Here is a 54,744-nt window from a genome sequence, read left to right on the forward strand (position 1 = left end):
CATGGCACCATGCGCAAGACCAAACATCGGGGCATCGCTCGCGTCGCCGCCGACTTCCTGCTTAATCTGATCGCCTATAACCTGATCCGAATTCCAAAACTGCTCGCCGCATAGCCACCCCGCGCCGGGGCACACTCAATAACAAGCTCGAAATTACATCCAACTCTACCGCGCCGCTCCAAAAACGACCGGCGGAAAAATGAAAATTCTCCATTTCAAGATTTTTCAGCAGACTGCTAGAGGCCCAGGTCGCGCTTGCGACCAAAACCCCATTCAATGCCGCCGCCGTCCTTCACGATGCCGGTGACGTGCTGGCCGAGCCTCTTTTCGAGCTCGCGCGACCAGGGTACGAGCTGGAAGCCGAGCCCGTTATCGATCATGGCGAAGCGTCCCGAGGCGAGCGTCAGGCGCTGGCGATAGGTGCCTGCCACGTGTTCACCGGAGGCCCCCTTCACGTACGGAAGCCCAGTCTCGGCAGCGATCCCTGTTCCCACCTCGTCCCACTCGCGTCGGCGTAGCGTGTTCAGGAGGTCGCGCTGGAAGATGATGCGCTGGCCCTGCCGCCGCGCGAGGCCTTCCCGAACCAGATGCTCGGCACGCGCCTCCATGGCGTCGCGGGTCTCGCGGCCGAATCCCCCCATGGCGAGTGGCATGGGGTCGCGCTCGACCAAGCGGTGGTCGAGCCAGGTCGCCCCTTTCGCGGTGATCTGTTCACCGAGATCGAGATCGGAGCGGATCGCCAGCACCAGGGCGGGGCGCGGATCGCCGGGCTTGACCGACGCGTCGCACTTCGACAATTCCGCCGACCGGCGGTGCATGTTCGAAGGCCTCAATTCCGCGGAAGCGGATGTGGTGCGCGCGTCCGTCTATTCCGTCGATCACGGCATAGGCCTCGCCAGGCAGTTCGTCATGCAATCCCCGATCGACCAGCCGTCCGACGATCTGGGACATCGGCTGTCCCCCTTCGATGACGTAGTCGGAAACGCCGCGCGCTTCCCCACGCTCGGTGAAGGCACGGTGCATGGTCTTGATGATATCGCCGCGCATGCCGAGGTCGCGCAGGTTACGCTCGGCTTCCACCCCGACCATCCATTCCCCTGGAGCAGCTGATGCCGCGAGGCCCATCTTTTCCAGGTGTTGAAGGCGGCCAACCATCAGGCGCCGGATCTCGGGATCCGAACGGCTGGGATTCGCGGGGCGAAGATCGATGTAGCCGGTTTCGTCGGCTGCCACCCGGATCTGCTGATCTAGTCGTGTCCATCGCTCTGCCGTGACTTCCCGTTCCAGAGAATTGCGGATTTCGTGCTCCGGCCTTGGTCCCAGTTCGATGGCGACTAGTTCCTCGGCGCGTGAACGGAGGCCCCGGCTGATGTAGTCGCGGGAGATCACGAGATCGGCGCTTTCTTCGTCAACTCCCCGAACGAGAAGATGGACGTGAGGATTGTCCGTGTTCCAGTGATCGACGGCCACCCAATCGAGCCGTGTGCCGAGATCGGTCTCCATCTGCTTGGCGAGGTCGCGGGTGAAGGCCCTGAGGTCGGTCATCTCGCCGGCGTCCTCAGGCGAGACGATGAACCTGAAATGATGGCGGTCGTCCTGGCACCGTTCCGCGAAAGCCGCGCCATCGGCACGGTCGCTGCCGGCATCAAACATCTCCGCCCGCTCGCCACTCCGGGTCACGCCATCGCGCTTCAGATATGAGAGATGAGCCGTCAGTGGTGCTGAGCGGAAGGCTCGTCCTTTGTGGCGAACAACACGCGCCTTCACCACAACTCGCCGCGCCGGGCTGAATAACCGGCTGCGGCTAAAGGAAAGCCGGCCGCGCCCGAAGGTGGAGCGCCCGTAGGCTGCAGAACGCTTGCCCGCCCCAGCTCGACCCGAGGTGTGGCCGGCTTTCTTCGCGGCGCGTATCACCTGGTTAATAAAACTCTTTGGCTTTGGCGCGCGTGTGCTGCGGATGCGCCCGGGTCGAATACGCAGTTCGCTATCACCTGCGGTCATGGCCGGCGCTCCAAGCGAGCGAAAGCGCCTACAGTGCCGAAAATGGTCTTGATGGCATTGTTGAAAACGCAAGGCGCGGCACGTGCCCCGACCGACCGGCACGGCCGAACCCAAGCCATGTCAATGGCTTGCGGTTCGACCGGCGAGCCCCTTTTATCTCGCCGTCCTGCTGTCGTGCTGTCGTGCCTCCCCACTGCGCTTGTCTTTCCGCCCATTCCTCGCCAAGCCGCACTAATGCAGGCGAGCTTGCGCATTCGCTCGTCGCGAGCCTCCCACGTCAGATCGCGCGACGAACAACCCTGTTGCCCGTGGCACAATGGCCGAGGTGTCCTGAACGGAGGTAGTCGTCGGAGCTCGGTTCGAGGGACTCCCAGGTTGCAGCCCGGCAGCGGTCTTCGAGCTTTCAGAGCGCGCCACGAAGAGCGCTCCCATCGAGGACCGCAGACTCGCGATTGCAGAGGAACCTGCAATGTCGCCACCGATGATCGGCACAAGCTTCTGCAGATCTATCTGGGTTTCAGCGGGCAATGGACGGCCGGCCAGGTGCTCTTCGTAGCGAGTAGGTCCTGCATTGTAGGCCGCTAGGAAGCCCGGTAAACCGTACCGGTCGTGCAGCTCGCGAAGGTACGCTGTCCCCGCAAGAATGTTGTCATGGGGATCGTAGGCATCGCCGCCGAGGTCGTAGCGCAGACGTAGCTCTGCCCATGTCTCTGGCATGATCTGCATCAGTCCCACGGCACCTTTCGGGGACCTCGCACGCACGTCTTGGTCGCTTTCGACGTCCAGGACTGCGCGTATCCAGCGGACCGGCACGCCGAAGCGGCGAGAGGCCTGCTCGACAAACTCCGCAAACGGATCGCTAGCTCGATGACGCGCCGAAGGCACCGCGGGTCGCGTCTCGGCGACAGCAGCGGCGTTACTCGCGGTCAGCGCAATGAACAACGGTACGACAGCGCGCAAGCTCCCCTCGGACAAACGCAAGCGTGCCGCCGTGCTCGCGCCCGTCCAGGTTGAAGCCGCTTCGCGCCGGCCTTTCGGCCGCCCTGGACCGCCGCTGCTCGCGTCGGCCTTGCAAGCTTTGGTCGGGACGGAGGAATGGTCCTGCACTTGATCGAACAGAGGAATGGCAGGACGGAAGCGCAAAACACGCACGATCATTCCTCCCACGTCCACACCGGGAGGGCACGGCCGATCACGGCCGACGCCGGAAGGAAACCAAAATATCGGCCGTCAAGGGAGTCATCCGACTGCCAGTTCATGAGGAACAGCTCGCCGTCGCCAACCACCCGACAACCCTGCCATTTCGGCAACGGCCGCCCGCGCCCGTCGCGATCTCGCGCCTCGCCCATTTCAATGCCGTCAACCGAAATAGTGAGACCGCTTCTGCAGACCGTCTGCCCCGGCAGCGCCAAGACCCGCTTGAGCATGGGGACGCCGACCGGCAGATAGCCGTTCAGGTCGAGGAAAGTCGTGAGCGGATCCGGCGGCTGAACCGCGACCAGCTCGGTGACATGGAAGCGCATCGCTGGCCGTAAACGATAGAGGCCGACCGGCACGCTCGCCGATGCATTCCAGATGTAGAGCGGAAGCGGGTCCAGCACGATTGTCGCGACAAGTGCGCCAGCTACCGCAAACATCGTGGTCAGCGTTATCAGGCGGCTCGTCATCGCATTACTCTCTGGCGATGGAGCCAAGCCTGGTGGCGCGCCTTCGTGTAGGGACGCGGGTTTTCGTTGACGGACAGACGGTTATGAACGTGATGCCAATGATCGGGAGCGACGTCGGCTGGATCGATGGCGAGCGCCTCGATGGCATCGGTCATTTGCAGCACGCGTTCGACCTTTGGCCAGCCGGAGAGTCGCAGCAAAATCTCGCCGCCGGGCGTCACATACGGCACAGTCGAGCAGCGCTGTCCCGGCGCGACCGCGCGCAAGATGTCGACCTGCGAAATGATCGTGCCGAAGTCGTTGGAGGTCCAACGGACGAAGGCAAAGATGCTGCCGGGCGCAAATGACAGGACGTGCCGATGGCGATCAAGCTTCCGTTCCTTGACGATACGACCGAACCGAATACGGTTTTCGATGCGCTTCTCGAGCCACAACACTTCCACTTCGGTGAGGTCGCTCATGCTGCCGCTCCTCGAAGCTGGGACCGGTAGCCGTGAGCTTTGCAGTCAGTGAAGTGCGTATGCGGCTTCTGAAGGCAAGCAGGACTGACGGCCCGCCGTTGCGACTCGCCCCCAATGCGGCTTGTGGTCTGGTCCGTTAGAAGAAATCCGAAGGATTTCTGGTTAGTAAAGTTAGAGCGGCTGGAAAGCGCTGAAAAACAAGCAGTTAAGCTCGATTCCGGTCCCCGATAGCACGAGGATCGGGTCCCCGATAGCACGCGGGTTGCGGTCCCCGATAGCACGAGCTGATTCACAGGTTGTCCTCCGAATTTCGAATGAGACCGCGCCGGCGCAGGCGCGCCGTTAGTGGACCGACGGGCGTTGGCGCGAAGTTCAGACGCTCGGTGCCGTTCGGGTCGCGTGTGAGCACGAGCTGATAGCCGGGCAATGTCTGGCACTGCACGATCTGACGTACGTCGTAGGCAAAATGCTTGAGCGGGGAGAGGATGCCGGACTTGGCATGGAGGTGCACCAGGTCAAAACTCCAGCCACCTTCCTGGCGCCCACCGTGCTTGCGCACGAGCCGGTAGAGCCACCGCTCAAGTCCGCCCGTCAGATTGAAATAGGCGCGATCAATCGTCAGCACGAGCGCGTCATCGATGACGCCCGCGTAGAACCAGTCCGGCAGGATCAGCTCGAGCCCAAATGGACGACCACTTGCATCGGCCGTCTCCTTCCACTCGTTGATCCAGGAGAAGCGATGCCGTCGCCGCTCTGCCGGCTGGCGGATCGATGTCAGCACGGTCGTTGACTGAAGTCTGTCGAGACCCGCCTTCAGCCGGTCATAGTCGCGTGCGCTGGTGCCGCGGCCGACAAACGTCAGAATCTCGTAAGGCGTTGCAGCCATCAGGCGCGACGTCTTCAATCCGGCGTCACGGGCTTCGACGATCTGGGAAGCGGCCCAGATCAGAACGTCCGCATCCCAGATGGTTGCCATGCCGTGTTCCGGCACGGCTTCGACACGAATTGCGATCGCACCGGTACGGAAATCGATCGGTACAATCCGCCTTGTTTTTGCGAGCGAGAAGAATGGATAAGCCATCAGATCCTGCGCGTCGCGCGGCGCGAGATCGCCGGGCAGCGCCCGAAAGAGCTCAAGCTGGTCACGCTCGGAATGGTGTTTGCGCCGCATTTTCACTGCTCTCACGCGGCGATCAGCGACGTTCTTGGCCCGCATACGGGCGCAGACCCGGGTGCTTCTTGGCCGGCAGCACAGTGCCCCTGCCGGGATCCGAGGTTGACGTCTTGGCGCCGAGATCAGCCCATGCTTTCAGATCATCCAGAGCGTAGACGACGCGCCCGCCGATCTTCCGATACGTTGGCCCAGTACCGTACGTGCGGTGCTTCTCAAGTGTGCGACCGGAGAGGCCAAGATATCGCGCGGCCTCCGGTGTACGCAGGAAGCGCGGGGGCAGTCCGGCCATCGGATCGGGCATTTGAGCACTCCAAGGTGACGGCGCACCGCGTATGGCGGCGCCGGCGTGTGTGCGGTCATCATGGAGAAGCGCAGTCTCGGAGGGGGATGCCGATCGGGGGGTCGATTTTCGGCACCCCAGGAAGGGCGCTACTCGTCCCTACGCCTGGGCCGAAGCAGCTTGCGATAGCCGCCGCGCACAAATGCGAGGCCGCTTTGTACAAGGCGACGGGTTCGGCTGCGCAGATCGTGTGTTTTCCAACCACGATCCGATATGCGCGCGTTGCCAAACAAAGCTTCTGCGATGCTGCGATAAGTCGCGCCGGCGAGATACGCGGCGACCGCGCGAAGAGCTGCGCACAGTCGTTCGCGCCGCTGTTTGGGCACGCGATGAAACGGAGGTCCTGGCGCGCGTCCATTCATCGCGCGCCACAGCCGCGTGGCGGCATGCGCGCGCGCCTCGAAATCGCGGTCAAATGGCAACTCAGCCGCATAGCGAGCGCCTGCGGTCAGCGGCTGTTTCGACCAGATGCGATGCTCCGCCGAACCGATTTGCAGCACGGCGTGCCAGCCGTCAGCGGCACGGCGCACGTGGCCAGTTGCAAGATCAAACGGTGGCTGAGACGTTGGGCCTTGACCAAGCGTTGAAGTGGTTACAGCGACCGGAACGACGGTCGGCAGAACCTCGGGCGCCCAAAAGATTGTCTGCTCGCGGAACGACCTTTGCGGGTCATGCGCGAAAGCAGAGGCCCCACCTCCTCCTGAATTCCTCGGTCACCCCGCCATCTGAGCTGCTAGCGATGATCGCATCGTAGTCACGCTGATAGTCCACGTTCATACGAAGGCCTACCCAGGCGATTTCAGTGATCTCAGCGTTCTCTAGGCTCTTAAATGAATCCGGCGATCGCCAGTCGAATTCAGGCATTGTTTCCGCCCCATTGCACGCAGCTAACAAGGATTGCGGCGCAATAGTTATGAACGAAGCGGTTGTAGGAAGCCCCTAGTTTGGCACCACGTGGTGCATAAGAATGACCACCGGTTAGCGGAAGAAAATAGTTCTGGCTGCAAGTCTTCAGTCAGCGATTTTCTTCTATTTTGAGCCGGCGCCACGCAAGAGGCGCCCCTGCTCGGTCACCCATTTGGCGCGCGCAAGATGACTCTGATATGCAGTACGCGCACGATCAGGCTCTCGCTCCGGATCGATATGTAGGACGATACGAGCCACCTCCCGCCAGTCCGCTCCCTCACCCTCCGCCTGCAGAAGGCGAATGTACGTGACGACATGCTGTTCGTCATAGGTCGTCATCGCCGATTCATTTGGCGCCGCATCTGCAACGTCGGGGTCCACTGGCGGTCTATTCATGTAGCATACGGCACTTCATTGAAGCCTGAGCCTATCTTATGGACTAAACTATCGAAATAGATCGGTTATAGCCAGTGGTTTGATGGCCTACCAAATGGCTGCTTTTGCGCATGAAAGCTCGTGCGCTCGTGGCCTGGAATGTCCGCCGGATACGCGTCGATCGCGGCATTCCGCAAGAGCAATTGGCATACGATGCCGGGATCGATCGCTCATACATGAGCGGTCTCGAACGGCAATCGGAGAACCCGACGATTGATCTGCTGGACCGATTGGCGGAAACGCTTGGTGTTCAGTTATCGGAATTCTTCCTCCAGCCGCCTAAAGGAGCGACGACGCCCAAGACATTACCCAAGGGTCGCAAACCGATCCGACCGGATCGCAAAAAGAAGTAACTGTTACCGGCTCTTCCACCTTGGCAGTGGCTGGATGCCGACTGTCTCACTTTCTAGTTTGTTCCTTTGTTATCGCGAGCCGGGCCGAAGGCCCGGCGAGCGCCGGACGCGGACACGCGTCGTTGCCGCCGGTCCGGCCTGCCGGACCGGCGGCAACGCATAGGCTATCGGGAAGTAGCCGCGCAACCGGTTCCGATTGCGCGGCTCGTCCCCTCAGATGGCGCGCTCCATCAAGCGCTTTGCCTTCCCTTCGAGTTCAAGCCTTGCATCCTGGTGCGATTTGGTGCGGGCCAGCGCCGTAATCCCCTGCACGAAATCAAAGATGCTTTCCGGCTTGCGGTTCTCCTCGCCTAGAACGGTCTCGATGATCTTCGTCGTCTCCGACTTGGAAAATCCGCCCTTGCGGAGAAAGTTTTCTCGGTCCTCGTCCGTGCGAGCAACGATTCGCTCTCGCGCGGCCTTGATCCCGGCCACGAATGGCGCGGGCGAGGAATTGGCAAAGCTCGTCAGCGCTGGCGCCGCCTCATGTGCGAAACGTTGTGCGGCGAATTTCGAATGCCGGATCGTGATTTGCTCGAAATTCTCCACACCCCATAGATTGCGGTTCATGCAGACGGCCCGGAGGTAGAAGCTCGCAATGCCCAGCGTCTTGCTGCCGACTTCGCTGTTCCAGCAGTAGAATCCCCGGAAATACAAATCCGGCGATCCGTCTCGCAGTCGCCCCGCCTCGATCGGATTGGTGTCATCGACCAGAAACAGGAATACGTCGCGGTCGCTGGCGTAAAGCGTCGTCGTGTCCTTGGTCACTTCCACAAAGGGATTGTGGGTCATCGTGGACCAATCCAGCACGCCCGGCACTTTCCACCGGGTATCGCCGGTGCCGTTGCCTGCTATCCTCGTCACAGCGGCGACAAGTTCATGGTCCCAGATACGGCCGTAGTCCGGTCCGGTAACAGCACGAAGCTCGATCCGCCCGTTATCGGCCTCGAGGGTTTTCACGAGCTCGGCGCGGTGTGACAGCAAGCCATGTTGCAGGTTGATGCCTGACAGAGCTGCGGGAAGCTGCCGCAAATAGGACGTTGGCGCGCCGACCAGCGTGCACAACTGGCCAAAGCTCCAATGGGTGGGCACAACGGGCTCGTCACGTCCCGGTACCATTAAGGCCAGTCGCTCGGAATTGTTGCTGTTGGCCTCCACCCGGATGGCCCGGCTTTCCACCGTCCGCGCTTGCGCGCACTCGGCGCGGCTGCGCACGGCGTTATAGAGGTCGGGCAGGTTCAAATAACGTTCGTCATCCGGTCGTGAGAACCATTCCGACGACACACGGCCAATCCGTTGGCCGCGCGACACGTCCACACGAAAGCCGCCGGACACCGGTTGTTCGCTTTGCGATAAAGTCATCATGCTCATGGTCGTTTCTCCTATGGGCTGAGTTGAAGCGCAGCGCTGCGCTGCAACCCTGCCCGTCGGCGAGACCTGGGGTAGCAAGGGCAAGGGCGGCCGAAGCGGAGGGGGATCACCCGCCTGATAAGGGCGCGCTTGATAAGCGCGCGTCTGCACGCGCCTTGACGACTTTGGTCGTCATGAATCATGGCGCGGAAGACCGGGGATACCGCTCCGGCCGGCACGCACAGCGTGCTTTACCCTTGCCCGCGCGAGGGCGGAGCCCTTAGCGATTCACTTCCAAAAAATTGCTCTTCCTCCTCCCTGCCAGGCGGTAACAAAAACGCAAAAAGCCCCGCCTCCGAAGAGGCGGGGCGGATGATCCGGATGGATCAGTCGCCGTTGCGGCGAGACCAGATCAGGGTGAAGCCCTCGTCGCCCTCGACCTTCACCAGCGAGGCGTAGATCGGCGCCGGGAAGCTCGGATCATCGAGCTTGACCGAGAGGTATTCGCGTTCGGTCTCGCGGGCGGTCTTTTTCCAGGCGGCACCGAATTCGGTGGTACCGGCGAAGATTCGGAAGTCGGGCGCCTTGTCGTTGTCCTTTTCGGACGGGGCGAACCTTGCCTTGATGTTGAGCGTCAGCGTCTTGATCGAGCCGACGTAGCCGTTGTCCGAAGCGGTGAAAGTGCCGATGGTAGCCATGGTGGTCTCCGTTGGTTGCTCGGGCCGCGCCCATCGCGGCCTCGATGGCGATCCTTGGCCCGGGGAGCGATCGGCCCGCAGCCGTCAGGCCCGCAGCGCAGCGGAGGACGGCGGTAAGCCTGCTTTTTTGCTTTCCGCGAGGAATGCCGCCTCTTTTGCGGCAGGGGAAAAAAGCAGGCGTAGCCGTTGCGGGAAGGCGATCGAGGCTCTTGCCGTCCCTCGGGCTTGATCAGCCCATTCGAGGTTGCGTTGGACGCCGCCCGTGAAAGAACTGGCGGAGACCACCATGGCTGCCGGCAATCAAGCAGCACAAGGACCCGGCTTGATCGGTCGAACACACGCTGACGCCCAAGCATCAACGGCGGTAAAGACACGCCAAAGAGAACGATGAGCGACCAATTTCGCATGCGGTCGTGGCGCATCGGAGCGCCGCTGGTAGATGGCCCCCGCCGAAATACAATCCGGACGGCGGCAGTCGATTGATCAAGGACCCGGCGAAGGGCCCATCGTTGCTGATGAAGGGGGCTAGACGACGATCCTGTGTCAGCGGCTCGCTACGATCGGCACTGATCGGAACGGCCCGTGCTCCGTCGTCCAGGTGCGCGCTTGCGTCTCTGAGTCGCTGCTTTGCCTCAATTGAATTGGCCGCAGATGGCCGGGGCCGCATGCGCGGCCCCGGCCAAAAAATCACTCGGCAGCCTCCGAATAAGCGTCACCGCCTTGTACATCGGTGCGCTCTTGCGGCTTTGCTGTCCTCAGCAGAGGAGGCAGCCGGTCTGTCGCGCTCAGCAACTGCTCGGCTGCTTCCGCCATATCGACCTTCTTCATATCTGCCATCCGCTCGGCAGCCTCGCCGCTCACACCGTCGCAGACAGCCTCCAGAATGCGTGCCTTGGTGACGCGACCGAGATAGCTGCGCACGGTCGGCCGCCAGTAGCCGGTCATGTCGAGGGAAACGACTTCCGCCAGGCGGTCGGCTGTTGCCAAAGCGCGGGGCCTTCGCTCCCACGGCAGTTTGACCGCGTTGACGGTCAGCGCGACACAATGGGCGAACAAGGCCATGCGGCTGTCGGGATCAAGCTCGGCGACGAACGCCCAGAGGCTCGTGACTTCGCGCGGTATCTGCCTTGCCCAATTGGCGTGGCGGTCCGCCCAAGCCTTGCCGGCGGGCGTGTCCTCGATCCCGTCCGCATGGCCTGCCAAATCCGTCTTGATTGGTTGGATACCGACGACATGGGCGTCCGCGCCGAGATAGAAGATTTGCGCAGCGAGTGCATGGGTAACCGCAACGATGGCGACTTCCGGCTGTTCACTCAGATTAAGCCGGAGGCCAAGGTTCGATGCGGGGTGAGGTCGCGAACGAGAACGTCAGCCAATGGGCGGTCGTCTTCTTCCTCGTTGGCTGCACCTGCACCCTCCCCGCTTTCATCTTGTACTGCCTGATCATCTAGCTCCGGATCGCCTGTCGCTGAAGCTTCTGCGGTTTGCTCCGCTTCGGATTGCGGCTTTTCGTCCGCGGGCCGGATGAAACCGCGCTCGATCCGCACGGCACCATCGTGATTGAGGATCACGAATGCACCGCCGCGCGCAACGTCGTCGCGGTCGTACGCCTGCCGCTTGGCCTCCAGCCGCTCGATCTCGGCCTCAAGTTCGCCGAACCGGGCATCCACTTCATCGGGAAGTTCGTCGGCGGTCTGGTGCTTTTCGGTGAGGCCGTCGAATTCTTTTTGTACCGTTGCAAGAGCGGCCTGATCATCCACCGAAAGCTCGACCGGATGCGGATAGGTCCGCCGCATGCCGTGGGCGTGTGGGAAATCGAGATGGGCTTCCGTCCATTTCCATCCCTCGGCCGCCCGGACCGCATCGGCTTCGCGACCAAGCTTTGCCGTGACCAGCAAATCAAGCAGCGCCACGTCTTCCAGATAGCCGCCGCGATCCTCGGTGAAGAGGTCCCGAAGGATCGAGCCGCCTGCTTCGGTGTACGCTTCGATACCGACAAAGCGCGCGCGGCGGTCGGTTGCGACCACATGGGTTTCGGTGAGCATGCGACGGATGGTGCTGGCATCCCGGTTATAGGATAGCCGCTCATAAACACTTTCCTGCCGGGCGTGATCATCGGTGATGGCAAAGGCCATCAACTGCTCAAGGGCCAGATCGCCCTCGCGATAGACCTGCATCAGCTTCGGAGAGACTGCGCCCAACCGCAGGCGCTTCCGTACCACATGCGGCGTCACACCGAAGCGGGCGGCGATTTCTTCGGCACCGAAGCCGCGCTCTTCCGCCAGCTTCTTGAACGCCTCGAACTGATCGGCCGGATGCATGTTTTCCCGGGTTTCGTGCGGATCGTTCGCGGTATCGACGATGCACCGAATCGGCTCGGTCTTCTTGATTTCCTTCCGCTTCACCCGCAGAAGCTGGGCAAGCCGCCTGCCCTCGCCGATGGTCACAAAATAGAAACCCGTAGCGGTCCCCTCTCCATCGACCTCCGGCTCGACGACCAGATTTTGCAGAATACCCTTGGCGGCGATGCTCGCCGCATAGGCCTCGATCGCCGCATCGCTGTGCGGCGTCTTGCGTGCATTCTTCGGGGACTTCTTGAGCTTGTTGAGCGGAATGAGAACTTGCGTTCCGTTCTCGGGGAGTTGTTCAACGTGCTTGGCCGACATGATCGATCTCCTTTTGCTTTCATGGGTGCAGGGCGCACTCCGCGCCTGCGCCCCTGCCCGTCGGCGAGACCAGGGGTAGCAAGTGCCAGGGCGACCCGAGCGGAGGGGGATCGCCCGCCCGAGAGGGCCGCTCGAAGAGCGGGTCTGCACAAGCGCGTGCCAGGATTTCCAGTGTTGAGAATCTGAGAAAGCGCGGAAGACTGGGGAGACCGCTCGGATCGGCGCCGGCACGAGCCGGCGCTTTACCCTGGCGCGCGCGAGGGGCGGAGCCCCTTAGATCTAGAAGATGGGGCATGTTGGCTGGTGCAAGCCATGCCCGGCAGAGAAAAAGGCACCCGCAGGAGGGTCAGCATAGCGCCGACGCGTAGCGGCGGGACCCGGGACCGAGTGCAGTCGCGAGACCGGTTAAGAAGGCGCCCGAACGAAGGGCAGTGATAGCGACGCCGGAATGAAATGACGGCGGGACCGAGAGCGAGTGCCTCCGGCGAGCGACACATTATTCTGCGCGAGGGATCGAAGCCGCACGGCCGAGACGCGACGCGGCTCGGTTCACGAGAGCCCGGTCCGGCACTTGCCGGACGCGTACAAACGGAAATGAAGCGCTAGCTGAGGCTTTGGATTTTCTCGCGGGTTCGCGGGCGGTAGCACTCCAAACCCTGAGTTCCTGCCATTGCGAATCCCAGCCATGTGCTAGCAGCCGGAACGAATAACGGACAAAGCGATTCGCCGTATCAGGAGCTGTTCCTATGCTGATGACAAGTGAACGAAGACCGGCGATACGGACGACGCGCGGATGGGCGATTGACGTGCTCCGGGAGGCTGGCGCCATCCGCGAGTGCGAGGAGCACGGCTGGATGCAGGACCGCGCCGATCCGCATGCAAGAGAGCGGGCCTTCGATATCGCCCGTGGTGACCCGCCCGCAGGCGCCTCCCTGATGCAGCGGCGGCCGAGGTTTGCGACGTGCTGAACTCGATTGGTGATACTTGCCCAGAATGCCCTCCTGATTAGAAGGACCGGCGCCGGGCATGACGGAAACTAACCCCGCGCACGCCGCAGCGCAGCTTCCAATCGCTCCTTCTCCTTGTCCCAGCGGGCTTTTTCGGCTTGCGATCTCTTCTCGAGCGCCTCGACCTCGGCCTGGATGGCGGCGGCCCGCTTCGCGTGCTCTTGCTCAGCCTTGTCCAGCGCAGCCTGCGCCTTGTCGACCGCCTGCTGACGGCGTTCACGGCCCTTCTGCCTGGCAGTCTCTTCCTTCGCCTGTTCAAGCTGGCGCCGCTTCTGCTCCTTTTCGAAAGAAGCCCGGCGAGAAAGTCGAAGGGTCTCTTGTCCAGATTTCGTATCGCGCTGAATTGACGCGATCGATTATGCGGCGTGATGCGGCGCGCTTTAATTTGGTAGCGCGCCCCGGATATATCGATTGCATCGTGCCCGGACGCAGAGTTGCCCTCGCGCTCCCAGCCGTAAGCATTACAAAACAACAGCTCCGCGTAGTCGCTGAGCGGATTATTGGCGCTGCGAACGATTTCCCTGTCCCGCAATTCGTCGAGAATTGCCGCATAGTCCTATAGGAGTTGTGCAACGGTGCGGTTTTCGGTCATCAATTATCGGTTGGTCGCGTTATAAAATAAGGGTTTGCGGTCTCGGAAAAATCGAAATCGATCTTGTTGGCCTTATACAAAAAGCAATTTAGCTGAACGGCGCTATCAATATCGAAAAGAGCGATATTGTAGCCGTCGGCACCGAAGGCGCTCTTATAAGCTACGCCATCATATCCTTTGCTTCTGAACAACTCAGCCAATATTTGCGTCGGCACGTACTCGGCGGTGTCATCCATTCGGGTGGCTGGCTCGGCGAACGCCCGGTCGATATATGCCCAATTGGCTTTAACGATGTTGGTATTGTCGGGGGGCTCAAGAAAGATGGGCGTCGCGGCATGATCTACGGAGCAGTCGATGATCGACAGGGAGCGCTCCAGCCGAAACTGGGCAACGGAAATAAGCGATCCGATCCACGGCCTGACCTCGGACATGGCGGTTTGGCGCGTTGTTGCAAGGTAGAGACACGGTACTCCCTTGGGATTTATACGCCCTTCATAAGCGCGATCAGCGAGAGGCTTCATTCGCTCTCTGCCAAACGGCGCCGGAATTTCCTCGGCGATTTGTTCTTCGAGTTGCCAGTCATGCCCCAGCTGCGCTCTCCAGAATATGCGATCCTTCTTCAATTCGACGGCCCGGTCAGAGCAGGTATCGGAAACGGCTCGAAGGAAACGCTCACTGTTCTCGGAACGAATAAAGCGGGTGCGGCGCGAGGATTCAAACCGGAAATGCCAATAACTACCCCAGCTTTCAAAAGTCTCTGGCGCATGCGGATCAGTCATCGGCCTTGATCTCCGTGAGCGAGTAACTCGTATTGCGGCCGCCCCCCTCGTCTTTCGTAAGGATGCCGTGATCGACCAACTCGCTGATGTCGCGTAGTGCGGTATCGGCCGAGCATTTTTCGATCTTGGCATATTTGGACGATGTCAGCTTGCCCTCGAATCCGTCGAGGAGGCGATTGAGAATATCGCGCTGTCGTTTGTTGAGCACGGCCTCGGCATGTTGCTTCCAGAACGCGGCTTTCCTGAAGACATGTGCAAGGATCGCCTCCGCGCCGTCGAAGGCGCGATCCAGGCACGCGAGAAACCATTCAAGCCATTGGGTGACATCGAGGTCGCCTTTCTGCGTGGCTTCGAGCATGTCGTAATAGGCATTCCGCTCCACCCGGATCTGAGCCGACATACTGTAGAAGCGTTGCGAACTACCTTCTGATCGCGCAAGCGACATGTCGGCGATCGCGCGTGCAATTCGCCCATTGCCATCGTCGAATGGATGGATGGTCACGAACCACAGTTGCGCGAGCGCGGCCTTGATAACGGGATCAAGTTTGTCATCCGCGTTGTACCAGGCAAGAAAGGCCACCATGTCTTGGCTTAGGCGCTCGGCGCCGGGGGCTTCGTAATGGACCTTCTCGCGACCATAAGGGCCCGAGAGAACCTGCATGGGACCGGAGGCCGCATCCCGCCATGCGCCGACTTTGATTTTGCTTAAGCCGCTGCGCCCGGTCGGAAAGAGCGCCCCGTGCCAGCCGAATAATCGCTCGTCGGTGAGCGGCTCTTTGAACCGCTGTGTAGCGTCAAGCATCATCTCCACGACGCCGTCGACGTTGCGGTCGGCGGGCGGAAGTGCGCCGACGTCCATCCCCAGGCGACGGGCGATGGAAGACCGGACTTGATCCTTGTCCAGAATCTCGCCTTCAATCTCACTGGATTTAAGAACATCCTCGGTCAGTGTTTTCAAGACCGCCTCTTCCCGTAAAGGGAAGCCAAGCGCCTGCATGCGGCCGATTAGCCGTCCTTGCCGGTGACGTACTGCGGCCAGTTGCTGAGCGAGGGCCTCGTGATTCCATCGGAAATCGGGCCAATCTGAACGTTCATAGATGTATTTCGTCATTCTCCGCACCTTTTGCGGTGATTATGGGGAGTATTCGCCGCATCCGCAAGATTATTATCCGCAGTTATAGCGGAGAATAAGAGGGCCTATTCTCCGTATTTGACATTGTCTGTTTTTTTACTTATATTTTTGACATGTAGAATCGCTATGAGTGATGGTCCGTACAAAAGTTTGAACATGACGCCCGCCTGGAAGAAGTTTGCGGAATGGGCGCACAAGGCCGCGTTCGAGCCTGATGAAGTCGCCGCGCGTGTCGTCCCTGCACTGGAAGAGACGTGGCGCGATGAAGGTTGCGGCGAAGTCGTCCGCGCCATTCGTACGATCCTAGGTGATGCCCGGCAGACCGACATGTTCGGACAAGATAAATCAGTCGAACTGGAAGCCGCGCGGCGGGATCTTTCCGCCGGATACCCGATGCGTCGCCTGATCGTCGATCACGTCACGCAATCCCTTGCGAATGGAAAGCTCGGCATCGACGCAGTTTCCGATGGTGTCGAGAACGCCTTGCGCGACCGCGCGGCGCGGGGACCCCGGCAAGTGGAAGAACATTATCTGCGCAAGCAAAGCCCCGAGGCGATGGCGACCCGTGTCAGAAATCGCATGGAAGACGCGGTGGCGAGCGCTCCGATTACGGGTCTCGCCCGTCGTTTGTCGGGACTGGACGCCGCTGCCGCTCAACCGCAATCGGTCAAGCAGCAAGGAATTGAAGACGGTGTGAGGCTGCCATGAACGATGATGAACTGCCCGCGATCCAGGTTGATGTGCACGAAGAGGGTGGACGCGCGCGCGCAGGCCGGATTCCTTGCGAGATCGGGACCAACCTCATTTTCAAGACGCATAATCTTGCGGCCTATTTCTTCGCCAAATGGGAGCCGGTCGTATTCGACCTGATGCTGCTTGCTGCCTGCGTTGAATTCTGTGATCGCATACAGCGCCGCCCGGCTCTGGGATGGGGGCGCGCTTTTGAACTGCGCCTGCCAGTGCATGATCTCGACGTTTGGAATCAGAAGAGCGTGTCCGACACGTTGCATGATGCGCTCGAACTGCTGACCGGAGATCAGTGGAAAGTCACCTTCATAAGGCGGAAAAAGCCCGCCCTCGAACCGGCACAGGAACTATTCTATCTGGATACCGGTGCCGAGGCGGTTATTCCGTTCAGCGATGGCCTCGATTCCCGCGCGGTCGGCGCGCTGATGGCGGAAGAATACGGCGCTCGGCTGGTTCGCGTGCGTCTCGGGTCGAAGAAGAAAGATCACCCCAAAGATTCGTTTGGGCGAAAGCAGCCTTTCATGACGCTGCCCTATCAAGTGAAGCCCGGCGCATCCCGCTTTATCGAATCAACCGCCCGGTCGCGCGGCTTCAAATTTGCTGTCCTGAGCGGAGCGGCTGCGTATTTCGCAAAAGCCGGCAAGGTCATCGTCCCGGAAAGTGGACAGGGTGCGCTCGGCCCAACGCTCGTGCCCGTCGGTCAGGCTTATGAGGATTACCGGAACCATCCCCGGTTCATGAAGCACATGACGGCGTTTTTTAAAGCGCTTCTTGGCTACGACATCGCATTCGTATTCCCGCGTCTGTGGTTCACCAAAGGTGAAACGCTCAAAGCGTACATGGCATTGAGCAACGGCAAGAACACTGAATGGTCGGAGACACGATCATGCTGGCAGGATAACCGCCATGTGTCTGTCGATAATCACCGGCGCCAATGCGGTATTTGCGCGGCCTGCATGCTGCGCCGCCTGAGCGTTCATGCGGCTGATCTTGACGAGCCTGCAGAGACGTATGTCTGGGAAAATCTCTCTGCGCCGACCTTCGATGCGGGAGCCGCTAAAGGGTTCGATAAAAAGACCCGCGCTCAAAAGCAATATGCAATCGCAGGCACGTTGCATCTCGATCACCTCGCGTATTTAAAGCAGTCGCGTGCGGCAGAACGGCCACTCAATCTCGCGGCCTTTCAGCTCGCACGCGCCCTCGGCGAACCGGAAGCAGCCATCCGTATAAAATTGGACCGGCTGCTCTCTCAACACCAAAAAGAATGGAAAACCTATATGAATTCACTGGGACCGCAATCGTTTGTTGTTCAGTGGGCCGACAATGACCAGTCTGCTTGATACCATGCCGCCGACGGAAGTTGGTGAGCGCCTTCGTGAAGCGCGCGACCGCGTCAAGCTCAAGCAAGCTGACGCGGCGGAATCCGTCGGGCTTTCACGAACCACTCTGGTTGCGATCGAACAAGGCCAGCGGCGTGTGCGGATCGATGAGTTGCGCAAGCTCGCCAACCTTTACAAAATGTCGATCAATGAGCTGATGCGGCAGGAGGCGATTCATACGGATCTCACCCCTAAATTCCGCAAATTGTTCCAGCAGGAGGATGATGCGGTCGAACTTGCTGTGAAGCAATTAGAGAACCTGGCGCGCGCCGAAGCGGAGCTGGAGCGACTTCTCGGCGTGCAACCGCTGCGTAACTATCCGCCGGAGCGCCCGATCCTTCCCGGTGACGTTCGGGCACAGGCCGAACAGGATGCGCTCGAATTGCGACAGCGGCTCGGATTAAGCCTGAGCCCGATCTCCGACATTGTAACGCTCCTTGAGCTTGAACTTGGCGTCCGCGTCTATATCCGGCGGATCGATGGTGGCATTTCCGGCCTGTTCGCGTACGACGAAGCACTGGGCGCCTGCATTCTTCTCAACGGCAATCACCCGCGCGATCGCCGCGCCCAAACGGCAGCCCACGAGCTCGGTCATCTGGTTTCTACGCGGCGGGAGCCGGAAGTTTTGGAGGAGGGCGTCACTGAGAACTCCCGTGAGGAGCGTTACGCCAACACTTTCGGCAGGGCTTTCATGACCCCTGCCCGTGCGGTCATGCAGAAATTCAAGGAGATTACCGTCGGATCGGAAAAACTGACCCGACGGCATGTCATCGTGCTCGCACATTTCTTCGGCGTCTCTCGTGAAGCGATCGTCAGGCGGTTGGAAGAGCTCAAGCTGGCGAAGTCTGGGACGTGGGATTGGTTTCAGGCGAACGGAGGCATTAGCGATCAGCAGGCCATTCAAGTGTTGGGCGATCTTTCGGGGCTCAACCTTCATAAAACGGATGCGGACAGACCGACGACGCTTCGACTCGGGCTCCTCGCCGGCGAAGCCTGGCGCCGCGGGATACTGAGCGAAGGTCAGCTCACCCGCATGCTCCATCTGGACCGCGTTGAGCTGCGGCGCATGTTCGATGGCCTGGAAATAGAAGGGAGCGAAGCCGATGGGGCTCTCATGCCTGATTGACCCCACGGCGCCGGTTGTCATCGATGCGAGTACCGTGATCAATCTGAATGCCACGGCCTGCGGGCCGCGCATTTTAAAAGCGATTCCGAATCCTTTTGTCATTACGGATGTCGTGCAGGGAGAACTCCTCGAAGACCGCCGAAATGGTCGAAATGACGGGCAATTGGTCGCTGATCTTGTTGCGGCAGGCCTTATCTCCGTTGCGAAGCTTGACGATCTCACCGAGTCCCATTTCGAGGATCTGGTGATCGGACGGGGTGACGCAACCCTCGACGACGGCGAAGCCGCGACAATCGCTTACGGCGTCGAGAGAGGAGCGATCACCCTGATCGACGAGCGGAAGGCTACGCGAATCTGCGGTGAACGGTATCCGCGCCTGACGGTTGGAAATTCTCTTGATGTACTCACCCATTCCGCAGTGCTGGCCACGTTGGGTGACGACGCTACCGCCGATGCGGTCTTCAACGCACTCCGGTTTGCCCGGATGCGGGTCCCGCCCCCTTCGTTGAAATGGGTGGTCGAGTTGGTCGGAGCAAAGCGCGCGGCGATGTGTGAATGCCTACCGCGCGAATATAGAGCAACAGACGGCACAGTGCTGGGCGCTCGACCGGCTAAGTGAACACGGTCGTGTTATCAAAATGAGCGCCTGAGGAAAAGTGCGTTCAAAGTGGGCGCTCCCTTCAGTCGCACGACCATTGGTTCGACATGCTGGTGTCAAGCAGCGCCAGAAGTGAGCGCACCACTACTAGTCGCCGACGTCCGATCGTTGTCGTGGCGATACGCCCAGTTCCTATCAACTCGTAAAGCTTCGTGCGTCCCAAGCCGGTAACTTCGCATGCATCGTCAATCGTGCAGGTGAGCCGCTGGGCGAATGGCATCGTGCTCCGTTCTGCGGCTTTCGGGGCGGATAGACTGACGTGTGACTGGTGTCCGCCAGTTTTCTCTCGTCGATTGTAGCTCACGTGGACCTCCTATTCGCAGAAAGCTCGACGGGACAAGAGTTGATTGTGCGACGAGCAACGTCAATGCGAACAGCCGAGGGCGCTCGCGTACGACAGCGCACGTCAGCGGCGGTTTGACTATTTCCGGACATCAAAGAGCGACGCGAAAATTTTTCGCGAATGCGCCAGCCACTGTGAGGCATCGCGCCGAGGCTATTTGGCGAATGTCGGCAGCAAATTCCGCAAGCGTTCGCCGCTGATCACCAGCGTCTTATTCAACCGTTATTCAACGAACGCGGCTGATGGCTACCTAAGTGCCTGAGTTTGCTGGCGCTCCCTAGGGGAATCGAACCCCTGTTTCAGCCTTGAGAGGGAGCCAAATCGATCCGCTTGATGATCATCCTGAAGAGAGTTCAGCGATAGAGAGCTATCGATGTCAATCCCGACTCATCTGCACGAGCAGGTGACCGCACCAGTTTCGCACCAGAAACGACCCAACCGCAGCGCAACGAACGCGATCGGATTGAAACAAAAGACAGCCACATCAACGAAGCCGATCGCTTAGCCCGCCGCTCATATCGGTCTGGTTGCGGGGCTTTGCACAAAGTGACGCCAGTGAATTCCCGACCTGACCGCTGCCAGAACAAAAGCTCCGCTCCTGATTTTTCCGCTTCTGAGAGTGTGTCCGTTCCGCTTTCAATCGTATCCAATTCTACGACCGACGTGTAAGCGGCCTGCCATTCGTGGACTCCACGCAGCATCTTGCGGGGATGAAACGTACGAAGACGAGGGAAGTGTTTCATCATGCACCACGATGTGTAACCCCACGTGACATTGATCCTGCTCTGGTCAAGTTTGTTGAAGCTCTTGCAATAGCCGACGCGAGGCGCGATCATGTGTTTGAGAGTGAGCGGCTGATGAAAGATCATCTTGATGCCGCCGGCGAGAAGCGCATCAGCGGTGGTGTTCAATATGAAGCCCGCAGCAGTTTATGCTCGGTTCTCGACCGAGCTTCAGAACGAAAAGTCGACTGAAGATCAGATTGCTCTGTGCAGGGGCTATGCGGCCCGTCATCAACTCGACGTCGTTGCGACTTTCGCGGACAAGGCTCGTTCTGGGGCCTCTGTATTCGGGCGCGATGGCTTGATGCAGCTTATGGATGCGGCGCGCCAACAACGTTTCACCGTTGTCATTGTGGAAGCGCTGGATCGGCTTTCACGTGATATGGAAGACCTGGCCGGCATCCACAAAAGGCTATCTTTCCAAGGGATCGAAATCCAAGCCGTTCATGATGGCACTGCGGACTCGATTTTGATTGGAATTCGCGGCCTCGTTGGACAGATGCAGCGCGAAGACGGAGCGAAGAAGGTCCGTCGCGGCATGGCCGGTGTGATACGAGACGGTCGACACGCCGGTGGGCGTGCCTACGGATATCGAGCCGTTCCCGGCAAACCCGGTGAACTTGAAATAGTCGAAGACGAAGCTAAGATCGTACGGCGCATTTTCACGTCATATGCCGCGGGACGAACGCCCCGGGACATTGCACACGATCTCAACCGAGAAAACGTTCGTCCACCGCGAGGCCAGCGATGGAACGCGTCGACGATCAATGGCAACGCCCAGCGTGGTGCCGGGCTCATATTCAACGAACTCTATGCCGGCCGTATCGTCTGGAACAAAGTCCGGATGGTCAAAGATCCTGATACGGGCAAGCGATTATCTCGCCCGAACCCTCGTGATGAGTGGCAGAGCATCGAGGCGCCTCAGGTACGCATCGTCGAACAGTCGATTTGGGAGCAGGCTCACGCTTTAAAGACCAAGAAGAGCCACTTGGCCAGCCACGTGAAGCGACGGGCGCCGCATCTCCTCTCCGGTCTTCTTCGCTGCGGTTGTTGTGGGTCCGGAATGTCGGTTCATGACCGTGACAAGACTGGAAAGACTAGGATTCGTTGTTCTGCGGTTCGCGAGGGCGGCATTTGTTCAAATCGCAGGATCATCTATCTGCGCGATATCGAAAGGCTTGTGCTTCGTGGCATGGCCGAGGAATTAAAAGATCCGCGGCTGATCGAGGCTTATGTGCGCGGCTATAACAGCGAACGAGAGCGGCTTGCGGGGGACGCGGTCGCGGTGCGTGCGCGACTGGCGGCGAAACGTGACCGGATCGAAGGTGAGCGGCAACGCAACATTGATCTTGTGATCAAGTACGTCATATCTGAGGAGGACGCCAAGCAGCGGATCGGGGAGCTCAAGGAAGAGCGGCTGCGCGTCGAGGCCGAAATGGCCGCGCTCGAAGAAGTCCCCGTTCCCGTCGCGCTCCACCCATCTGCCTTGGATCGCTACATCAGTTCAGTGAACGCGCTTGCCGAGACAATGTCTGGCCATTCGAAGGCAGAGGACGACCGCGGTTCCCTAGTGGAAGATTTTCGGACCCTCGTGCACAGCGTCACGGTCCATCCAAAGGGACCTTGGAAGGGCTTCGAGGTCGAAGTCAAAGGTAGACTGGCCAGCCTGATAGGCGGGGAGGTCTTTCCGGAGGCCCACCACAATAGTGGGGGATACGTGGTAGCGGGAGAGGGACTCGAACCCCCGACCCCAGGATTATGATTCCCGTGCTCTAACCAGCTGAGCTACCCCGCCACAGGGTCGCGAGGGCCTGATACGGCCGATCTCGCGAACGCGCGGCATATAAGGAAGGGGGCGGCGGGCTGTCAATCCGCGTTTGCGTAAGCTTCCGCCTTTGCTGAAGCTACGGCGGGACAAGTCCGCTTCGGGGAGCGAATTGGACCTATTTCGGGACCAGATTTCCAGCCACACCCGTGATGGCCGGACTGGGCCGGACAAGCCCGGCCATGACGAGATCGGGAGACAGAATTGGCCTATTTCGGCCTTACCGTCGGGTCACCGCCGGGGCTGCCGGGGGGCGGGATGACGGGCATGGCGCCGTTCGTGCTGGGCGCCGGCGCGTGCATCTCGGGATCGACGCCGGAGGGCGGGCAGAGCACGCCGTCCGATTTGGCAAGCTTGTCGCCGAGCGGTTCCCGGGACTGGCCCGTGGTGGTGCCGTCGCCCTGGCGGTTGGGGCGGTCCTGCGGCGTGCAACTGGCGGCGTGCTGCGGGGATGGCGGCGCGGTCGCTTGCGGCGGCGTCGCCGGGGCGGGCGGGGCCTGCGCGATCGCGCTGCCGGAGGCGGCGATCAGGAGGCTGGCCAGAATGATGTTTGATGTCGTGCGCATGGGCGGAAAACGCGCGGGATGTGCGCCCTGTTCCCACCCCGAACATTACGATTTGAGGTAGCGGATCAGCGAAAAGTGCCCCATTGGCGGCATCGGGCGGCGCTCGGCCAGCGCAACGCCGCCGTGTTTTGCGGCCCAGTCGACCAGTCGCCGCCACGGAAATTCCGGACGCCAGCCGAGACGGCGGGCGAGCGGGGCAAACGCGAGTTCGGAGAGTTTGCGAAAACCCGTTTCCGCCCCGATGTGGTTGACGAGGATCAGCTCGCCGCCGGGCTTTAAGACGCGCACGAACTCGTCGAGCGTGCCTTCGGGATCGGGCACGGCGGTAATGACATATTGCGCGACCACCGCGTCGAAGAAGTTTTCGGGGAAGGCGAGATTCTTCGCATCCATCACCGAGAGCACCTCGACATTGCTCAAGCGCAGCGCGCGCACGCGCGATTGCGCCTTGCGCAGCATCGGCTCGGAAATGTCGACTCCGCAGATCTTTGTGGTGCGCGCATAGTCCGACAGCGAAAGCCCGGTGCCGACGCCGACGTCGAGGATGCGGCCGCCGATGCGGTCGGCCTCGATGATGGTCGACTGCCGGCCAGCGTCAAAGACCTTGCCGAACACGAGATCGTAGACCGGCGCCCAGCGGCCATAGGCCTTCTCGACCCCGGCCCGCGAGATGTCTGCTGCCATGCCCCTGCCCTTACGCCAAACTCTATCGAGAATTGATTATTGGTGAGATCGAAGTCAGCCCCGCGCGCGGTCTGGCACCTCTCCCGCTTGCGGGAGAGGTCGGCGCGTAGCGCCGGGTGAGGGCTTTATCCGCTCGCGATATATCGCGGGTGGAGAGAGCCCACTCCCCAACCCTCTCCCGCAGGCGGGAGAGGGGGCGCACTTCCGGTGTCGCGAGAGTGCGGTCCGATTTCATGGATTAGCCGCGCACGGCTTCGGCGAGCGGACGTGCCGTGCCGGTCGCAGCCTTCGCGGCGGCGCTTTGAATAAAGCCGCCGCCGAGCACACGCGCCTGGCCCGAGGGCGCGTCGTAAAACACGCAGGCCTGGCCCGGCGAGACACCCTCTTCGCCTGCGACGAGTTCGACCTCGTAATGGCCGTTCGCGCCACGCAGCCATGCCGGCTGGGGGCTGCGGGTCGAGCGCACGCGCACGAACATTTCGAGGCCGGCGCCGATCGCGCGGTCGATGTCGCCGTCGCCGATCCAGTTGACGTCGCGCAGCACGATGCGGTGCATCTTCAGCGCCTCGCGCGGGCCGACAACGACGCGGCGGTTGGCGGCCTCCAGCCGCACCACGAACAGCGGCGCGGCGGCGGCGATGCCGAGGCCGCGGCGCTGGCCGATGGTGAAATTGGCAATGCCGTTATGCCGGCCGAGCACGCGGCCGTCGAGATCGACGATCTCGCCGAGGTCCATCGCGTTCGGCCGCAAGCGGGTGATGATGTCGGTGTAGCGCCCCGTGGGCACGAAGCAGATGTCCTGGCTGTCGTGCTTGTCGGCGACCGCGAGACCGAAGCGCCGCGCCAGTTCGCGCGTCTCGGGCTTGGTCATGTCGCCGAGCGGAAAGCGCAAGTAATCGAGCTGCTCCTGCGTGGTCGCGAACAGGAAGTAGCTCTGGTCGCGATCGGCATCGGCGGCACACACCAGAGCGCGCGAGCCGTCCGCGCGGCGGCGCGAGGCGACGTAATGGCCGGTGGCGAGCGCGGTCGCCCCTAACTCGCGCGCGGTCTTGAGCAGGTCGCGGAACTTGACCGAGCGGTTGCACTCGATGCACGGCACCGGCGTCTCGCCGAGCGCGTAGCTGTCGGCGAAATTGTCGATGACGGACTCGCGAAAGCGGTCCTCGTAGTCGAGCACGTAATGGGGAATGCCGAGCTTGGCCGCGACGTCGCGGGCGTCGTGGATGTCCTGGCCGGCGCAGCAGGCGCCCTTGCGATGGGTCGCCGCACCATGGTCGTAGAGCTGCAGCGTGATGCCGACGACGTCGTAGCCTTCCGCCTTCAAAAGCGCAGCCGTCGTCGATGAATCGACGCCGCCCGACATGGCAACGACGACCCTGGTATCCTCAGGACGGCCTTCGAGATCCAGACTATTAAGCATGGGCCTTAAAGCGTTGTGACGGCGGCGTTGGGCGATCCGCTGGATGCTTCCGGCGGGACATCGGCGATCCCCGGGAACTTTGGTTCCCGAAGGGCGGCTTGCCCGGTCGAAAGCGGCTGAGAGCTGTCTCTTTAATATAGGCGGCCTTCCGGTGAAGCAATCATGGGGGCGGCCAGTTAGGGCAATTCTTGCCGGGGAGGCAGAAATGACGGGGCTTTGAAAGGCCTTGCGGCAGCGGAGATGATTCCTCAAATCATTGATTTATCTTGATAAAATACCGAGGCGCGGGGCTGGCCCGCTCCTTGCTACCTCTTATGCCGAAGATGTTTCCGAGGGGTCGCCTGTGGTCGGTCGTACGTCAGATGTAGCGGCAAGCGCGCAAGTCCAGAGCGCGCAGCAAAAGCCTGCCCGGTCGCAGGCGTCGAAAGACACGTCCAACGACTCCTTCGGTTCGCTGGTCGACAGCAACACTCAAGCTATCAGCGACAGCGCGTCGTCCCCGGACACCGCACCGCGCCGGACCGATTCCTCGTCGTCCTCGGACAAGAGCCCGCGCGATCATTCGGCGACCGACCCGTCCTCGCAGAGCAAGGCCAGTGACGACACCGACAATTCCGCGCCGGCCAAGAACGATACCAAGAACGACACAACGGCCGATCCGGCCAAGGCGGATAGCAAGACCAAGGACAAGTCCGAGACGTCCGACGCCAAATCGGCGGACAAGTCCGACGACACCAAGGATAAGAAGACCGACGGCACCGATGGCCTTGCCGCCGCGGTCAATGCCGCCGCAACCGCGCAAGTCGACGCGACGCCGGCCGCCGTGCCCGATCCCAGCATCGTCGTGGCCGCGCCGGTCGTGCCGCTCGATCCGAACGCGGCCGCGAACCAGGCCTCCTCGCCACTGACGATCGCCGCCGCCGGCATCGCCGCCAGCGCCTCCACCGCGGCGCAGATCGCCGGCGCCAAGACCGATACCGCGACGCCGGGCGACAAGAGCGCCAAGACCGCGGGCGCCAAGGTCGATGCCGCTACCTCGGCGACGCTGGCCGATGCCGCGACCGGGACGACCGATGCGACCGCGACCGATGCGAAGACCAATGGCGGCCTGATCGCCGCCGTCGACCAGGGCACGCCAAAAACTTCGTTCAAGGCCGTCGCGACCGCGCAAGTTGGGAGCGACGTCTCCAATATCGGCCAGGACACCGGCAAGGCGAACGCCGCGCAGACTCCGGCGACGGCAGCGTCCGCCAACGCGGTGCATCCGGAAGCCGACAAGCCGCCAATCGATGCGAACGCGGCCGACGCCAAGGCTGGGACTTCCGACCGCACGGCCGATGCGACACCGGCGACGGCAACACCGCATGCCCATGCGGGCACGCAGGCCGCGGTCCCCACGACCGACACCAGCGCGCAGGCGGCCTCTGCCGTGCAGGCGCCGCTGACCAATACCACTTCGGCCGCGACCGCATCGACCGCGACGCTCACCGCGACCGCGGCGAATGCCAACGCTATTCCGATTAGTGGCGTGCCGATCGAGATCGCGGCGGCCGCACGCGCGGGCAAGACCCGGTTCGACATCAGCCTCGATCCGCTCGACCTCGGCCGCATCGATGTCCGCATCAATGTCGACCGTAACGGCCAGATCACCTCGCATCTCACCGTCGAGAAACCGGAGACGCTGCAGATGCTGCGGCAGGACGCGCCGCAATTGCAGCGCGCGCTCGACGATGCCGGCCTCAAGACCGGCAGCAACGGGCTGTCCTTCAGCCTGCGCGACCAGAATTCGTCGGGCCAGAACTCCGGCCAGAACAACGACAATGGCGGTAATGCCCGCCGGCTGATCATCAGCGACGAGGAAGCAGTTCCCACAGCCCCGGTCGGGCGCAGCTACGGCCGCATGCTCGGATCGAGCAGCGGCGTCGACATCAGAGTGTGAGGAGTATCGAGACATGACCACCACGACTGGCGCCACCGCTCCTTCGGTCGTCTCCGGCACGACCGATCTGACGAAATCCTCCACGTCGAGCTCGAGCCTGGGCTCGACCACCGGCGCGACGCTGGCGGGCAACTTCCAGACCTTCCTGACGCTGCTGACGACGCAGCTGCAGAACCAGAACCCGCTCGATCCGCTCGACACCAACCAGTTCACCCAGCAGCTGGTGCAGTTCGCCGGCGTCGAGCAGCAGCTCAAGACCAACGACTCGCTCTCCCAGTTGGTCACCCTGCAACAGACCACGCAGGCGACCCAGGCGCTCGGCTTCGTCGGCAAAACCGCCCTGGTTGACGGCACTACGGCGTCCATGACGAATTCGTCGGCGACCTGGCATCTCAACGTGCCCAGCGACGCGACGGTCGACATCACCGTCGCCAATGCCAGCGGCCAGACCGTGTTCACCGGCAAATATACCGCCGGCGCCGGCGCCGACGTTCCGTTCACCTGGAGCGGCATGGGCAACGACGGCACGCAATGGCCCGACGGCAAGTACACGATCTCGGCCACGGGCAAGGATGTCGCCAACAACAATGTCGGTATCGCCGCGCAGGTGCAGGGCACGGTGTCGTCCGTCGACCTGACCCAGTCGCCGCCGCTGCTCACCATCGACGGCGCCAGCTACACCCTGAGCCAGGTGAAGAGCATCATCGCCACGGCCAGCAATTAAGGCCTGGGTGCACGGTTGAGAGGCCTTGCGACACCCCGCGCAGGCCTCGTTCGTTAGTAAAGTATTTAAAATACCCCCTCGGCCTGCCTGGATGCACCCTTCCCGCCGGTCGAGACGGCTGCGTTCCAGCCATTTTCAACGAGAATTGTATTGAAGCCTTAGGCTTAGCGGATTTTTAAGCCGCGATGCCTATGGTTGTGGCGTGAGTTCAGTGGTTGAGAGTTTGTGAGTACGCCATGACAGAACCCCATCGCCCGAGGGTAAAATACGTCATCGGGCCGGACGGCAGTCCGCTGACGATTGCAGATCTGCCCGCACCCGGCACCAAACGCTGGGTTATCCGCCGCAAGGCCGAAGTCGTTGCCGCTGTGCGTGGCGGGCTTCTCTCCCTTGAGGAGGCTTGCAGCCGTTATACCCTGACGGTAGACGAATTCCTTTCCTGGCAGTTTTCCATCGACCAGCACGGTCTGGCGGGGCTTCGCACCACCCGCATCCAGCAATACCGCCAGTAGGCAATCCGGAAATCTGCGGCTTTTGACGAAAATCGGGCTCGCCTCGCGAGGCCGATTTTTTTCATGGCGCTACTTTTGTCGCAGCTCTTAACCTTCGTTAACCATATCGAAACCATCACCTAGGCAATAATTGCCCAGTCGGCCTTTCCTGTGAAAGCAGCCGAATCTATCGGGGCGGTTGCTTGCAAGGTCTTGCGGACTTTCTGAAGGGTATCGGAGCCGCCCGGTTCGGGGCGATGATCGCGGTTACCGCCGCGCTTGTCGGCTTTTTCGCGTTCGTCATCATGCGCGTCACCACGCCGCAGATGACGACCCTGTTCACCGACCTCAGCGTCGAGGACTCCTCGGGCATTATCAAGGACCTGGAGCGCCAGGGCATCCAGTTCGAGCTGCGCAACGAGGGCACCATCATCATGGTGCCCAAGGACAAGGTCACCCGCCTGCGGATGAAGCTCGCCGAGGGCGGCCTGCCCAAGGGCGGCGGGGTCGGCTACGAGGTGTTCGACAAGTCGGACGCGCTCGGCACCACCTCTTTCGTCCAGAACATCAACCATCTCCGCGCGCTGGAAGGTGAGCTCGCCCGCACCATCCGCGCCATCGACCGCATCCAGGCCGCCCGCGTCCATCTGGTGCTGCCCGAGCGTCCGCTATTCTCGCGCGAGGCGCCGGAGCCGTCTGCCTCGATCGTGGTCCGGGTCCGCGGCGCGCTCGAAGCCCAGCAGATCCGCGCCATCCGCCACCTGGTCGCCTCGGCCGTGAACGGGCTGAAGCCGCAGCGGGTCTCGATCGTCGACGAGACCGGGCAGCTGCTCGCCGACGGCGCCCAGACCGATCCGGACCAGCAGATCGGCGACGAGCGCCGCACTGCCTTCGAGAAGCGGATGCGCAAGCAGGTCGAGGACATCGTCTCCTCCGTGGTGGGGACGGGGCGCGCCCGGGTCCAGCTCTCCGCCGATTTCGACTTCAACAAGATCACCCAGACCTCGGACAAGTTCGATCCCGAAGGCCGCGTGCTGCGCTCGAGCCAGACCCGCGAAGAGCAGAGCATGACCGCCGACAACAACGGCCAGGTCACCGTCAACAACGAGTTGCCGGGCAACCAGCAGAACAGCGGCGTCGCGGCCAAGGACCAGAGCAAGAAGAGCGAAGAGACCAACAATTACGAGATCTCCCGCACCACCAAGACCGAAGTGACCGAGGCCGGCCGGGTCAACCGGATCTCGGTCGCGGTGCTGGTCGACGGCATCTACTCCAAGAACGACAAGGGCGATCTGGCCTACCAGGACCGCACCAAGGATCAGCTCGACCGCATCGCCACGCTGGTGCGTTCGGCGATCGGCTTCGACCAGAAGCGCGGCGACCAGGTCGAGGTCGTCAATTTGCGCTTTGCCGACGCCCCCTCGACCACCCCGATCGCCGAACCCTCCGGCCTGCTCGGCATGCTCCAGTTCACCAAGGACGACGTCATGTACTTCGTCGAGCTCGGCGTGATGATGCTGCTCGGCCTGATCGTGCTGTTCCTGGTGATCCGCCCGCTGGTCAAGCGCATCCTGGCATCCGACGAAGTCGCAGCCGCCATCTCCGGCGTTCTCACCGGCCCCGCCGCGAGCGACGACGCAGCGCCCAGCAGCCAGCCGCTTCTGCCCGGCGCCGCCGCAAGCGCGATCGACGTCGCTACCATCCAGGGCCAGGTCCACGCGCAGTCCGTCCATCGCGTCGGCGAGCTCGCCGAGCGCAACCCCAACGAAACCGTCGCCATCATCCGCCAGTGGCTGACCGAACCAGCCAAATAATCCGCGTCAAGTGAATCAAGAAGTGATCTGACATGGCCGCTGCCCTGCAAAATGCCAACTCCAACGACATCACCAGCGTGATCTCCACGCTTGGTCAGCGTGCCGGCAGCCGTGGAGGTGCGAAGGTCGAAGCCGTGGCGGGGCCGAAGCGTGCCGCGATCCTGATGCTGGCGTTGGGCGAGCAATATGGCGGCAAGATCTGGTCGCTGCTCGACGACGACGAAGTGCGCCAGCTCTCGCTGGAGATGTCGACGCTCGGCACCGTCGAGGTCGACACGGTTGAGGACATGCTGCTCGAATTCGTCTCGCGGATGTCGGCCTCCGGCGCGCTGATGGGCAATTTCGACGCCACCGAGCGGCTGCTCCAGCAATATCTGGCACCCGAGCGCGTCAACGGGATCATGGACGAAATCCGCGGCCCGGCCGGCCGCAACATGTGGGAGAAGCTCTCCAACGTGCAGGAAGAGGTGCTCGCCAACTATCTCAAGAACGAATATCCGCAGACCATCGCGGTCGTACTGTCGAAGCTGAAGCCGGAACACGCCGCGCGCGTGCTCGGCATCTTCCCCGAGGATCTGGCGCTCGACGTCGTCAACCGCATGCTGAAGATGGAGGCGGTCCAGAAGGAGGTGATCGAGAGCGTGGAGAAGACGCTACGCACCGAATTCATGTCCAATCTGTCACAGACCCGCCGCCGTGACGCCCACGAGGTGATGGCGGAAATCTTCAACAATTTCGACCGCCAGACCGAAACCCGCTTCATCACCTCGCTGGAAGAGGACAATCGCGAATCGGCCGAGCGCATCAAGGCGCTGATGTTCACCTTCGACGACCTCGTGAAGCTGGATTCCGGCTCGGCCCAGACCTTGATGCGCAACGTCGACAAGGACAAGCTCGGCGTCGCGCTCAAGAGCGCCAACGAGGACGTGCGCAATTTCTTCTTCGGCAACATGTCCTCGCGTGCGGCCAAAATGCTCCAGGACGACATGGCGGCGATGGGTCCGGTCCGCCTGCGCGACGTCGACGAGGCCCAGGCGCTGCTGGTCAACCTCGCCAAGGACCTCGCCGCCAAGGGCGAGATCATGCTGACCAAGAACCGCGCCGACGACGAGCTGGTGTATTGATGGGCGCTCCGGCAAAATTCCTGTTCGACAACGACTTCGCCGCGCCCGACCGGACGCGCGAGAAGGCCGCAACTGCGGCCGAGATCGCCCAGAAGGTCGCGGAAGCCGAGGCGCGCGCCTATCAAGACGGCTTTGCCGCCGGCCAGCGCGAGGCCAAGGCCGAGAGCGACCGCCGCGTCGCGCTCGCGATGGAAGAGATCAACATCGGAATCCGGGGCATTGCCTCGGGCATCGGCAACATCGAAACCAAGATGGAGACCGAGGCGGTCGACGTGGCGGTGGCGGTGGCGCGCAAGCTGTGCGCCGATCTGGTCGCCGCCGAGCCGCTCGGCGAGATCGTCGCGCTGATCAAGGACTGCTTCTCGCATCTGGTCGCGACGCCGCATCTCGTCATCCGCATCAACGACGCGCTCTACGACGCGGCCCGCGAGAACATGGAGCGGCTGGCCAAGCAGAGCGGTTTCGAAGGCCGGCTGGTGATTCTGGCCGAGCCCGAGATTGCTACCGGTGATTGCCGGATCGAATGGGCCGATGGCGGCGTCGTGCTGGAGCGCGGCGCCATCACAGCCAAGATCGACGAAATGGTGGGACGCTATGTTGCGTCCCGCAGGGGGAGCTAAGCCATGAGCGACACTGACGGACAGGTCCCGCTGCCCGATCTCAACGGCCCGATGCCGCCTGCCGGCACCGACGTCGGCTACAACGAGGACGAATATGCGATGCGCGCCGCCGCCGACCTCGAGGCCGTGTTCGACGTACCGGTGCAGGTCTCGGCCGTGCTCGGCCGCTCCAAGATGGACGTCAGCGAGCTGTTGAAGCTCGGGCCCGGGACCGTACTCGAGCTCGACCGGCGCGTCGGCGAAGCCATCGACATCTACGTCAACAACAAGCTGGTCGCCCGCGGCGAAGTGGTCCTGGTGGAGGACAAGCTCGGCGTGACCATGACCGAAATCATCAAGACTGAACGCGCTTAAAGCGATGACGCGCGGCAGCGCGACCAGACGGACAGGAGACTGATATGCGGCTTCTCATCGTTGGCACATTGAAGGGCCAGCTCACCACCGCCACCAAGATCGCGATGGCGAACGGTGCCACCGTGACCCACGCCGAGGATCACGAGCAGGCGATGCGCGTGCTGCGTGGCGGCAAAGGCGCCGACCTGCTGCTGGTCGACGTCGCCCTCGACATCCGCGACCTCGTGATGCGGCTCGAAGCCGAGCACATCCACGCTCCGATCGTCGCCTGCGGCATCACCAACGACGCCCGCGCCGCGGTTGCCGCGATCCACGCCGGCGCCAAGGAATACATCCCGCTGCCGCCGGACCCGGAGCTGATCGCAGCCGTGCTGGCCGCGGTCGCCAACGATTCCCGCGAGCTGGTCTACCGCGACGAGGCGATGGCCAAGGTGATCAAGCTCGCCCAGCAGATCGCGGGCTCGGACGCTTCCGTGATGGTCACCGGCGAATCCGGCACCGGCAAGGAAGTGCTGGCCCGCTACGTCCATACCCGCTCGGCCCGCGCCAAGCGCCCGTTCATCTCGATCAACTGCGCCGCGATCCCCGAGCATCTGCTGGAGTCCGAACTGTTCGGCCACGAAAAAGGCGCCTTCACCGGCGCGATCGCCCGCCGCATCGGCAAGTTCGAGGAGGCAACCGGCGGCACGCTGCTGCTCGACGAAATCTCGGAGATGGACGTCCGCCTGCAATCGAAACTGCTCCGCGCCATCCAGGAGCGCGTGATCGACCGCGTCGGCGGCACCAAGCCTGTCCCGGTGGACATTCGCATCATCGCGACCTCGAACCGCAATCTGGTTGAGGCCGTACGCGAAGGCACGTTCCGCGAGGACCTCTTGTTCCGGCTCAACGTCGTGAATCTGAAGATCCCGCCACTGCGCGAGCGTCCCGCCGACATTCTCGAGCTCGCCCAGCACTTCGTCAAGAAATACGCCGAAGCCAACGGCGTGCCGATGCGCCCGATCTCGGCGGAAGCGCGACGCGTGCTTTCCGCCAACCGCTGGCAGGGCAACGTCCGCGAACTCGAAAACACCATGCACCGTTCGGTGCTGATGGCGCAGGGCGACGAGATCGGCGCCGACGCCATCCTCACGCCGGACGGCGACCGCCTCGACCTCGCCAAGACCGCGCCGGCCGTGGCGCATGCCACCATGGCCGCCGAGCAGGTAACGCGGGCCCTGGTCGGCCGCACCGTCGCCGATGTCGAGCGCGACCTGATCCTGGAGACGCTAAAGCACTGTCTCGGCAACCGGACCCATGCCGCCAATATCCTCGGCATCTCGATCCGCACGCTGCGCAACAAGCTCAACGAATATTCCGACGGCGGCATCCCGATTACGCCCGCCGGCACGCCGGGTGAATATCCGCGCATGCCGATGGTCGGGGCGTAGGCGTTCTACGCTGATCGAGAGAATGCGAATGCCCGGGCCAAGTCCCGGGCATTTTTGTTTGAATGCAGGCTACCGCCCTCGTCATTGCGAGCGCAGTAAAGCAATCCAGGATCTTTCCGCGGTGACAGACTGGATTGCTTCGCGTCGCTCGCAATGACGGCGTTGAGGGCGTTTCTCGCATAACGGGACCGCGCTACGTGACTAGGCCATCCGCAGGCAACGCCCTATAACCCCGCATGGAAACCACGCGAGGGTAAACATGTCTGAAGCTCAAATCACGGACTGGCTGGCGACGCAGCGGCAGGCGATGATCGACCTGCTGCGCGATGTCGTGAACATCGATTCCGGGTCCTATGACAAGGAAGGCGTCGATGCGGTCGGGGCGCGGTTCGAGCGGCATTTTGCCGAGCACGGCATCCCGTTCCGGCGTGAAAACAACGCCACCTTCGGCGATGCGATCCATGCCGACGTCGCAAAGCCCGGCAGCAACGAGAAGCCGGTGCTATTGATGGGACATCGCGACACCGTGTTCGGCAAAGGCGAGGCCGGGCGGCGTCCGTTCACGATTCAAGACAAGCGCGCCTATGGTCCGGGCGTTGCCGACATGAAGTCGGGCGTCGTCATGAACATATTCGTGGCGACCGCCTTCCATAAATTCGGCGGCAGCCCGCACCCGATCAAGGTGCTGATCACCTCGGACGAGGAGATCGGCTCGCCCTCCTCCCGGCCGGTGATCGAGCGCGAAGGACGCGCCGCGCGCGCCGTGTTCAATTCCGAGCCGGGCCGCCCGACCGGCAATATCGTCACGGGGCGCAAGGGCGGCATCTTCATGCATGTCGCCATCACTGGCAAAGCCGCGCATTCCGGCGCCAATTTCGCCGCCGGCGTCAGCGCGATCGGCGAGCTCGCGCACAAGATCGTGCAGATCCACGCGCTGACCGATCTCGACAAGGGCATCACGCTGAACGTCGGTCTCGTCTCGGGCGGGCAGTCCGTCAACACGACGGCGCCTTACGCGGAGGGGCAGATCGACATGCGCTACGTCGATCCCGCGGATCGTGCGAGGGTGATGGCCGCGATCGAGGCGATCATCGCGACGTCTTACGTGCCGGGCACGAGTGCGACGCTGACGGTCAAGGGCGAGTTCGTCCCGGTGGTGCAGAGCGCCGATTCGAAGGCGCTGTTCGAAACTTATCAGGCCGCCGCAAAGCAGGCCGGCCTTACCACGCTCCAGGGTGAGTTCTCCGGCGGCTGCGCCGATTCCGGCTTCACCGCCGCGGTCGGAACGCCGACCATCTGCGGCCTCGGCCCCGTCGGCGGACTCGCGCACACGGCGGAGGAATATCTCGAACTCGACAGCATCGTGCCTCGCGCACAGGCGCTGGCGCTGGCGATTTTGCGAGCCTAGTCGCAGACACTCCGCCGTCATGCCCGGGCTTGTCCCGCGCATCCACGTCTTTCCGGGAATCGCGGCTACGCGTGGATGGACCAAGCCCGGCCATGACGAGGAGAGAGCCGTCACGAATAACTCGGCGCGTCCGGCTTGCGGAAGATGTGGATGGGGTCGCCCGGCACGATCGGTTGGCCGCTGAACATGGCATAGGCGTAGAGCGCGAGATAGGCGATCGCGAGCGCGCCGATGGCGTAGAAGGCCCAGGTCGCGACGCGTTTCATCATTGCGCTCCATTGCCGTCCCGGCGGGAGGCCGAGGTGCTTCTAGAGCGATGAAAGCGAAAAGGCCAGCCTGTGCGCCCCTCGTCCGGCGGCGATCAAATGCCGCGCCGGAGGTGGGTGGGAACGCTGACGTCCGCAAGCCTGGCCGCGTCTTCGTCCTGATCGACCGCCACGTACTGGCCGTGCCAATAGGCCAGCGCAGCGTTGCGGGTGGAATTCCTGACATCCCGGACACGGCCGATGACGATGCCATGCGAATGGCGCTCGACGATCTCCTCGACCTCGCAATCGACGGCGGACAATGCGCCGACCAGCAGCGGAACGCCCGAAACCGCCGTTACCCACCGGGCGCCCGCGAAACGATCGGCACCCTTGAGCCCTCCCTTGCCGGCAAAGCGCTCGGCGACATCGAGCTGATCGGCCGCGAGGATGTTCACGCCGAAAGCGCCGTGGCGCCGGATCAGCGGGAAGGACGAGGCATCGCGATTGATGCTGACGATCAGCGTCGGTGGCTCGACCGACAGCGAGGCGACGGAAGTGACCGTCATGCCGGTAATGTCCTTGCCTCGCCCGGCGGTGATGACGCTGACGCCGCCGGTGAGGTGGCGCATGGCGCCGCGGAAATCGGCGGACGTGACGACAATTTCGGTCATGAGATCGCGGGGCACTACATTCATGGCATCGCCCCCAAACGGGGTCCCTCGCTATTTAGGTACGATCGTCCGCCGACAAAAGGTGGCTCAGGATCGAGCCTTCGAGACCCGCGAGCTCGGCCGAGCCGCGTTCGCGGGGCCGGGCCGTGTTAACCACAACGTCATGGGCGATCCGCCCCTCCTCGATCACCAGCACCCGGTCGGCCAGCGCGACCGCCTCGGCGACGTCGTGGGTCACCAGGATCGCGGTAAAGCCCTGGTCGCGCCAGACGCGCTCCAGCAACCGCTGCATCGAGATGCGGGTCAGCGCGTCCAGCGCGCCAAGCGGCTCGTCGAAGGCGAGTACCCGCGGACGCGAGACCAGCGCGCGGGCAAGGGCTACGCGCTGCTTCTGGCCGCCCGACAGCACCGAGGGCCACTGGTCGCGCTTGTCGGTCAGCCCGACCTCGGTCAGCGCCTTCTCGGCGCGCGTGTGCGCGTCACTGGATGAACGATCGCGACCGAGACCGACCTCGACATTGGAGAGAACGCGAGCCCAGGGCAACAGCCGGGGCTCCTGGAACATCACACGGATATCCTCGGGTTTCACCGCGTCGCCGAGCGAGATGCTGCCGGCGTCAAACTTTTCCAGGCCGGCGATCAGCCGAAGCAACGTGCTCTTGCCGCAGCCGCTCTTGCCCACGATCGCAACGAACTGGCCGGCCGGGATGTGCAAATCGATGCCGCGCAGCACCTCATTGTCGCCGTAGGATTTGCGCAAAGCCCGGATGCTGAGCGGCAAGCCGCTGGTCTGCGCCGGCCGTTCCTCGCGCAGCACACGGACCTGAGGCGCGAAATTGGCGCGGCTGGCGAGTTCGGTTTCCGGAAGGGAGCTACGAAGGGCTGTCTGCATGTCACTCTCAACGTTTCCAATAAGCGGGATGCCAGGAGAGCGTCAGGCGCTCCAGCACGCGGGAGGCGCTGTCGGCGAGCTTGCCGAGCAGCGCGTAGATCAGGATCGAGAGCACGACGACGTCGATCAGCATGAACTCGCGCGCCTGCATCGCCATGTAGCCGAGGCCCGAAGACGCCGCGATGGTCTCGGCGACGATCAGGGTCAGCCACATGATGCCGAGCGCGAAGCGGATGCCGACGAAGATCGAGGGCAGCGCGCCCGGGAAGATCACGCGCCGGAACAGCTCGCCATCGCTCATGCCGTAGATGCGGCCCATCTCGATCAACTGGGGATCGACGGTGCGGATGCCGTGCAGCGTGTTGAGGTAGATCGGGAAGAACACGCCGAGCGCCACCAGGAACAACTTCGCGCTCTCGTCGATACCGAACCACAAAATGACCAACGGGATCAGTGCCAGATGCGGCACGTTGCGCACCATCTGGAGCGTGGTGTCGGTCAGCTTTGAGGAGAGCTGCGACAGGCCGTTGGCGAGACCGAACGCGAAGCCGATGCTGCCGCCGATCAAAAAGCCGATCGAGGCGCGCCAGAACGAGACCCAGATGTTGCGAATGAGCTCGCCGGAGAGCAAAAGCTTCCAGCCCGCAAGCACGACGTCGCTCGGCGCCGGCAGCACGCGCGTCGGCACAAAGCCAGTGACGCTGGCAACCTGCCAGATCGCGATGATGGCGAGCGGCACGATCCACTGGATCAGGCCGTCGAGGCGCGGCAGGCGAAAACTGCGCGGGAACGAAACGCTGTCGATCAGGCTCATGACTGCGACACCTTGTGCTGCGGACGGAAGTCGCTGCCGACCGTCTCACCAAAGGGGCCGCCGTTGAAGTGAAGCTTGGTCACGTTGCTGGGCTGCTCCAGCGAAAGCAGCGGGAACACCAGCTCGGCGAAGCGATAGGCTTCCTCCAGATGCGGGTAGCCCGACATGATGAAGGTATCGATGCCGATGTCCTGATACTCCTTGATACGGGCCGCGACGGTCTGGGCGTCGCCGACCAGTGCCGTGCCGGCGCCGCCGCGCACGAGGCCGACACCGGCCCACAGGTTCGGAGCGATCTCGAGCTTGTCGCGCTTGCCGCCATGCAGCTGTGCCATGCGCTGCTGGCCGACGGAATCCATCCGCTCAAAGTTCTTCTGCGCCGTGGCGATGGTCTCGTCGCTGACATGCTTGATCAGCTCGTTGGCAGCCTGCCAGGCCGCTTCATTGGTCTCGCGGACAATCACGTGGAGCCGGATGCCGAAGGACAATTTTCGGCCACGTGCTGCTGCGAGCTCCCTCACCTTGGCGATCTTCTCCGCGACCAGCGCCGGCGGCTCACCCCAGGTGAGATATTTGTCGACGGCGTCGACGGCGACGTCGATACCGGCATCCGACGAGCCGCCGAAATAGAGCGGCGGCCGCGGCGACTGCACCGGCGGGAACAGCAGCTTGCCGCCTTCGACATGGATGTGCTTGCCCTCGACATTGACGGTCTTGCCGGCGAGCAGGTCGCTATAGACGTTGAGAAACTCGCGGGTGACCTCGTAGCGCTCGTCATGGCCGAGGAAGATGCCGTCGCCCTTGTTCTCGACGGGATCGCCGCCGGTGACGACGTTGACCAGAAGCCGGCCGTTGGTGATGCGATCGAGCGTCGCCGTCATGCGCGCGGCCACGCTCGGCGATTGCAGGCCGGGCCTGACGGCCACGAGATAGCGCAGCCGCTCGGTGAACGGCGCGACCGAAGAGGCGACGATCCAGGAATCCTCGCAAGATCGCCCGGTCGGCAGCAGCACGCCGAAAAAGCCGAGCTGGTCGGCGGCCTGCGCGATCTGGCGTAGATAGTTGAAATTGACCTCGCGGCCGCCGACGCCGGTGCCGAGATAGCGGCCGTCACCGTGGGTCGGCAGGAACCAGAGGATGTTGGCGTTTGCTTGCTTGCTCATGTGCTTGCTCATGATCCTGGCTTCCGCGCCACGTCGGAAATCTTGATGGATTTGGGAATCAGGTTGAGCGCGAAGAACGCGTCGGCAACCTGCTGCTGATCGGCGACGACGGCGTCGGTGATCGGCTTGATGCCGTAGGCCTGCCGCTTCAGCGCCACCTCGACCACGGGGACCGGCAGGCCGATCGCGGGCGCCAGCTGCTCGGCAACCGCGTGGATGTCGCCCTTGGCCCAATCGTCGACCGCGCTCAGCTCGGCCAGCACGGCGTCGACGATCTCAGGATTGGCTTCGAGGAATTTCTTCGAGGAGAAATAGAACTGGTAGTTCGCCACGATGTCGGTGCCGTCAGCGAGCGTACGTGCGCCGGTCGCCGCTTCCGCGGCGGCCTGGAACGGATCCCAGATCACCCAGGCATCGACCGCGCCGCGCTCAAAGGCGGCGCGCGCATCGGCTGGCGCCAGAAATACCGGCTCGATCTCGGAATATTTGACGCCGGCCTTCTCCAATGCCTTGACCAGGAGATAGTGGACGTTGGAGCCCTTGTTGAGCGCGACCTTCTTGCCCTTGAGATCGGTGACAGACTTCAGCGGGCTGTCTTTCGGCACCAGGATCGCCTCGCCCTTCGGGGCCGGCGGCTCGTAGGCGACATACTGGATCGGGGCGCCGGCGGCTTGCGCGAAGATCGGCGGGGCTTCGCCGGTGTTGCCGAAATCGATCGCGCCGACATTGAGCGCCTCGAGCAGCGGCGGGCCGGAGGGGAATTCGGTCCACACCACCTTGTAGCCGTCGGCCGCGAGCTTCGGCTCCAGCGTGCCCTTGCTCTTGAGCAGCACCAGCTTGCCGTATTTCTGATAGCCGATGCGGACCACCTTGTCCTGACCGTAGGAGGTGCCGACCGCGGCGGCGACGATGCCGATCGACAGCACGATGGCCGCGATCAGACGCTGAATGATACGTCTCATGTTCAAACCCTTCTGGATGGGAAGATCGGTCGGCACGATCAGGCTGCCGGGTTGCGCCAGACGATGTCGCGAACGACGATCGGCTTGGGGATCAGGCCGAGCTTGTAGAAGCGGTCGGCAACGCCCTGCTGGGTGACGACGATGTCGTCGGTGACGGGGCCGACCACGAAGTTCGCGCGATTGGCTGCGACGGTTTGGATATCCAGCGGGACGCCGGTGATCGCGGCGAGCGATCTCGCGACCTCGTCGCGGTTCTGTTCGGCCCATTTGCCGGCCGCCGTTGTCACGTCGACGATCTGTTGCAGGATCGCACCGTGGTTCTTCGCGAAATCGCGGTTGGCGATGTAGAAGGAATTGGTCTTGGTGACCTCGCGTGCATTGATCAGGATGCGGCCGCCCTGCTTGGTCTCGCCGATCGCAAAATACGGATCCCAGATCGCCCAGGCCTCGATGCTGCCATTGGCAAAGGCAGGCCCGGCATCCGGCGGCGTCAAATAGACCGGCGTGATGTCGGCGTAGGTGAGACCGGCCCTTTCCAGCGTCTGCACCACGATGTTGTGGGCACTGGAGCCCTTGGTGAAGCCGATGCGCTTGCCCTTCAAGTCAGCGATGGTGCGGATCGGCGAGCCCTTCGGCACCAAAATGCCCTGGCCGTTGGTGATGGGCTGGCCGGCGGCATAGACGATTGCCGCGCCCGCGGCCTGGGCGAACACCGGCGGGGAATCGCCGACCGAGCCGAAATCGACGCTGCCGACATTCATCGCCTCCATCATCGGAGGGCCCGAGGAAAACTCGACCCATTTCACCTCGATGCCTTGCGGATTGAAATGTTTTTCCAAGGACGCCTGCTGGCGCGTGATGACCAGCACGCCGGTCTTCTGGTAGCCGACACGAATTTCCTTCAGCGCGCCTTGTGACGTTCCTTGCGCGTTGGCGCGCGAGGCGAATGCAGCGACTGCCGCAGTTCCGACGGATAATTTGAGAAAGTCCCGACGCTGCATTCCGCACTCCCGGCCGCACGTGGCCGTCATCATTCATCTAGCCCAAATGATGGTGCGACTTATCGGAGGTGTCGAGACGCGCGAGAAAATAGCGATGCGAGCACTGCGCCCGGTGCCGCGCGCACGATTAATCTTTCAAGCGGTGGAGCGAATGAAGATGGAATTTTTCTGCACGCGGATGTGAATGCCGAGCGCGTTGGGTCTCGAGACTCGCGACCGGACCAAAAACCGCGAAAACAACCCCATGCACAGTAGCCGGGGCATGCGAAAACAATGACTTACGTATATCCGAAATTCGTTTTGACTCGTCGGGCAAAACGGAGGCAAGGTGAGATCGTGGCGGCGTTCGGGATGGACCCGCCTCTGGCGGGCTAATGCAGCCACCTCACCGGCAAGTTCTGCAGCCCGCGGAACGCCCAGCCGCCGATCCGCACCGGCTCGTCGTCGGCAAGCTCGAGCTTTTGGGCACGCGCGAACAATGTCGGCAGCGCGACATCGGCGATCATGGCGCGCGAGGCCCAGGCGCCGGCGCAAAAATGCGGACCGGCGCCGAACGCGACGCTCTTGGCGGTGTCACGCCGCACGTCGAACTGGTCGGCGCGCTCAAAATGCTGCTCGTCACGGTTGGCCGAGCCGAACATCAGGAACACACGCTCATCAAGTTCGAACGAGACGTCGCGGATGCTCCACGGCTTTGCGATGCGCCGCGGCGACATGCCGATCGGCGAGATCCAGCGGGCATATTCCTCGAAGGCCTGGAGCCAGGTCACCTCGCCCTTGCGCACGAGATCGAGCTGCTCGGGATGGGACAGCAGCGCCCACACCGTGCCGGCGATCGCCTTGCGCGGTTCGTTCTGGCCGCCTGATATCGCGAGTTTGACGTTGGCGCGCACGCTCTCCATCGACATGCCCGAAGCGAGCAGCACGCCAAGGATGCTCCGGTCAGGATGCTTGCGCATCACCGGCAGGATGTCGTCGATCGCCGCATCGATGCCTGATGTCGCCGCATGGCAGCGCGCCTCGACGGCCGTATCGCCGGTGTAGTTGGCGATGCCCTCGATCATGCCCTGCGACCATGCATCCATGTCCCCAAAGCCGATATTGGTGAGGCCGGTAATGGACTTCAGGCATTCGCCGGAGAACGGCAGCGCGAAGTCGCGCATGAAGTCGATCCGGCTGCCCGGAACGATTGCATCGATGATGCGGTCAGCATGCGCCTGGAATTGCGCGGTCCAGTGCGCCTTCACCGTCTTCGGCGACACCGTCGGAAACATCGCGCGGCGCTCGACCTGGTGCGCCTCGCCGTCCTTGCGCATCATGTTGTGGCCCATCAGCCGATTCATCAGGCCTGCGGGCTGGTGCGAGGAGAACACGTCGATCTGCTTCTCGGAGATCGAGATGTCGTCGCGGCGCGTCAGCAGCGTCGAGCCGAGTTGCGGTACGAAGGCGATCGGCGCCTCTTTACGCATTGTCGCGAGCATCGGGTAGGGGTCGGCCCAGAACGCGACAGGGTCGATGTCGATGCGCGGCGCGGTGCTCAAGACGGCCTCCCCTGAATTCTCCTGTGCTTCAGGACAGACTAGCGAACTCCGCGGCCCGGGTCTGTCCCTAGCGATAGGGACGGACGGAATGGGAGTTACTGGGCCTCGGCAATCTTCGGTCCAGATGACTGCATCTGCGCGTTAATTGCCGAGGGTCGGTTCGACAGCAACGCCGGGTCCGGCGATCGGGAAGCGGCGTCGGGCGGTGCTCGCTCGGATGGTCGACGGGCAGCGGTTGTTGGAAGCACGATCACTTTCGCTCCGATCTTCACCCGCTCAAAAAGGTCCACGACGTCTTCATTGGTGAGGCGGATACAGCCGGACGAAACCCGCTTCCCGATCGTATCGGGCTTGTTGGTGCCGTGAATTCTATACTCGGTCTCGCCTAGATACATCGCCCGAGCGCCGAGCGGGTTGCCGGGGCCGCCCGCCATAAACCGCGGCAGATAAGGCTGACGCACAACCATCTCCGCAGGCGGACGCCAATCCGGCCATTCTGTTTTACGGGCCACAGTCTGTTCACCGGACCACGTGAAACCTTCGCGGCCAACACCGATGCCGTAGCGCATCGCTTGCCTGTCGTTCAGAACGAAATAAAGGAACGTGTTTCCGGTATCGATGATCACGGTGCCCGGCGCCTGGTGGCTGGTGTAGTCAATGACCTGCCGAACAAATGCTCCGGGGCCATCAGCAGCTTTTGGTGGTTCGACCAGAGGCGCCGGGGCCGGAATCGGAGCCGGCGCTGATGCATGAACTGGAGTTGACACGTAAACCGGAGTTGACGACGCCATGGCTTGGTTCGCAGACGGTTTTCGGATCGGTTGCACGCTCGCCGGGCGAGACAGCAAACTGTACCCCAATGCCGCGATGGCCACGGCGCCAATCGCAACTCTCCCGGCCATAGGCAGCGCGAACGTCTCTGCCTTTCCACGTTTGGCCCGCTTACTCATGTCTTTCCCCAGGTCACCATGCCCAAGAGAGGTACGCGGCAAAATTTAAGAAACTTCGAAGCGATTTCGCTCAGACTGGGAACCATGGGGATGGTTAACGGCGAACTCTTCGCGGACCTGAAGCTCCCTTAATTCAGGCTGCGGGGGCCAGCCAGCAGGCGCAGCACGATGGCAAACAGCTCGCTCTGCGAGGAGATGCCAAGCCGCTCATAGGCGCGTTTGCGATAGGTCAGCGTCGAATGCAGGCTGATGCCGAGTGCTTGCGAGATCGCCTCGGAGCTGAAGCCGGAGAGGATACGACGGCAAACGTCCTGCTCGCGCGGGGTGAGGCTGGCGAGCGGCGTGTGCGTCGCAAACAACGTGGCGAGAGTCTGGTCGGTGGTCGCCGCGCCTTGCTGGAAGTGGCGCGCCACGCTCGCGCCAATTGCAGGTGCAATGGCTCGGAGCCGCTCGTGCTGCTCGGCGCTGAAGCGACCCTGGGCGGCGATCCGATAGAAATTGACGTAGAAGCAGGTGTCGTCGACCCAGATCGCGGTCGCGCATTTGTCCACGATGCCGGAATCCACAAAGAACATTTTTCGGTAGCGCGCGCCGTACATACGGGGCGCGAAGGCGGGCAGTACGATCGGCGCGCGCCCCTTCCCTTCGAACAGCGCATCGCGGTTGGGGTCGAATTCGTGGAACTGCCCGGCATAGGCCGCGCCGAGGTCGCCGCCGATCGGGATGTTGCCGGCATCGAGCAGGCAGTGTGCGGCGCCGGCACGGCTCAGCGCGAACACCATGCAATGCCCGACATCGGCCTGCCGACGTAGCGTGTCGATCAGGACATTTGGAAAGTCGGGGCGGCCGATCGCGAGCACCGCGGGCGCGATGTCGCCAGCCGCCGGATTCGCGGGCCTCCCGTGAGGGCGCATCGTGTTCTCCCTATCGCATTTTGATGAAATTTAGCAGCAATGGCCGCGCGGCGAAAGGCGGGTGTTGCCGATATCTCCCGCGACGTCGCCGAGCCAAGTGGACGAAGGGTGGCGACTCAGGAAGCAATTTGCCGCAAAATCTTGTCCATTGCTTTTCCCTTGGCCAGCTCATCGATCAGCTTGTCCAGGTAGCGGATCTCTCGCATCGTCGGCTCTTTGACATCCTCGACCCGGACGCCGCAAACCACGCCTTTGATCAGGGTGCGCGAAGGATTGATGTTAGGGGCCTTCGCAAAGAAGGTTTCGAAGTCGGTTCGCTGTTCCAGTTGAGCTTCCAGCTCCGTCTGACCATAGCCTGTCAACCAGGAGATGATCTGATCGACCTCTGCTTTGGTGCGTCCTTTCTTCTCCGCCTTCGCAACGTAAAGCGGGTAAACGCTTGCGAAGCTCGTCGTATAGATCCGGTGTTTTGCCATGACGACTCCGGGGGGTCACGTGTTAGGGGCCGGGGAGAGCTGAGACGATGCCGCAATCCTTCGCCACCGCATGCGCCGACAGTGGCCAAGAGACCTGCCATCGATGGAGTTTGCCTGTAGAGACTCTGACTGGAAAGCCCTGGAAGGAATATGCGGCAGCAAATCCGCGCCAAACGCCGATCGCAGCGCCCGTGACGTGCGTCACTGAAGGTGCGCAGCAGTTGCGGCACTCTGCATCCTGGCTGCAACCCGCCGCCCAAAAACAGGAGGACCTCGCATGAAAACCGCTCGCTTTGCTCTCTTCGCTGCCCTCGTTGGGCTCGGCTCTCTCCTCGGATCCGGACACTATTCACCTGCTGCAGCAGGCTTCGGCTCGCAATACGGGTGGATGGGAAACAAGCCATACATGGACTGCCTGAAATACGTGGGGGCCTTCGGTGCCGACTACCCGAACCGAAGCAAGAACATCGAGACTTGCAAGCACAATTACCTTCCGGGCGGCCGCTGAGGTGACTAGCATCCGCTGCTGGTGCGGTAGAATCCGCCCCAGGCATCCGCACTCGCTCAGGCTTCAAGCGTACTCGAAGGCAAATGCTCAAGGCAGAACCCACGCTTGAAGCTCTGGCATCACATATCCAGCGCCAGGACCGATCACTGAAGGCCATGGGATGGAGCGTTCTGGGCGCTACAATCATGGCGGCTGCGGCGATCCTTGCCTCGCAATGGCACTCGACCGTCAGCGCCGGCACAGTCAAAGCCAAGACCTTGGCCGTGGAAACCATCGCCTTGCGTAATGACACCGGCAAAATCGTCGCCTTGATCTCATCCACGTCCGACGGAACGCCGCATATCTCGTTATTCGACAGCCGCGAGAAGGTACGTCTCAGTATCGGGCTTCGCCAGGACGGCGCACCTTCGGTGTCGCTCCTCGATACAGAGCAGCGCTCCCGGGCCGTGCTGTCCCTGAATGATCATCAGGATGCGTCCTTGACGATGTTCAATGCTGCAAAACATCCTCGTGCCACGCTCGCTGTCGACGCCGTCAGCTCGGCTCACATGGTTCTCTACGGGACCGGCGGTGGTCTCAATCTGTCCGCGTCCGATGGAAGGGTGCAGTAGAACCCGGGGGACGGACCCATTCAGAACGTCCAAACCAAAAATGAGACCAAGTAAATTCCAGCCATGGAGCTCATGTCGGCTCCAGCCAAAGCTTTGGTCCGATCCGAGGCTGAAGTTCTCAGGTGACGTAGGTGGGAAGGTTGGACCAGGGCATCTCCTCATCAAGCGGCTGGCCGCCTGATGCCCGGTCACCGCCAACGGCGGCCGAAGAGCGGATGGTTTCCGAGGTCGCAGATGGGCCAGAAGCGACATTAGCTCATGTGGCCATCTCAACGGGTCTGTCGTATATTGCCGCTGAGAGGTCACGGCGCCATGGGCGAGGACCGACTAACCCAGGTCGAGCGAAGGTTGTCGGCCATATTGGCCGCCGACGTTGCCGGCTATTCGCGACTGATGCATAGCGAAGAGGAGCCCACCCATATCAAACTATCCGCGCTTCTCGCGGGTACCGTCAATCCCTCGATCGCCGAACATGGCGGCCGCGTTGTGAAGAACACCGGCGACGGGCTGTTGGCAGAATTTCCAAGCGCTGTGCAGGCGGTTCGGTCCGCGGTGCAGTTTCAAACCCGCATCAAGGAACTTACGGCCGCTGAGGTGGCGGACAGGCGTATTACTTTTCGGGTGGGCATCAACATCGGTGACGTCATCGTTGAGCCCCACGACATCTTCGGGGATAGCGTCAATATAGCAGCAAGGCTGCAGAGCATTGCGGAGCCCGGGGGCATATGCATTTCGTCGTCCACCTACGAACATGTTTGCGGCAAGGTCGGGGTCGCATTCGTTGACTTGGGCGAGCAGAATCTCAAGAACATTCACCGCCCAGTGCGAGCTTACGCCATCGTCGGGGATGGAGTTGTTCCGCGACCCGAGAATGCGCGGTCGCTCGCGCTTTCGACCCCGCGCCTTTCTATAGTTGTGCTGCCTTTTGTCAATCTCAGCGGTGATTCCGAGCAGGACTACTTTGCCGATGGCGTCACTGAAAGCCTGACCACCGACCTTTCCCGCATCAGCGGCTCGTTCGTCATTGGCCGACACACCGCGTTTACGTACAAGGGCAAAACGCTTGACCTCCGGCAAGTCGGCCGTGAGTTGAATGTTCGCTATGTGCTGGAAGGTTCGGTTCAGCGGAGCAGTAATCGGCTGCGTGTCGGCGCCCAGCTTGTCGACGCTGAAACCGGTGCACAGTTGTGGACCGATCGGTTTGACAAGCCCTTTGCTGATCTGTTCGATATGCAGGACGAGATCGTATCGCGACTTGCCAATACACTGGATACACAACTGATCGAAGCCGAGGTGAGGCGTGCGATACGATCACCACATCCCGATTCAATGGACTTATACTTCCAAGGGAAGTCGCTCTTGTACAGGGGGTGGTCGCCCGAATGTTTGGCGCAAGCTCGGGGCAATTTCGAGCGGGCGTTAGCCCTCGATTCCGAGAATATCGAAGCGATGATCTGGATGGCAGTCGTCGATTTGATCGTCGGATTGAATTGCATGAGCGACGACCGGCGAGCTCTGATCTCAGTAGCCGAAGCAATTCTTTTAAAGGTGGTGTCCGTAGCTCCGAACAACGCCTTTGGCCATCTAGCCTTGGGCGCCCTGCTAAATGCCACCCATCGCGCGGTTAACGGCATAGCTGAGTGTGAGCGTGCATTGGTGTTGGATCGGAATCTAGCCGACGCCCACGCACGTGTTGGGGCCGCGAAGATTCTGATAGGTCAGGAGGCAGAGGCTGAAGCCCACATCAATGAAGCATTTCGTCTCTCTCCGCGCGATATCTTTGCCTTCGATTGGTTGATGCTGGTCGGCTTTGCCAAGTTACAGCTTGCCGCAGATTCTGAAGCGATCGACTGGTTCCGGCGCGGCATAGAGGCGAACCGAAATCACCCCCTTACCCATTTTGGGTTAGCTGCCGCACTAGCACTGGTTGGCTCGCTGGATCAGGCCAGAGCCGCAGTAAAGGCGGGACTTGCGCTCAATCCTGGCTTCACCATCCGCCGCTTCGGCGGCTACGCACTTCGCGTGAAGCACGAGCGTATCTATGTGGGCCTGCGCGCGGCCGGGGTGCCCGAGGGCTAGCGCGCCTGCTCTGGGTCATAAGCCGCCGATCACCCGCAAGGTGGGAGACCTCCGCTTTGCGTTGGTAAGCCGACGTCTATGAGTACACGTCCTCGCGCTCGGTTTGTAGAAGCAGATCAATGCGCCCAGTGCTTTGGGATTCCCGACCGGAGGGCGGATGATGTCCTACCCCGCCGCCGCCTTCGCTGGCGCCACGCTGACCGCGAGCTTGCCGTAGCGGTCGGTGAAGGCCTCCGTGTCGATCTCTTCCAGCTTGATCTCGCCGCTCATCACGCCCTGTTTCCAGGCCGCCTGGGCCGGATCGTTCTGGAATTCCGGCATCACCTCGCGGCCGAACAGCTCGAGCGATTCGCAGATATGCTCGTGACTGTTCTTGCCCGCTTGATTAAGCAGGATCACCTGGTCGATATGCGAGCTCTGGAAGCGCTTCAGCTTCCTGCGGATGGTCTCGGGCGAGCCGATCAGGCCGCCACGCAGCGCGGCCTCCTGCGCCTCGGGATTGTCGCGCTTCCACTTGTTGTACTCGTCCCACATGTTGACGGTGTAGGGCGCGGGACGCTGGCGGTTCTGCGAGGCGCCGTAGAAGCGCAGCGCGAACTGGAAGAAGGTGGCGCCGTCTGCGCGGGCGCGGGCCTCCTCGTCCGTCTTGGCGCACATGAAGAACGACACCAACGCCATGTTCGGGTTGATCTCATAGTCGGCGAGCTTTGCCAGACGCTTGGTCATGGCGTTGTAATAGGCGTGCACCCAGGCATGCGCGGCGTCCGCGCTCACGAACTGGAAGCCGAGCGCGCCAAAGCCATGACGGCCGGCACGTTCGATGGTCGGCAGCTGCGAGCAGGCCATCCACAACGGCGGATGCGGCTTCTGCACCGGTTTTGGCACGACATTGCGCAACGGGATGTCGAAGTACTTGCCGTGATGCTCGGAGCCCGCGTCCTTGAACATCGGGAAGATCGCAGCGACGGCCTCCTCGAACACTTCTTTCTTGGTTTCCATGTCGCGGCCGAACGGCGTGAGCTCGGTAATGGACGCGCTCTCGCCCATGCCAAACTCGCAGCGGCCGTTGGAGAGCAGGTCGAGCACCGCGACGCGCTCGGCGACACGCGCCGGATGATTGGTGGTGAGCTGAAGAATGCCGTGGCCGAGCCTGATGTTCTTGGTGCGCTGGCTAGCCGCCGCGAGGAAGGATTCCGGCGAGGGCGAATGCGAGTATTCTTCGAGGAAGTGATGCTCGACAACCCACGCATGATCGTAGCCGAGCCGGTCGGCGAGCTCCATCTGCGAGAGCGCATTCTGGTAGAGCCTGAGCTCGTCGCCGGCCACCCAGGGCCTTGGCAGTTGCAGCTCATAGAAGATGCCGAACTTCATGACGCCGTCTCTCCCAAGTTTTCTTGCCCGCTAATTGTTCTTGCGCTCATCTTAATGCGCGAGGCGGCGCTGTCTACGGAGCAGCAATTCCGTCGTGCGGGAGAACGATTCCTCGATCGCACGTAGCAGTGTGCGCCATCAGCACATGTTTGGGCCGCTTGGCCTGAGCGAGCGCCTCGTCCTTCGAGACCATCACTTTGCGGTCTCCTCAGGACGAGGCTGAGCGGCATCTTTGCCTGTCGAAAGCGCTGCCGCGCACTCCGTCCTCATCCTGAGGGCCCGCCAAAGGCGGGCGTCTCGAAGGATGGGCGGCAGGGAAACGGCAGTTAAATGCGATTGTCCTGCGCTTGAACCGGCGGTGCGAATGGTTAGTTTTGGGGATTGCGAATCGCTCCGTTTCGCCCCTCCTCAAGACAGACATGGCCACATTCACCCCGCATCAGGATGCCGCGCTCAAAGCCGTTGGCGATTGGCTGAAGGCAAAACCCGGCCGCAACGGCACGCCGCCGGTGTTCCGCCTGTTCGGCTTTGCCGGCACCGGCAAGACCACGCTGGCGCGGCACATTGCCGACGGCGTCGACGGCGAGGTGAAATTCGCTGCCTTCACCGGCAAGGCGGCGCTGGTCATGCGCAACAAGGGTTGCGACGAGGCCTCCACCATCCATTCGCTGATCTATCGCACCCGCGAATCCGGCGAGGAACAGCCGAGTTTCGAGCTGTGGGACGACGCCCCGGCCTCGAAGGCCAAGCTGATCGTGATCGACGAATGCTCGATGGTCGATGCCGAATTGGGCCGCGATCTGATGTCGTTCGACTGCCCGCTGCTGGTGCTGGGCGATCCCGCGCAGCTGCCGCCGATCCAGGGCGCCGGCTTCTTCACCAATACCGAGCCCGACGCGATGCTGACCGAGGTGCACCGCCAGGCCCAGGACGACCCGATCGTGCGGATGTCGATGGACGTCCGCGAGGGACGTGAGCTCGACATCGGCCGCTACGGCGAGAGCGAGGTGGTGTCGCGCAAGGAGCTCGATCCCGATCGAGTCATGGCCGCCGACCAGGTCCTGGTCGGCCGTAACAACACGCGGCGCGCGTACAATATGCGGGTGCGTCAGCGCCAGAACATCGAGGACACCTTTCCGGTCGCCGGCGACAAGCTGGTGTGCCTGCGCAACAACCGCAAGAAGGGCCTGTTCAACGGCGGCCTGTGGCGCGTGAAATCGCGCAACACCACGCGCTCGAAATCGCGCATTCTCAGCATGCGGCTGTCGCCGGACGAGGATCTTGGCCACAAGGTGACGAAGGTCTCGGTGCGCGCCGACTGCTTCGAAGGCGGCGTCGAGGCGATCGCCTGGGAGCAACGCAAGCCCTATGACGAGTTCGACTACGGCTATGTGCTGACTGTGCACAAGTCGCAGGGCTCGCAATGGGACGACGTCGTGCTATTCGACGAGAGCTTTGCGTTTCAGGAGAGCCGAGCGAGATGGCTGTATACCGGGATCACGCGGGCGGCGAAGCGGCTGAGCATTGTGGTCTAAAGCTCCGCGGCTATAGGGTGGGCAAAGGCGCGAAGCGCCGTGCCCACCATTCGTCCAAGCACGCGGTAAGAACGGTGGGCACGCTTTGCTTTGTCCACTCTACGATACCGGCATCGCGGCTTCATTTGCTCTCTCACTTCCCCGCGACGAAATAAAAATCCTCGCGCCCCGGAGGCGAGCCGTACGAAAACGGCTGCTGCTCGTGCTTGGTCACGACCCAGACGTCGTCGCGGACGATGTCGAACAGTTTTCGGATCTCGACGCGCGGCACCTTGATTTCGCGGGCGAGCGCGGTGGCGAAGGGGCTGTCGGCGTCGCCATCGCCGTCCATCGCGGTCTCGCCGTGCTTGGCGGCGTAGACCACCATGAAGCCGGCGCCGGGCTCGATGTTGGAAAAGCCCTTGTCGACCAACTTGAGCGACAGCGTGCGCTGCATGGTCGGCGCGAACGGATTGTCACGGCAGGCATCCAGCATCACCAGACGCACCTTTCGCGCGGCGCCGACGGCGGCAATCACCTGCTCCAGCGCAACCGCCTGGGTCTCGGCGTCCCTGTCCGCGGCGAGCTTGGCGTCGACAGGAACGAGATAGTTGACGCCGCCGATCTCGAAACCGTGGCCGGCGTAATAGACCACCGCCCAATCCGCCTTCTCCGCCTCGGCGGCAAACGTCTGCAACGCTTCGAAGAACTTGTCGCGGGTGAGGTCGCTGACGGATATCACGGTCTGGAAGCCGACATCGCGCAGTACGCTTGCGATCATTTTCGAGTCGCGGGGCGGGTTGGGCAAGGCGTGGACGTTCTTGTAGGCGCCGTTGCCGATCACAAGCGCCACACGGCGCCCCGTTGATCCGGCCGGCGCCTGCGGTGTCAGCGCGGCGAGCCGTTCCCGCGCGATCGCGCGGGCGCGCGCGACGTCGAGCTCGTCGAACTTCGTCAGCGAATAGGCTGCCGCGCGATAGTCGGCGCGGGCCTGGGCAAGATCCTTCTTGCGCTCGTAGATCTGGCCGCGGCCTGAATGTGCCCGGACGTTGTTCGGGTTGATCTGGATCGCCGTGTTGTAGTCCTTCAGCGCGGCGTCGAAATCGCCCTTCAACATGTTGACGTCGGCGCGATTGTTGATCGCGTAAGTGTTCTTCGGCTGCTTCTCGATCAGGCGGCTGCAGTCGGCGAAGGCCTGGTCGAACTTGCCCATCATGCCGTAGGTGATGCAGCGGTTGCTGGTGATCTGCTGCGCGGCCGGCTCGATCTTCTCGGCCTCCGCGAAATCGGCGATCGCACCGTCAAAATCCTTCATCAGCGTGCGGACGCGGGCGCGGTTGGTGTAGCCGAGCAGGAACTTGGGCGCGTATTTGATCGACAGGTTGAAATCGTCGAGCGCGCTTTGCAGCGCACCTCGGCGCAGCTGTATGATTCCGCGGTTGTTGTAGGGCACACCGTAGGTCGGACGCTTCTGGAGCGCGAGGTTGTAGTCCGCCATCGCAAGGTCGTCCTGGCCCGTCCGCTCATGGGCGAGGCCGCGCAAATTGAGCGTGACGACGTTGTCGGGATCGAGATCGACGGCCATGGACAAGGTCTCGATCGCGTGGACGTAGTCGCGCTTATTGATCAGCGTATTGCCGCGCACGGAGAGCGCGATGCCCTTGTCCTTGCCGGTGACACGGTCGGCGTTGAGCAGATTGTCGCAGGCCTGTGCCCTCGCCTGCGCATCCGCCTGGCGGTCGCGGCAAATGGCGAGGTCGTCGCCGGATTGCGGACCGGCCGCCGCGATCGAGCTCCAGGCGGCCAAACCGGCGAGCACGGCGACGAGGGTCAGGGATATGACGCGCAGCATGTTGTCAGGTCAGCTCCAGCCATCAATCTTTAGGTCGATCACCGATCGCGCGGGTTCATCTAGCGCGGAGTTCCGGTCCTCGCCAAGCCGGACTGTCCCAAGCCACGTTTTTCACAGACTCGTGTCCGTCCGGCCGTAACAATCGCCCGGCCGGCCCGTATCTCGAATGTCTGGAAATGCCGGGCAGGCTGTTCGCCCGGCTCCAACCGCCCTAGACTGTCAGACCTTCCGAAAGAGGATCGCCATGCGCCGACCTGCCATCCTGTCCCTGCTCGCCGCAACCACCGCCCTGACGCTGGCCTTTGCCGCGCCGACCCGGGCCGCCGAGGATGCGGTCGTGATCCCAACTCCCGCAGTGGATGCGGCACCCGCAAGCGGGACCCAAACCGCCGTGATCGCCGGAGGCTGCTTCTGGGGCGTGCAGGGCGTGTTCCAACACACCGCAGGCGTCCTCAACGCGGTTTCCGGCTATGCTGGCGGCACCAAGGCGACGGCCGACTACCAGACTGTCTCGAGCGGCCGAACCGGCCATGCGGAATCGGTCGAGATCAAATACGATCCGAAGAAGATCTCCTACGGCAAGATCCTGCAGATTTACTTCTCGGTGGCGCACGACCCGACCCAGCTCAACCGGCAGGGACCCGACAGCGGCACGCAATATCGCTCGGCGATCTTCACCACCTCCGACGAGCAGAAGAAGGTGGCCGAAGCCTATATCGCCCAGCTCAACGGTGCCAAGGTCTTCAGCAAGCCGATCGCGACCAAGGTCGGCGCGCTGGAGGCGTTCTATCCGGCGGAGGCCTATCATCAGGACTATCTGACGCTGCACCCGAACCAGCCCTATATCGCCTACAACGATCTCCCGAAGGTCGAGAACCTGAAAAAGCTGTTCGCGGATAACTACATCGAGAAGCCGACGCTGGTGAGTGCCAGCAAGGCCACCAACTGATCGCGAGATCACCAAAAAACACGGGAGACCCATGCCCGACACCAAGACGAAAACCACAGACGACAAGGTCATCAAGAGCGAAGAGCAATGGCGCAGCGAGTTGTCGCCGATGCAGTACGCGGTGCTGCGCGAGAAGGCGACCGAGCGTCCCTTCTCCGGCGAATATGAGCACGACCACCGCGCCGGCACCTATACCTGCGCCGGCTGCGGCAACGAGCTGTTCGAATCCGATGCGAAGTTCGATTCCGGCTGCGGCTGGCCGAGCTTCACCCAGCCCGCCGTCGAGAGCCATGTCGACGAGGAGCGGGACGTCACCCACGGCATGATCCGCACCGAGGTGCTGTGCTCCAAGTGCAGCGGCCATCTCGGCCATGTCTTCCCTGACGGCCCCGGACCCACCGGCCTGCGCTACTGCATCAACTCGGCGGCGCTGAAGCTCGAGCCGAAATAATCGTTGCGTGTCCCCCGGTTCCGTCATGGAACCGGGGGACGCGATGTGCTTTTCTTCTTTGGCGGTGCGGCCGACCATCGTGTTTCGGCGGCCGCCAGGGAGGATGCCATGACGCTTGGGACCATCCTGATCATCCTGGTGATCATTTATCTGCTCGGCGGCCTGTCGGGCCGCTTCGGTGGCTACGGCTACGGGATGGGCCATTCCGGCATGGGGATCGGCGGCCTCGTGCTGGTGGTGCTGCTCGTGCTGCTGCTCCTCGGTAAGCTATAAACCAATCAAGCCATTGATATTATTTCGACTTTCCAAGTCGCGGACCTGCCATGCGTGGATTCATCATCTCTCATCGCAGGGGTCGCAATTTTGTCAAAACGGCCTATATTAGAGAACGAAAATGACATGTGCGGCGGGCCCACCTGATCGTGGCCTCCGCCCGTCCAAATCCCACGCGCTTAAAGCCCCAGAGCGATCACGAGGTCTTTGACCATGCGTCCACTGCGTCCGTTCAACTTCAACACCTCCGCCGAACTCTTTCCCGCCGCGATCCGCAAGAAGAAGCGCGCGGGCTTCACCTATCGGCGGTTTGGTACCGCGGCCGAAGCCGTGCAGTTCGCAATGGAGCAGCTGCCGACGGATTCGCTGAACGGCGCCTATCTCCAGGTCGAGGAAGCGCGCTTCGACCAGAACGGGATCCGCTCGCTTTACGAGAGCGAAGCCTTCCCGTTGCCCCGTCACCGCAAGCC

The 54,744-nt window shown here is 62.3% G+C and carries 54 protein-coding genes, 1 tRNA gene and 4 pseudogenes (1 of these 59 only partly in view); 25 read left to right on the forward strand and 34 right to left on the reverse strand.

The features are described from left to right. Positions 1 to 236 precede the first annotated feature (236 nt). The 9 genes and pseudogenes from ABIB06_RS04425 to ABIB06_RS04465 form a co-directional block, all read right to left on the reverse strand. A pseudogene (locus tag ABIB06_RS04425) lies at positions 237 to 2,001 on the reverse strand (relaxase/mobilization nuclease domain-containing protein). A 231-nt stretch (positions 2,002 to 2,232) separates the two neighbouring features. Further along, the gene (locus ABIB06_RS04430; RefSeq protein ID WP_247447579.1) at positions 2,233 to 3,159 is read right to left on the reverse strand and encodes a lytic transglycosylase domain-containing protein; all 927 of its coding nucleotides are present in this window, start codon (positions 3,157 to 3,159) and stop codon (positions 2,233 to 2,235) included. Further along, on the reverse strand, positions 3,156 to 3,668 hold the full coding sequence (locus ABIB06_RS04435) for a S26 family signal peptidase (RefSeq protein ID WP_354045056.1): 513 nt from the start codon (positions 3,666 to 3,668) through the stop codon (positions 3,156 to 3,158). The genes ABIB06_RS04430 and ABIB06_RS04435 overlap by 4 nt, the downstream gene beginning before the upstream one ends. Next, complete coding sequence (locus ABIB06_RS04440; protein ID WP_247447577.1) at positions 3,665 to 4,129, reverse strand: DUF2840 domain-containing protein; 465 nt, start codon at positions 4,127 to 4,129, stop codon at positions 3,665 to 3,667. Before ABIB06_RS04440 ends, ABIB06_RS04435 begins: the two co-directional genes overlap by 4 nt. A gap of 289 nt (positions 4,130 to 4,418) precedes the next feature. Further along, positions 4,419 to 5,300, reverse strand: a complete 882-nt coding sequence (locus ABIB06_RS04445; RefSeq protein WP_247447576.1) for a replication initiator protein A — start codon at positions 5,298 to 5,300, stop codon at positions 4,419 to 4,421. Between the two features lie 22 nt (positions 5,301 to 5,322). Next, the gene (locus tag ABIB06_RS04450; RefSeq protein ID WP_247447575.1) at positions 5,323 to 5,604 is read right to left on the reverse strand and encodes a helix-turn-helix transcriptional regulator; all 282 of its coding nucleotides are present in this window, start codon (positions 5,602 to 5,604) and stop codon (positions 5,323 to 5,325) included. A 128-nt stretch (positions 5,605 to 5,732) separates the two neighbouring features. Next, positions 5,733 to 6,143: a DUF2285 domain-containing protein gene (locus ABIB06_RS04455; RefSeq protein ID WP_354045053.1), complete on the reverse strand. Its 411-nt coding sequence runs from the start codon at positions 6,141 to 6,143 to the stop codon at positions 5,733 to 5,735. A gap of 169 nt (positions 6,144 to 6,312) precedes the next feature. Next, positions 6,313 to 6,507 carry a transcriptional regulator domain-containing protein gene (locus ABIB06_RS04460; RefSeq protein ID WP_247447574.1) on the reverse strand — a complete coding sequence of 65 codons (195 nt, stop codon included), beginning with the start codon at positions 6,505 to 6,507 and terminating at the stop codon, positions 6,313 to 6,315. 165 nt (positions 6,508 to 6,672) lie between these two features. Next, positions 6,673 to 6,945, reverse strand: a complete 273-nt coding sequence (locus ABIB06_RS04465; protein ID WP_247447573.1) for a DUF2285 domain-containing protein — start codon at positions 6,943 to 6,945, stop codon at positions 6,673 to 6,675. Between the two features lie 110 nt (positions 6,946 to 7,055). Between ABIB06_RS04465 and ABIB06_RS04470 the strand changes: the two genes are divergently transcribed. Next, on the forward strand, positions 7,056 to 7,337 hold the full coding sequence (locus ABIB06_RS04470) for a helix-turn-helix domain-containing protein (RefSeq protein ID WP_247447572.1): 282 nt from the start codon (positions 7,056 to 7,058) through the stop codon (positions 7,335 to 7,337). 213 nt (positions 7,338 to 7,550) lie between these two features. On the opposite strand, the gene ABIB06_RS04475 is transcribed toward ABIB06_RS04470, so the two are convergent. The 3 genes and pseudogenes from ABIB06_RS04475 to ABIB06_RS04485 all read right to left on the reverse strand — a co-directional run bounded on the left by ABIB06_RS04475 (position 7,551) and on the right by ABIB06_RS04485 (position 12,090). Beyond that, positions 7,551 to 8,741 (reverse strand): DUF932 domain-containing protein, encoded by a 1,191-nt coding sequence (locus ABIB06_RS04475; protein ID WP_247447586.1) that lies wholly within the window; start codon positions 8,739 to 8,741, stop codon positions 7,551 to 7,553. A 371-nt stretch (positions 8,742 to 9,112) separates the two neighbouring features. Then, positions 9,113 to 9,424 (reverse strand): DUF736 domain-containing protein, encoded by a 312-nt coding sequence (locus tag ABIB06_RS04480; protein WP_247407056.1) that lies wholly within the window; start codon positions 9,422 to 9,424, stop codon positions 9,113 to 9,115. A 687-nt stretch (positions 9,425 to 10,111) separates the two neighbouring features. Further along, positions 10,112 to 12,090: pseudogene (locus tag ABIB06_RS04485) on the reverse strand (ParB/RepB/Spo0J family partition protein). A 746-nt stretch (positions 12,091 to 12,836) separates the two neighbouring features. Between ABIB06_RS04485 and ABIB06_RS04490 the strand changes: the two are divergent. Then, positions 12,837 to 13,099 (forward strand): annotated as a pseudogene (locus ABIB06_RS04490) (hypothetical protein). Positions 13,100 to 13,688: 589 nt separating this feature from the next. Here the strand turns inward: ABIB06_RS04490 and ABIB06_RS04495 are convergent. After that, on the reverse strand, positions 13,689 to 14,468 hold the full coding sequence (locus ABIB06_RS04495) for an RES family NAD+ phosphorylase (RefSeq protein ID WP_354045050.1): 780 nt from the start codon (positions 14,466 to 14,468) through the stop codon (positions 13,689 to 13,691). Next, positions 14,461 to 15,579, reverse strand: coding sequence for a Fic family protein (locus tag ABIB06_RS04500; protein WP_354068584.1), 1,119 nt, complete (start codon positions 15,577 to 15,579; stop codon positions 14,461 to 14,463). The genes ABIB06_RS04495 and ABIB06_RS04500 overlap by 8 nt, the downstream gene beginning before the upstream one ends. Before the next feature lie 177 nt (positions 15,580 to 15,756). Between ABIB06_RS04500 and ABIB06_RS04505 the strand changes: the two genes are divergently transcribed. The 4 genes from ABIB06_RS04505 to ABIB06_RS04520 are packed head-to-tail and all read left to right on the forward strand — an operon-like array spanning position 15,757 to position 19,471. Next, complete coding sequence (locus ABIB06_RS04505; protein ID WP_354045046.1) at positions 15,757 to 16,308, forward strand: hypothetical protein; 552 nt, start codon at positions 15,757 to 15,759, stop codon at positions 16,306 to 16,308. Then, positions 16,305 to 17,687 carry a 7-cyano-7-deazaguanine synthase gene (locus ABIB06_RS04510; protein ID WP_354045044.1) on the forward strand — a complete coding sequence of 461 codons (1,383 nt, stop codon included), beginning with the start codon at positions 16,305 to 16,307 and terminating at the stop codon, positions 17,685 to 17,687. Before ABIB06_RS04505 ends, ABIB06_RS04510 begins: the two co-directional genes overlap by 4 nt. Next, positions 17,671 to 18,852 (forward strand): ImmA/IrrE family metallo-endopeptidase, encoded by a 1,182-nt coding sequence (locus ABIB06_RS04515; protein WP_354045042.1) that lies wholly within the window; start codon positions 17,671 to 17,673, stop codon positions 18,850 to 18,852. The genes ABIB06_RS04510 and ABIB06_RS04515 overlap by 17 nt, the downstream gene beginning before the upstream one ends. Then, positions 18,830 to 19,471 (forward strand): PIN domain-containing protein, encoded by a 642-nt coding sequence (locus tag ABIB06_RS04520; RefSeq protein ID WP_354045040.1) that lies wholly within the window; start codon positions 18,830 to 18,832, stop codon positions 19,469 to 19,471. The genes ABIB06_RS04515 and ABIB06_RS04520 overlap by 23 nt, the downstream gene beginning before the upstream one ends. Positions 19,472 to 19,532: 61 nt before the next feature. Here the strand turns inward: ABIB06_RS04520 and ABIB06_RS04525 are convergent, their stop codons facing one another. Further along, entirely contained in the window at positions 19,533 to 19,730 is a 198-nt protein-coding gene (locus ABIB06_RS04525) for a helix-turn-helix domain-containing protein (protein WP_354045089.1), read from the reverse strand. A 127-nt stretch (positions 19,731 to 19,857) separates the two neighbouring features. Here ABIB06_RS04525 and ABIB06_RS04530 point away from each other — a divergent pair, with 127 nt between their 5' ends. Beyond that, positions 19,858 to 20,115, forward strand: a complete 258-nt coding sequence (locus ABIB06_RS04530) for a hypothetical protein (protein ID WP_247447571.1) — start codon at positions 19,858 to 19,860, stop codon at positions 20,113 to 20,115. A gap of 91 nt (positions 20,116 to 20,206) precedes the next feature. Here the strand turns inward: ABIB06_RS04530 and ABIB06_RS04535 are convergent, their stop codons facing one another. After that, positions 20,207 to 20,764: a hypothetical protein gene (locus tag ABIB06_RS04535; protein WP_354045038.1), complete on the reverse strand. Its 558-nt coding sequence runs from the start codon at positions 20,762 to 20,764 to the stop codon at positions 20,207 to 20,209. Between the two features lies 1 nt (position 20,765). Between ABIB06_RS04535 and ABIB06_RS04540 the strand changes: the two are divergent. After that, positions 20,766 to 21,812 (forward strand): annotated as a pseudogene (locus ABIB06_RS04540) (recombinase family protein); the annotation flags it as partial. A 27-nt stretch (positions 21,813 to 21,839) separates the two neighbouring features. Here ABIB06_RS04540 and ABIB06_RS04545 read toward each other — a convergent pair. From ABIB06_RS04545 to mnmA, 5 genes are all read right to left on the reverse strand, one after another. Beyond that, entirely contained in the window at positions 21,840 to 22,112 is a 273-nt protein-coding gene (locus ABIB06_RS04545) for a hypothetical protein (RefSeq protein ID WP_354045037.1), read from the reverse strand. A 241-nt stretch (positions 22,113 to 22,353) separates the two neighbouring features. Beyond that, positions 22,354 to 22,430 (reverse strand) — tRNA-Met (locus tag ABIB06_RS04550). A 239-nt stretch (positions 22,431 to 22,669) separates the two neighbouring features. Beyond that, a complete protein-coding gene (locus ABIB06_RS04555) occupies positions 22,670 to 23,026 on the reverse strand; it encodes a hypothetical protein (RefSeq protein ID WP_354045035.1) in 357 nt (118 codons plus the stop codon). Between the two features lie 45 nt (positions 23,027 to 23,071). Next, positions 23,072 to 23,710: a class I SAM-dependent methyltransferase gene (locus tag ABIB06_RS04560; RefSeq protein ID WP_354045034.1), complete on the reverse strand. Its 639-nt coding sequence runs from the start codon at positions 23,708 to 23,710 to the stop codon at positions 23,072 to 23,074. Between the two features lie 238 nt (positions 23,711 to 23,948). After that, complete coding sequence (gene mnmA / locus ABIB06_RS04565) at positions 23,949 to 25,130, reverse strand: tRNA 2-thiouridine(34) synthase MnmA (RefSeq protein ID WP_354068586.1); 1,182 nt, start codon at positions 25,128 to 25,130, stop codon at positions 23,949 to 23,951. 343 nt (positions 25,131 to 25,473) lie between these two features. On the opposite strand from mnmA, the gene ABIB06_RS04570 reads away from it, so the two are divergent. From ABIB06_RS04570 to ABIB06_RS04610, 9 genes are all read left to right on the forward strand, one after another. After that, positions 25,474 to 27,069 carry a flagellar hook-length control protein FliK gene (locus ABIB06_RS04570; RefSeq protein WP_354045030.1) on the forward strand — a complete coding sequence of 532 codons (1,596 nt, stop codon included), beginning with the start codon at positions 25,474 to 25,476 and terminating at the stop codon, positions 27,067 to 27,069. A 13-nt stretch (positions 27,070 to 27,082) separates the two neighbouring features. Next, entirely contained in the window at positions 27,083 to 27,793 is a 711-nt protein-coding gene (locus tag ABIB06_RS04575; protein ID WP_247343304.1) for a flagellar hook assembly protein FlgD, read from the forward strand. A 236-nt stretch (positions 27,794 to 28,029) separates the two neighbouring features. After that, positions 28,030 to 28,305, forward strand: a complete 276-nt coding sequence (sciP, locus tag ABIB06_RS04580; protein WP_002714638.1) for a CtrA inhibitor SciP — start codon at positions 28,030 to 28,032, stop codon at positions 28,303 to 28,305. A 182-nt stretch (positions 28,306 to 28,487) separates the two neighbouring features. Continuing rightward, positions 28,488 to 30,098 (forward strand): flagellar basal-body MS-ring/collar protein FliF, encoded by a 1,611-nt coding sequence (fliF, locus tag ABIB06_RS04585; protein WP_247343301.1) that lies wholly within the window; start codon positions 28,488 to 28,490, stop codon positions 30,096 to 30,098. A 32-nt stretch (positions 30,099 to 30,130) separates the two neighbouring features. After that, complete coding sequence (fliG, locus tag ABIB06_RS04590; protein ID WP_106942059.1) at positions 30,131 to 31,222, forward strand: flagellar motor switch protein FliG; 1,092 nt, start codon at positions 30,131 to 30,133, stop codon at positions 31,220 to 31,222. Next, the gene (locus tag ABIB06_RS04595) at positions 31,222 to 31,842 is read left to right on the forward strand and encodes a FliH/SctL family protein (RefSeq protein WP_247343294.1); all 621 of its coding nucleotides are present in this window, start codon (positions 31,222 to 31,224) and stop codon (positions 31,840 to 31,842) included. Before fliG ends, ABIB06_RS04595 begins: the two co-directional genes overlap by 1 nt. Before the next feature lie 3 nt (positions 31,843 to 31,845). Beyond that, on the forward strand, positions 31,846 to 32,196 hold the full coding sequence (gene fliN, locus ABIB06_RS04600) for a flagellar motor switch protein FliN (protein WP_247447549.1): 351 nt from the start codon (positions 31,846 to 31,848) through the stop codon (positions 32,194 to 32,196). A gap of 44 nt (positions 32,197 to 32,240) precedes the next feature. Then, complete coding sequence (gene flbD / locus ABIB06_RS04605) at positions 32,241 to 33,626, forward strand: sigma-54-dependent transcriptional regulator FlbD (protein ID WP_247343288.1); 1,386 nt, start codon at positions 32,241 to 32,243, stop codon at positions 33,624 to 33,626. Between the two features lie 259 nt (positions 33,627 to 33,885). Next, a complete protein-coding gene (locus tag ABIB06_RS04610; RefSeq protein ID WP_354045027.1) occupies positions 33,886 to 35,034 on the forward strand; it encodes a M20 family metallopeptidase in 1,149 nt (382 codons plus the stop codon). A 110-nt stretch (positions 35,035 to 35,144) separates the two neighbouring features. Here the strand turns inward: ABIB06_RS04610 and ABIB06_RS04615 are convergent, their stop codons facing one another. The 11 genes from ABIB06_RS04615 to ABIB06_RS04665 form a co-directional block, all read right to left on the reverse strand. Continuing rightward, the gene (locus ABIB06_RS04615) at positions 35,145 to 35,303 is read right to left on the reverse strand and encodes a hypothetical protein (protein ID WP_247343332.1); all 159 of its coding nucleotides are present in this window, start codon (positions 35,301 to 35,303) and stop codon (positions 35,145 to 35,147) included. Between the two features lie 92 nt (positions 35,304 to 35,395). Next, complete coding sequence (locus ABIB06_RS04620) at positions 35,396 to 35,977, reverse strand: flavin reductase family protein (RefSeq protein ID WP_354045025.1); 582 nt, start codon at positions 35,975 to 35,977, stop codon at positions 35,396 to 35,398. A 31-nt stretch (positions 35,978 to 36,008) separates the two neighbouring features. Then, entirely contained in the window at positions 36,009 to 36,845 is an 837-nt protein-coding gene (locus ABIB06_RS04625) for an ATP-binding cassette domain-containing protein (protein ID WP_354045023.1), read from the reverse strand. Positions 36,846 to 36,852: 7 nt separating this feature from the next. Continuing rightward, the gene (ssuC, locus tag ABIB06_RS04630; RefSeq protein ID WP_354045021.1) at positions 36,853 to 37,659 is read right to left on the reverse strand and encodes an aliphatic sulfonate ABC transporter permease SsuC; all 807 of its coding nucleotides are present in this window, start codon (positions 37,657 to 37,659) and stop codon (positions 36,853 to 36,855) included. Continuing rightward, a complete protein-coding gene (ssuD, locus tag ABIB06_RS04635) occupies positions 37,656 to 38,822 on the reverse strand; it encodes an FMNH2-dependent alkanesulfonate monooxygenase (protein ID WP_354045019.1) in 1,167 nt (388 codons plus the stop codon). The genes ssuC and ssuD overlap by 4 nt, the downstream gene beginning before the upstream one ends. Before the next feature lie 8 nt (positions 38,823 to 38,830). Next, positions 38,831 to 39,784 carry a sulfonate ABC transporter substrate-binding protein gene (locus ABIB06_RS04640; protein WP_354045017.1) on the reverse strand — a complete coding sequence of 318 codons (954 nt, stop codon included), beginning with the start codon at positions 39,782 to 39,784 and terminating at the stop codon, positions 38,831 to 38,833. Between the two features lie 38 nt (positions 39,785 to 39,822). After that, positions 39,823 to 40,785, reverse strand: a complete 963-nt coding sequence (locus tag ABIB06_RS04645) for a sulfonate ABC transporter substrate-binding protein (RefSeq protein ID WP_354045015.1) — start codon at positions 40,783 to 40,785, stop codon at positions 39,823 to 39,825. A 371-nt stretch (positions 40,786 to 41,156) separates the two neighbouring features. After that, complete coding sequence (locus ABIB06_RS04650) at positions 41,157 to 42,326, reverse strand: cytochrome P450 (protein ID WP_354045012.1); 1,170 nt, start codon at positions 42,324 to 42,326, stop codon at positions 41,157 to 41,159. Positions 42,327 to 42,421: 95 nt separating this feature from the next. Further along, positions 42,422 to 43,276, reverse strand: a complete 855-nt coding sequence (locus ABIB06_RS04655) for a L,D-transpeptidase (RefSeq protein ID WP_354045010.1) — start codon at positions 43,274 to 43,276, stop codon at positions 42,422 to 42,424. Between the two features lie 128 nt (positions 43,277 to 43,404). Further along, on the reverse strand, positions 43,405 to 44,190 hold the full coding sequence (locus tag ABIB06_RS04660) for a helix-turn-helix transcriptional regulator (RefSeq protein WP_354045008.1): 786 nt from the start codon (positions 44,188 to 44,190) through the stop codon (positions 43,405 to 43,407). A 116-nt stretch (positions 44,191 to 44,306) separates the two neighbouring features. Next, positions 44,307 to 44,666, reverse strand: coding sequence for a DUF2200 domain-containing protein (locus tag ABIB06_RS04665; RefSeq protein ID WP_354045006.1), 360 nt, complete (start codon positions 44,664 to 44,666; stop codon positions 44,307 to 44,309). Between the two features lie 277 nt (positions 44,667 to 44,943). On the opposite strand from ABIB06_RS04665, the gene ABIB06_RS04670 reads away from it, so the two are divergent. The 3 genes from ABIB06_RS04670 (at position 44,944) to ABIB06_RS04680 (ending at position 47,864) form a co-directional block, all read left to right on the forward strand. Beyond that, complete coding sequence (locus ABIB06_RS04670; protein ID WP_354045005.1) at positions 44,944 to 45,174, forward strand: hypothetical protein; 231 nt, start codon at positions 44,944 to 44,946, stop codon at positions 45,172 to 45,174. An 83-nt stretch (positions 45,175 to 45,257) separates the two neighbouring features. After that, on the forward strand, positions 45,258 to 45,785 hold the full coding sequence (locus tag ABIB06_RS04675; protein WP_354045003.1) for a hypothetical protein: 528 nt from the start codon (positions 45,258 to 45,260) through the stop codon (positions 45,783 to 45,785). 312 nt (positions 45,786 to 46,097) lie between these two features. After that, a complete protein-coding gene (locus tag ABIB06_RS04680; RefSeq protein WP_354045001.1) occupies positions 46,098 to 47,864 on the forward strand; it encodes an adenylate/guanylate cyclase domain-containing protein in 1,767 nt (588 codons plus the stop codon). Between the two features lie 165 nt (positions 47,865 to 48,029). On the opposite strand, the gene ABIB06_RS04685 is transcribed toward ABIB06_RS04680, so the two are convergent. Further along, positions 48,030 to 49,235, reverse strand: coding sequence for an LLM class flavin-dependent oxidoreductase (locus ABIB06_RS04685; RefSeq protein ID WP_354044999.1), 1,206 nt, complete (start codon positions 49,233 to 49,235; stop codon positions 48,030 to 48,032). Positions 49,236 to 49,654: 419 nt separating this feature from the next. Between ABIB06_RS04685 and ABIB06_RS04690 the strand changes: the two genes are divergently transcribed. Then, positions 49,655 to 50,770, forward strand: coding sequence for an ATP-dependent DNA helicase (locus ABIB06_RS04690; protein WP_247343252.1), 1,116 nt, complete (start codon positions 49,655 to 49,657; stop codon positions 50,768 to 50,770). A 133-nt stretch (positions 50,771 to 50,903) separates the two neighbouring features. Here ABIB06_RS04690 and ABIB06_RS04695 read toward each other — a convergent pair whose 3' ends face one another. Next, positions 50,904 to 52,601 (reverse strand): tetratricopeptide repeat protein, encoded by a 1,698-nt coding sequence (locus tag ABIB06_RS04695; RefSeq protein ID WP_354068588.1) that lies wholly within the window; start codon positions 52,599 to 52,601, stop codon positions 50,904 to 50,906. 244 nt (positions 52,602 to 52,845) lie between these two features. Between ABIB06_RS04695 and msrA the strand changes: the two genes are divergently transcribed. From msrA to ABIB06_RS04715, 4 genes are all read left to right on the forward strand, one after another. Continuing rightward, positions 52,846 to 53,550, forward strand: coding sequence for a peptide-methionine (S)-S-oxide reductase MsrA (msrA, locus tag ABIB06_RS04700; protein WP_247343245.1), 705 nt, complete (start codon positions 52,846 to 52,848; stop codon positions 53,548 to 53,550). 31 nt (positions 53,551 to 53,581) lie between these two features. Further along, on the forward strand, positions 53,582 to 54,001 hold the full coding sequence (gene msrB, locus ABIB06_RS04705; protein WP_247343242.1) for a peptide-methionine (R)-S-oxide reductase MsrB: 420 nt from the start codon (positions 53,582 to 53,584) through the stop codon (positions 53,999 to 54,001). 108 nt (positions 54,002 to 54,109) lie between these two features. Continuing rightward, a complete protein-coding gene (locus ABIB06_RS04710; protein WP_211394774.1) occupies positions 54,110 to 54,274 on the forward strand; it encodes a DUF3309 family protein in 165 nt (54 codons plus the stop codon). 213 nt (positions 54,275 to 54,487) lie between these two features. Beyond that, positions 54,488 to 54,744 carry the 5' portion of a hypothetical protein gene (locus ABIB06_RS04715; RefSeq protein WP_247343240.1) on the forward strand. It continues 37 nt past the right edge of the window, so only the first 257 of its 294 coding nucleotides appear in the window; its start codon is at positions 54,488 to 54,490; its stop codon lies beyond the right edge, outside the window.

The sequence above is a fragment of the Bradyrhizobium sp. LB8.2 genome, assembly GCF_040548035.1.
In the GTDB taxonomy this organism is placed as follows: Bacteria; Pseudomonadota; Alphaproteobacteria; order Rhizobiales; family Xanthobacteraceae; genus Bradyrhizobium.

Coding starts and splice junctions, on each gene's coding strand:
- ABIB06_RS04660 (WP_354045008.1), bottom strand. CDS start 44,190: ATGCGCCCTCACGGGAGGCCCGCGAATCCGGCGGCTGGCGACATCGCG.
- ABIB06_RS04710 (WP_211394774.1), top strand. CDS start 54,110: ATGACGCTTGGGACCATCCTGATCATCCTGGTGATCATTTATCTGCTC.
- ABIB06_RS04460 (WP_247447574.1), bottom strand. CDS start 6,507: ATGCCTGAATTCGACTGGCGATCGCCGGATTCATTTAAGAGCCTAGAG.
- ABIB06_RS04520 (WP_354045040.1), top strand. CDS start 18,830: ATGGGGCTCTCATGCCTGATTGACCCCACGGCGCCGGTTGTCATCGAT.
- ABIB06_RS04695 (WP_354068588.1), bottom strand. CDS start 52,601: ATGCTGCGCGTCATATCCCTGACCCTCGTCGCCGTGCTCGCCGGTTTG.
- ABIB06_RS04435 (WP_354045056.1), bottom strand. CDS start 3,668: ATGACGAGCCGCCTGATAACGCTGACCACGATGTTTGCGGTAGCTGGC.
- ABIB06_RS04575 (WP_247343304.1), top strand. CDS start 27,083: ATGACCACCACGACTGGCGCCACCGCTCCTTCGGTCGTCTCCGGCACG.
- ABIB06_RS04690 (WP_247343252.1), top strand. CDS start 49,655: ATGGCCACATTCACCCCGCATCAGGATGCCGCGCTCAAAGCCGTTGGC.
- ABIB06_RS04685 (WP_354044999.1), bottom strand. CDS start 49,235: ATGAAGTTCGGCATCTTCTATGAGCTGCAACTGCCAAGGCCCTGGGTG.
- ABIB06_RS04500 (WP_354068584.1), bottom strand. CDS start 15,579: ATGACGAAATACATCTATGAACGTTCAGATTGGCCCGATTTCCGATGG.
- sciP (WP_002714638.1), top strand. CDS start 28,030: ATGACAGAACCCCATCGCCCGAGGGTAAAATACGTCATCGGGCCGGAC.
- ABIB06_RS04480 (WP_247407056.1), bottom strand. CDS start 9,424: ATGGCTACCATCGGCACTTTCACCGCTTCGGACAACGGCTACGTCGGC.
- ABIB06_RS04515 (WP_354045042.1), top strand. CDS start 17,671: ATGACCAGTCTGCTTGATACCATGCCGCCGACGGAAGTTGGTGAGCGC.
- ABIB06_RS04675 (WP_354045003.1), top strand. CDS start 45,258: ATGCTCAAGGCAGAACCCACGCTTGAAGCTCTGGCATCACATATCCAG.
- ABIB06_RS04625 (WP_354045023.1), bottom strand. CDS start 36,845: ATGCAGACAGCCCTTCGTAGCTCCCTTCCGGAAACCGAACTCGCCAGC.
- ABIB06_RS04510 (WP_354045044.1), top strand. CDS start 16,305: ATGAACGATGATGAACTGCCCGCGATCCAGGTTGATGTGCACGAAGAG.
- msrB (WP_247343242.1), top strand. CDS start 53,582: ATGCCCGACACCAAGACGAAAACCACAGACGACAAGGTCATCAAGAGC.
- fliN (WP_247447549.1), top strand. CDS start 31,846: ATGAGCGACACTGACGGACAGGTCCCGCTGCCCGATCTCAACGGCCCG.
- fliG (WP_106942059.1), top strand. CDS start 30,131: ATGGCCGCTGCCCTGCAAAATGCCAACTCCAACGACATCACCAGCGTG.
- ssuC (WP_354045021.1), bottom strand. CDS start 37,659: ATGAGCCTGATCGACAGCGTTTCGTTCCCGCGCAGTTTTCGCCTGCCG.
- ABIB06_RS04475 (WP_247447586.1), bottom strand. CDS start 8,741: ATGATGACTTTATCGCAAAGCGAACAACCGGTGTCCGGCGGCTTTCGT.
- ABIB06_RS04640 (WP_354045017.1), bottom strand. CDS start 39,784: ATGAGACGTATCATTCAGCGTCTGATCGCGGCCATCGTGCTGTCGATC.
- ABIB06_RS04430 (WP_247447579.1), bottom strand. CDS start 3,159: ATGATCGTGCGTGTTTTGCGCTTCCGTCCTGCCATTCCTCTGTTCGAT.
- ABIB06_RS04525 (WP_354045089.1), bottom strand. CDS start 19,730: ATGCCATTCGCCCAGCGGCTCACCTGCACGATTGACGATGCATGCGAA.
- ABIB06_RS04620 (WP_354045025.1), bottom strand. CDS start 35,977: ATGAATGTAGTGCCCCGCGATCTCATGACCGAAATTGTCGTCACGTCC.
- ABIB06_RS04645 (WP_354045015.1), bottom strand. CDS start 40,785: ATGCAGCGTCGGGACTTTCTCAAATTATCCGTCGGAACTGCGGCAGTC.
- mnmA (WP_354068586.1), bottom strand. CDS start 25,130: ATGCTTAATAGTCTGGATCTCGAAGGCCGTCCTGAGGATACCAGGGTC.
- ABIB06_RS04670 (WP_354045005.1), top strand. CDS start 44,944: ATGAAAACCGCTCGCTTTGCTCTCTTCGCTGCCCTCGTTGGGCTCGGC.
- ABIB06_RS04680 (WP_354045001.1), top strand. CDS start 46,098: ATGGGCGAGGACCGACTAACCCAGGTCGAGCGAAGGTTGTCGGCCATA.
- ABIB06_RS04665 (WP_354045006.1), bottom strand. CDS start 44,666: ATGGCAAAACACCGGATCTATACGACGAGCTTCGCAAGCGTTTACCCG.
- ABIB06_RS04440 (WP_247447577.1), bottom strand. CDS start 4,129: ATGAGCGACCTCACCGAAGTGGAAGTGTTGTGGCTCGAGAAGCGCATC.
- ssuD (WP_354045019.1), bottom strand. CDS start 38,822: ATGAGCAAGCAAGCAAACGCCAACATCCTCTGGTTCCTGCCGACCCAC.
- ABIB06_RS04505 (WP_354045046.1), top strand. CDS start 15,757: ATGACGCCCGCCTGGAAGAAGTTTGCGGAATGGGCGCACAAGGCCGCG.
- ABIB06_RS04560 (WP_354045034.1), bottom strand. CDS start 23,710: ATGGCAGCAGACATCTCGCGGGCCGGGGTCGAGAAGGCCTATGGCCGC.
- ABIB06_RS04495 (WP_354045050.1), bottom strand. CDS start 14,468: ATGACTGATCCGCATGCGCCAGAGACTTTTGAAAGCTGGGGTAGTTAT.
- ABIB06_RS04655 (WP_354045010.1), bottom strand. CDS start 43,276: ATGAGTAAGCGGGCCAAACGTGGAAAGGCAGAGACGTTCGCGCTGCCT.
- ABIB06_RS04450 (WP_247447575.1), bottom strand. CDS start 5,604: ATGCCCGATCCGATGGCCGGACTGCCCCCGCGCTTCCTGCGTACACCG.
- ABIB06_RS04610 (WP_354045027.1), top strand. CDS start 33,886: ATGTCTGAAGCTCAAATCACGGACTGGCTGGCGACGCAGCGGCAGGCG.
- ABIB06_RS04445 (WP_247447576.1), bottom strand. CDS start 5,300: ATGCGGCGCAAACACCATTCCGAGCGTGACCAGCTTGAGCTCTTTCGG.
- ABIB06_RS04470 (WP_247447572.1), top strand. CDS start 7,056: ATGAAAGCTCGTGCGCTCGTGGCCTGGAATGTCCGCCGGATACGCGTC.
- flbD (WP_247343288.1), top strand. CDS start 32,241: ATGCGGCTTCTCATCGTTGGCACATTGAAGGGCCAGCTCACCACCGCC.
- ABIB06_RS04615 (WP_247343332.1), bottom strand. CDS start 35,303: ATGATGAAACGCGTCGCGACCTGGGCCTTCTACGCCATCGGCGCGCTC.
- msrA (WP_247343245.1), top strand. CDS start 52,846: ATGCGCCGACCTGCCATCCTGTCCCTGCTCGCCGCAACCACCGCCCTG.
- ABIB06_RS04555 (WP_354045035.1), bottom strand. CDS start 23,026: ATGCGCACGACATCAAACATCATTCTGGCCAGCCTCCTGATCGCCGCC.
- ABIB06_RS04595 (WP_247343294.1), top strand. CDS start 31,222: ATGGGCGCTCCGGCAAAATTCCTGTTCGACAACGACTTCGCCGCGCCC.
- ABIB06_RS04465 (WP_247447573.1), bottom strand. CDS start 6,945: ATGAATAGACCGCCAGTGGACCCCGACGTTGCAGATGCGGCGCCAAAT.